Source organism: Desulfovibrio sp., from assembly GCF_019424165.1.
Classification (GTDB): Bacteria; Desulfobacterota; Desulfovibrionia; order Desulfovibrionales; family Desulfovibrionaceae; genus Desulfovibrio.
On sequence record NZ_JAHZAA010000002.1, the window covers coordinates 1 to 50030 of the forward strand.

Annotated in this window: 42 protein-coding genes; 30 read left to right on the plus strand and 12 right to left on the minus strand. The window is 60.4% G+C overall.

From position 1 onward, the window contains the following. Positions 1 to 783 precede the first annotated feature (783 nt). The 8 genes from QZ377_RS01135 to QZ377_RS01170 all read left to right on the plus strand — a co-directional run bounded on the left by QZ377_RS01135 (position 784) and on the right by QZ377_RS01170 (position 9846). Positions 784 to 4521: a proton-conducting transporter membrane subunit gene (locus tag QZ377_RS01135; protein WP_291438770.1), complete on the plus strand. Its 3738-nt coding sequence runs from the start codon at positions 784 to 786 to the stop codon at positions 4519 to 4521. Next, on the plus strand, positions 4518 to 5489 hold the full coding sequence (locus tag QZ377_RS01140) for a complex I subunit 1 family protein (protein ID WP_291438771.1): 972 nt from the start codon (positions 4518 to 4520) through the stop codon (positions 5487 to 5489). Before QZ377_RS01135 ends, QZ377_RS01140 begins: the two co-directional genes overlap by 4 nt. Positions 5490 to 5514: 25 nt before the next feature. After that, positions 5515 to 5949, plus strand: a complete 435-nt coding sequence (nuoB, locus tag QZ377_RS01145; protein ID WP_041724975.1) for an NADH-quinone oxidoreductase subunit NuoB — start codon at positions 5515 to 5517, stop codon at positions 5947 to 5949. A 1-nt stretch (position 5950) separates the two neighbouring features. Then, a complete protein-coding gene (locus QZ377_RS01150; protein WP_291438772.1) occupies positions 5951 to 6529 on the plus strand; it encodes a 4Fe-4S binding protein in 579 nt (192 codons plus the stop codon). A gap of 22 nt (positions 6530 to 6551) precedes the next feature. Next, positions 6552 to 7088, plus strand: a complete 537-nt coding sequence (locus QZ377_RS01155) for an NADH-quinone oxidoreductase subunit C (protein WP_291438773.1) — start codon at positions 6552 to 6554, stop codon at positions 7086 to 7088. Further along, a complete protein-coding gene (locus tag QZ377_RS01160) occupies positions 7085 to 8167 on the plus strand; it encodes a nickel-dependent hydrogenase large subunit (protein WP_291438774.1) in 1083 nt (360 codons plus the stop codon). The genes QZ377_RS01155 and QZ377_RS01160 overlap by 4 nt, the downstream gene beginning before the upstream one ends. Positions 8168 to 8315: 148 nt before the next feature. Beyond that, positions 8316 to 8699 (plus strand): hydrogenase maturation nickel metallochaperone HypA, encoded by a 384-nt coding sequence (locus tag QZ377_RS01165; protein WP_012625506.1) that lies wholly within the window; start codon positions 8316 to 8318, stop codon positions 8697 to 8699. Continuing rightward, positions 8692 to 9846 (plus strand): 4Fe-4S dicluster domain-containing protein, encoded by a 1155-nt coding sequence (locus QZ377_RS01170; protein ID WP_291438775.1) that lies wholly within the window; start codon positions 8692 to 8694, stop codon positions 9844 to 9846. Before QZ377_RS01165 ends, QZ377_RS01170 begins: the two co-directional genes overlap by 8 nt. A 152-nt stretch (positions 9847 to 9998) precedes the next feature. Here QZ377_RS01170 and QZ377_RS01175 read toward each other — a convergent pair whose 3' ends face one another. From QZ377_RS01175 to QZ377_RS01185, 3 genes are read right to left on the minus strand one after another with little or no spacing between them, the layout of a single operon-like run. After that, positions 9999 to 11042 carry an SEL1-like repeat protein gene (locus QZ377_RS01175; RefSeq protein ID WP_291438778.1) on the minus strand — a complete coding sequence of 348 codons (1044 nt, stop codon included), beginning with the start codon at positions 11040 to 11042 and terminating at the stop codon, positions 9999 to 10001. A gap of 3 nt (positions 11043 to 11045) precedes the next feature. Further along, positions 11046 to 12779, minus strand: coding sequence for an LIC12162 family protein (locus tag QZ377_RS01180; RefSeq protein ID WP_291438780.1), 1734 nt, complete (start codon positions 12777 to 12779; stop codon positions 11046 to 11048). 2 nt (positions 12780 to 12781) lie between these two features. Beyond that, on the minus strand, positions 12782 to 13852 hold the full coding sequence (locus tag QZ377_RS01185; RefSeq protein WP_291438782.1) for an N-acetylneuraminate synthase family protein: 1071 nt from the start codon (positions 13850 to 13852) through the stop codon (positions 12782 to 12784). A 273-nt stretch (positions 13853 to 14125) separates the two neighbouring features. On the opposite strand from QZ377_RS01185, the gene QZ377_RS01190 reads away from it, so the two are divergent. The 3 genes from QZ377_RS01190 (at position 14126) to QZ377_RS01200 (ending at position 17039) form a co-directional block, all read left to right on the plus strand. Then, complete coding sequence (locus QZ377_RS01190; protein WP_291438783.1) at positions 14126 to 15031, plus strand: DMT family transporter; 906 nt, start codon at positions 14126 to 14128, stop codon at positions 15029 to 15031. 35 nt (positions 15032 to 15066) lie between these two features. Continuing rightward, positions 15067 to 15696: an XTP/dITP diphosphatase gene (locus tag QZ377_RS01195; protein WP_291438785.1), complete on the plus strand. Its 630-nt coding sequence runs from the start codon at positions 15067 to 15069 to the stop codon at positions 15694 to 15696. Between the two features lie 341 nt (positions 15697 to 16037). Next, positions 16038 to 17039, plus strand: coding sequence for an ABC transporter ATP-binding protein (locus tag QZ377_RS01200; RefSeq protein ID WP_291438787.1), 1002 nt, complete (start codon positions 16038 to 16040; stop codon positions 17037 to 17039). 238 nt (positions 17040 to 17277) lie between these two features. Here the strand turns inward: QZ377_RS01200 and yedF are convergent, their stop codons facing one another. Further along, positions 17278 to 17907 carry a sulfurtransferase-like selenium metabolism protein YedF gene (gene yedF / locus QZ377_RS01205; RefSeq protein WP_291438789.1) on the minus strand — a complete coding sequence of 210 codons (630 nt, stop codon included), beginning with the start codon at positions 17905 to 17907 and terminating at the stop codon, positions 17278 to 17280. Between the two features lie 100 nt (positions 17908 to 18007). Between yedF and QZ377_RS01210 the strand changes: the two genes are divergently transcribed. Then, positions 18008 to 19687 (plus strand): bacteriohemerythrin, encoded by a 1680-nt coding sequence (locus QZ377_RS01210; protein ID WP_291438790.1) that lies wholly within the window; start codon positions 18008 to 18010, stop codon positions 19685 to 19687. A gap of 366 nt (positions 19688 to 20053) precedes the next feature. Here the strand turns inward: QZ377_RS01210 and QZ377_RS01215 are convergent, their stop codons facing one another. From QZ377_RS01215 to pdxS, 4 genes are all read right to left on the minus strand, one after another. Next, positions 20054 to 21886, minus strand: coding sequence for a lysophospholipid acyltransferase family protein (locus tag QZ377_RS01215; RefSeq protein WP_291438792.1), 1833 nt, complete (start codon positions 21884 to 21886; stop codon positions 20054 to 20056). A gap of 24 nt (positions 21887 to 21910) precedes the next feature. Then, the gene (locus tag QZ377_RS01220; RefSeq protein ID WP_291438794.1) at positions 21911 to 22303 is read right to left on the minus strand and encodes a TraR/DksA C4-type zinc finger protein; all 393 of its coding nucleotides are present in this window, start codon (positions 22301 to 22303) and stop codon (positions 21911 to 21913) included. A 284-nt stretch (positions 22304 to 22587) separates the two neighbouring features. Then, on the minus strand, positions 22588 to 23163 hold the full coding sequence (gene pdxT / locus QZ377_RS01225; protein WP_291438796.1) for a pyridoxal 5'-phosphate synthase glutaminase subunit PdxT: 576 nt from the start codon (positions 23161 to 23163) through the stop codon (positions 22588 to 22590). Then, positions 23164 to 24045 carry a pyridoxal 5'-phosphate synthase lyase subunit PdxS gene (gene pdxS / locus QZ377_RS01230; protein WP_012625518.1) on the minus strand — a complete coding sequence of 294 codons (882 nt, stop codon included), beginning with the start codon at positions 24043 to 24045 and terminating at the stop codon, positions 23164 to 23166. Positions 24046 to 24248: 203 nt separating this feature from the next. Here pdxS and QZ377_RS01235 point away from each other — a divergent pair, with 203 nt between their 5' ends. The 10 genes from QZ377_RS01235 to QZ377_RS01280 all read left to right on the plus strand — a co-directional run bounded on the left by QZ377_RS01235 (position 24249) and on the right by QZ377_RS01280 (position 34503). Next, positions 24249 to 25085 carry a hypothetical protein gene (locus QZ377_RS01235; protein WP_291438799.1) on the plus strand — a complete coding sequence of 279 codons (837 nt, stop codon included), beginning with the start codon at positions 24249 to 24251 and terminating at the stop codon, positions 25083 to 25085. Beyond that, on the plus strand, positions 25082 to 25747 hold the full coding sequence (locus QZ377_RS01240; protein WP_291438801.1) for an HAD family hydrolase: 666 nt from the start codon (positions 25082 to 25084) through the stop codon (positions 25745 to 25747). Before QZ377_RS01235 ends, QZ377_RS01240 begins: the two co-directional genes overlap by 4 nt. Before the next feature lie 62 nt (positions 25748 to 25809). Next, on the plus strand, positions 25810 to 26112 hold the full coding sequence (locus QZ377_RS01245; RefSeq protein WP_012625521.1) for a YggT family protein: 303 nt from the start codon (positions 25810 to 25812) through the stop codon (positions 26110 to 26112). Between the two features lie 54 nt (positions 26113 to 26166). Continuing rightward, positions 26167 to 26397: a YdcH family protein gene (locus tag QZ377_RS01250; RefSeq protein ID WP_012625522.1), complete on the plus strand. Its 231-nt coding sequence runs from the start codon at positions 26167 to 26169 to the stop codon at positions 26395 to 26397. Between the two features lie 21 nt (positions 26398 to 26418). Next, positions 26419 to 28110, plus strand: a complete 1692-nt coding sequence (gene ilvB, locus QZ377_RS01255) for a biosynthetic-type acetolactate synthase large subunit (RefSeq protein ID WP_291438804.1) — start codon at positions 26419 to 26421, stop codon at positions 28108 to 28110. Between the two features lie 10 nt (positions 28111 to 28120). Further along, positions 28121 to 28612: an acetolactate synthase small subunit gene (ilvN, locus tag QZ377_RS01260; protein WP_291438806.1), complete on the plus strand. Its 492-nt coding sequence runs from the start codon at positions 28121 to 28123 to the stop codon at positions 28610 to 28612. 396 nt (positions 28613 to 29008) lie between these two features. Next, the gene (gene ilvC / locus QZ377_RS01265) at positions 29009 to 30010 is read left to right on the plus strand and encodes a ketol-acid reductoisomerase (protein WP_291438808.1); all 1002 of its coding nucleotides are present in this window, start codon (positions 29009 to 29011) and stop codon (positions 30008 to 30010) included. Positions 30011 to 30437: 427 nt separating this feature from the next. Continuing rightward, on the plus strand, positions 30438 to 32789 hold the full coding sequence (locus QZ377_RS01270) for a hypothetical protein (RefSeq protein WP_291438810.1): 2352 nt from the start codon (positions 30438 to 30440) through the stop codon (positions 32787 to 32789). A 787-nt stretch (positions 32790 to 33576) separates the two neighbouring features. Continuing rightward, positions 33577 to 33747: a hypothetical protein gene (locus tag QZ377_RS01275; RefSeq protein ID WP_012625527.1), complete on the plus strand. Its 171-nt coding sequence runs from the start codon at positions 33577 to 33579 to the stop codon at positions 33745 to 33747. After that, positions 33748 to 34503: a ubiquinone/menaquinone biosynthesis methyltransferase gene (locus QZ377_RS01280; RefSeq protein WP_291438814.1), complete on the plus strand. Its 756-nt coding sequence runs from the start codon at positions 33748 to 33750 to the stop codon at positions 34501 to 34503. A 334-nt stretch (positions 34504 to 34837) separates the two neighbouring features. On the opposite strand, the gene QZ377_RS01285 is transcribed toward QZ377_RS01280, so the two are convergent. Then, positions 34838 to 35035, minus strand: a complete 198-nt coding sequence (locus QZ377_RS01285) for a DUF2065 domain-containing protein (RefSeq protein WP_012625529.1) — start codon at positions 35033 to 35035, stop codon at positions 34838 to 34840. A gap of 47 nt (positions 35036 to 35082) precedes the next feature. Here QZ377_RS01285 and QZ377_RS01290 point away from each other — a divergent pair, with 47 nt between their 5' ends. From QZ377_RS01290 to QZ377_RS01305, 4 genes are read left to right on the plus strand one after another with little or no spacing between them, the layout of a single operon-like run. Further along, complete coding sequence (locus QZ377_RS01290) at positions 35083 to 36396, plus strand: nucleotide sugar dehydrogenase (RefSeq protein ID WP_291438817.1); 1314 nt, start codon at positions 35083 to 35085, stop codon at positions 36394 to 36396. A gap of 5 nt (positions 36397 to 36401) precedes the next feature. After that, a complete protein-coding gene (gene mqnB / locus QZ377_RS01295; RefSeq protein WP_291438819.1) occupies positions 36402 to 37202 on the plus strand; it encodes a futalosine hydrolase in 801 nt (266 codons plus the stop codon). Positions 37203 to 37210: 8 nt separating this feature from the next. Further along, positions 37211 to 38176 (plus strand): polyprenyl synthetase family protein, encoded by a 966-nt coding sequence (locus QZ377_RS01300; RefSeq protein ID WP_291438821.1) that lies wholly within the window; start codon positions 37211 to 37213, stop codon positions 38174 to 38176. A gap of 25 nt (positions 38177 to 38201) precedes the next feature. Beyond that, on the plus strand, positions 38202 to 41201 hold the full coding sequence (locus tag QZ377_RS01305) for an AIR synthase-related protein (protein ID WP_291438823.1): 3000 nt from the start codon (positions 38202 to 38204) through the stop codon (positions 41199 to 41201). Positions 41202 to 41364: 163 nt separating this feature from the next. Here QZ377_RS01305 and QZ377_RS01310 read toward each other — a convergent pair whose 3' ends face one another. From QZ377_RS01310 to QZ377_RS01320, 3 genes are all read right to left on the minus strand, one after another. Next, on the minus strand, positions 41365 to 42024 hold the full coding sequence (locus QZ377_RS01310; RefSeq protein ID WP_291438824.1) for a CatB-related O-acetyltransferase: 660 nt from the start codon (positions 42022 to 42024) through the stop codon (positions 41365 to 41367). Between the two features lie 556 nt (positions 42025 to 42580). Continuing rightward, a complete protein-coding gene (locus tag QZ377_RS01315) occupies positions 42581 to 43180 on the minus strand; it encodes a hypothetical protein (protein ID WP_291438826.1) in 600 nt (199 codons plus the stop codon). A gap of 123 nt (positions 43181 to 43303) precedes the next feature. Then, a complete protein-coding gene (locus tag QZ377_RS01320) occupies positions 43304 to 44500 on the minus strand; it encodes a LarC family nickel insertion protein (protein WP_291438828.1) in 1197 nt (398 codons plus the stop codon). Between the two features lie 145 nt (positions 44501 to 44645). Between QZ377_RS01320 and QZ377_RS01325 the strand changes: the two genes are divergently transcribed. The 4 genes from QZ377_RS01325 to QZ377_RS01340 all read left to right on the plus strand — a co-directional run bounded on the left by QZ377_RS01325 (position 44646) and on the right by QZ377_RS01340 (position 49864). Then, positions 44646 to 45305, plus strand: coding sequence for a CBS and ACT domain-containing protein (locus QZ377_RS01325; RefSeq protein WP_291438830.1), 660 nt, complete (start codon positions 44646 to 44648; stop codon positions 45303 to 45305). Positions 45306 to 45556: 251 nt separating this feature from the next. Beyond that, complete coding sequence (locus QZ377_RS01330) at positions 45557 to 45874, plus strand: TusE/DsrC/DsvC family sulfur relay protein (protein ID WP_012625537.1); 318 nt, start codon at positions 45557 to 45559, stop codon at positions 45872 to 45874. A 336-nt stretch (positions 45875 to 46210) separates the two neighbouring features. Further along, positions 46211 to 48649: a PBP1A family penicillin-binding protein gene (locus QZ377_RS01335; RefSeq protein WP_291438832.1), complete on the plus strand. Its 2439-nt coding sequence runs from the start codon at positions 46211 to 46213 to the stop codon at positions 48647 to 48649. Between the two features lie 306 nt (positions 48650 to 48955). Next, on the plus strand, positions 48956 to 49864 hold the full coding sequence (locus tag QZ377_RS01340) for a tRNA (adenine-N1)-methyltransferase (protein ID WP_291438834.1): 909 nt from the start codon (positions 48956 to 48958) through the stop codon (positions 49862 to 49864). Positions 49865 to 50030 lie beyond the last annotated feature (166 nt).

Genomic DNA, 50030 nt, shown 5'->3' on the forward strand with positions numbered 1-50030 from the left:
GCGCCAGGGCATACACCAGCGCCGTTGTTGTCCGAAGGATGACGGAAAAACGGCGCCGCCGTACAGTGGCGCGGTTCAGCGGCGCAGCCCGCCGCAAAATTGTTGGGGATACACTTCCCTGAAGCAAAACGCGCTATAAAGCGTCTGTTCCCGCAACACCTCCGGCCCGCCTGCTGCCTCACCTGCACTCTCACATCTGGATTCTTGCCGGAAAACTTCAGTAACACGAAAACATTGCTGAAGAATCAAAAAAAAACGCAGCACCATCGCCCAATAAATCACATATTGAGGCCCGGCACAAAATCATTTGCGTTAATAATTTTTTTTAGTAACACGATATGCATAAAAAAGCCTTCGCACCCAATGCATCCTTGCAACACATCCGGACAAATAAAAAACAAAATGGGAACGCAATCGTTTAAAGACATAAACAATTCAAAAACTGTTTGTGTGTACAACTAGCATAACACAAGTATAGACTGAATGCACAGTCAACACACAAATTTATACAATTTAAACATACGTTATATTGCTGTGAATTATTGCACACACTGCAAGTTTGCGGGAAAAACCTGCGCCACACCTGTGCAATTTGATGTAGTCGCTATTTTTTGGGTGGAATAATCAGCACTTGCGCAGAGTAGCGAAGTGCGATAAGGCTGGTAACACTCTTTTTACTATTTTTTTCACGATATGGTATGGATGTGATACCGTATCAAGAGAGAGCATAGTCGGGGCACGCACGGGGCTGGCCCGGAAGACCCGCAAACTACGGGGCGAATTATGACGGAATCATTGTTCTCGGCTGGCGGCCTGCTGGTGCCGCTTCTGGTGGGCATGGCCCTTATGCTGTACGCCGCGGCCCAGGCCGTGCGCCAGCGCAAGGACCCGCGACGCCTGATCCTCTGGGGCGCCCTGCACGATGCGGGCATTGTTTGCCTGGGGCTTGGGGCGGGAACCGCCGCCGGCGCCACCGGCTTATGGCTCTTCATACTATTCCAGGCAGCCGCGCGCGGACTGGCCTGGACGGCTCTGGCCCGGCTCTCTTCGGCCTGCCATACGGGTACGGCCTGTAGCCACGGGCCAGTCTCACTGGCTGACCTCGGCGGATCGGGGCAACGCCACCCCTGGACGGCGGCACTGTTCGCCCTGGGCCTGCTGGCCTCGGTGGGCGGCTCGCCGTTTCTACTGCCCGAAGCCCGCCTTTTCATCAATGCGGCGGTGCTTGAAGCCATACCCGGCGGCCTTGTGGCCCTGCTGGTCATGGCCCTGGCCACCACCATTTTCATCTGGCTCTACGTTGACGCCGTGCGCCGTGTGGCGCTGGAAGACGCGTCGGAAGACACGCATACGGCCCTTGGCCCCATGCGCGGCAGCAGTCTGCCGGTGCTGGCCCTGGCTGCGGCTGTGGCCCTCATGGGTCTTCTGCGCGGCCCGCTTACCGGGCTGATCGGCGGCCAGTACGGATTTTCCGCACCCCATGCGGCCGTGCACCCGGCCTACTGGTGCTACTACCTCGGGGCCTTCGTCGCCGGAGGGGCCTTTCTGGCCCGCTTGCGGCAGGCGCCTGTGGTCGGCACGGCTTTCGCGGCCCTGGCCTTTGTGCTGGCCCTTGCCTTTGAAACCGGCCCCACGGCAAAACTGTTCTTGATCATGACCAGCCTGGTAGCCCTGGTGGTCTGCGTGTATTCGCAAGGCTACATCCACGGGCGGCATCAGGGGCGCTACTGGTTCTTCCTGCTGCTCACCTTTGCCTCGCTGGCCGGCATAGTCTCAAGCTCTGACGCACCGGGCCTGTACGGCTACTGGGAGCTCATGACCTTCGCCTCCTACTTTCTGGTAGTACACGAAGGACGCCGCAGCGCGTTTGATGCCGGTCTCAAATACTACATCATGTGTGCGGGTGGTGCTCTCTTCATGCTGCCCGGCCTGCTCATGCTCGGTCAGGGCTTTGTGCCCACGCCTGTGGTGCAGGCAGCCCTTGTGCTCTGCCTTGCGGGGTTTGGCGTCAAGGCCGGCCTTGTGCCGCTGCACTCCTGGCTGCCCGACGCCCACCCGGCCGCGCCCTCTTCGGTTTCGGCCCCCCTGTCGGGCATCATAACCAAGATGGGCGTATTCGGCATTGTGGCCGTGCTGCTCATGCGGCCCATGGTCAGCAGCCTGCCGGGCCTGTTCGGACTTTCCTGGCTCGGCACGGGTCTGGTCTTCACGGGCGCCGCCACCCTCATCCTGGGCGAGGTCATGGCCTTGCGGCAGGACGACATCAAGCGCATGCTGGCCTACTCCACACTGGGGCAGCTCGGTGAAATCGCGCTGGTGCTCGGCATCGGCACATGGCTTTCCACAACCGGCGCGCTGTGGCACATGTTCAACCACGCCATCATGAAGGACCTGCTCTTCCTCGGAGCAGGCGCGCTTATCCTGCGTAGCGGCAGCCGCAAACTTGCCGACCTGCGCGGCCTGGGCCGCCAGATGCCCTTCACCGTGACCTGCATGGGCATTGGCCTTGTGAGCATTATGGGACTGCCGCCTTTTGGCGCATTTTACAGCAAGTTCCTGATGATACAGGCCGCCACCGAGGCCGGACAGATCTGGCTTGCCGCCCTTATTCTCGGCGGCTCGCTGGTAGGCCTTGTGTACTACACGCGCATCCTCAAGACTCTGGTTTTTGAGGAACGCCCCGATTACCTGCCCAAGGCGACCGAAGCTCCGCTGACCATGCGTCTCGGCATGGGCGCTCTTGCCGCCCTGTGCCTGCTGCTTGGCCTTGCGCCGCAACTGCCCATGCAGCTTGTGGTTCCCGTAGCCAGCCTTGCCTTTGTACCCAACCCTTCCGACGCGTTGGTGCTGCTGGCCATGAACGTGAGCTGGCCCATCTATGTGGTCGTACCCGTATTCGGCGCGCTTTTGCCCGCCATATTCCACAAGAACCGCGTTCTGGCGGGCAAAACCAGCGTGGGAGTACTGCTTGCCACCGCCCTGCTGGTAATCCTGTTCGGGCGCAGTCTGGACACGCTCTCTTTCTGCTTTGCCCTTATCGTACCCCTGCTTGGCGCGGTCAACATGGCTTATGCGCTGGGCTATATGGAGCACAGCCACAGGCAGTGGCGCTTCTACTGCGCCTTTACCGCCATGTGCGGCGGCCTGGTAGGTATGGCGGCCAGCCAGTACCTGCTGAGCTTCTTCCTGTTCTGGGAAATCATGAGCTCGTGGACGCTGTATCTGGCCATTGCCCACGAAGGCGACAAGGCGTCCCTGCGTGAGGCCTTCAAATACTTCATCTTCAACGTGTTCGGCGCGGGCTTCATCTTTGTGGGCCTGTGCGTTATCGGCCCCTTTACCCCCTTCAGCACCCTGCTGCTGGAAGGTATGGCCCCCAGCCTGTCACCGGGCGCTGCCTGGCTTGGCATGGCCCTGCTGGCCGCCGGATTTGTAATGAAGGCCGCCCAGTTGCCGTTCCGCATTGACTGGCAGATGCACCCGGCCCTTGCCCCGACCCCCGTGTCCGGCTACATCTCTTCGGTTCTGCTGAAGAGCGCCATTCTGGGCCTTATCAAGCTGTTCATGCTGCTCGGCGGCGGTTTCGCCCTCGCCGGGGTTCTGGGCGGATTTGAACAGGGTTCCATCAGCGTGGCCGTCATGTGGATAGGCGGCATCACCATCATCATGGCCGCCCTTCAGGCGTTGCGCAGCAACGGCATCAAACTGATATTCATCTATTCGACGGTCAGCCAGCTCGGCTACATGGTTCTTGCCGTGGCAGCGGGCGGCGCGCTGGGTTATGCGGGCGGCATGCTGCACGTCATCAACCACGTGTTCTTCAAAGACCTGCTCTTCCTTGTCTGCGGCGCAGTCATGTTTGCCAGCCACAAGGAAACGCTGGACGACCTGGGCGGCATCGGACGCAAGATGCCCTTTACCCTGGCCATGTTCGCCATTGCCGGGCTTTCGGTGGTGGGCGTTCCCCCTACCAGCGGCTTCTCGTCCAAATGGCTTATCTACCATGCCCTCATGGAAGCCGGACAGCCCTTCCTGGCGCTGCTTTCCCTCATCGGCAGCGTGCTGACCATGGCCTATATCGCCAAATTCCTGCACGCGGCCTTTTTGGGCCAGCCCGCCCGCGACCTTGACGAAATCAAGGAAGTGCCGCGCATCATGCGTGTACCCATGGGCATTCTGGCCGCGGGTTGTCTGCTTACGGGCATATTCCCCGGCCTTGCGCTCGGCCCCATCAACTCGGTTCTGTTTGAATACGGCTTCATGCCTCTGAACGTGGGCCTTTCCGGCGTGCTGTCAGGCGCGGGAGCCTGGAACGCCACGGGCATGTTCGTAATGATGGCCCTGGCTTTCGCGGGCGGCTGCTGGTTTGTGAAGCGCTTTACCCGCCTGCGCGAAATTGACGTGCACACCTGCGGCCTGCCGCCCGAAACGGCCACCAGCCGCATGACGCCTTCCAGCATTTACGGCGGCCTCACGCGCCTTCTCGGCAGTGAGCGCGCGCCCAAGGAGAACCGCTCATGAGCGATACCCTGCTTGCCATACTGCACATGTGCGTCTTCCCCGGCGGGGCCTTTGCCCTCATGGTAGCCATGTTCTTCAAAGGACTGGACCGCCGGGTAGAAGCCCGCCTGCAACGCCGCGTGGGACCTCCCCTGGTGCAGCCCTGGCTGGACATTGCCAAGCTGCTGACCAAGGAAACCATGATTCCCCGTACCGCCTGCCGCCCGGCATTTTTGCTGGCCCCGGTTTTCGGTTTCACGGGCATGGCCGTTTGTGCCGCCTTTATCCCCATTTCGGGCGTGTATAACGGGCTGTTCAACATGGGCGACCTGCTGGTGATCTTTTACCTGCTGCCCATTCCGGCCATGGCCATCATGCTTGGCGGCTCGGCCTCCAGTTCGCCCTTCGGCGCAGTGGGCTTTTCACGCGAAATGACCCTTATGTTCGCCTACGAAACGCCCCTGCTCATGATTTTGCTGGCTGTGGCCATGCTTACAGGCAAGACCCTCGCGGGCGGAGCCTGGGGTGCGGAATTCTCGCTTTACAAAATCGTGGCCCTGCAACAGCAGACCGGATCTTTCGGCTTTAACCCGTCCATGATACCGGCGTTTCTGGCCTATCTGATCTTTCTGCCCGGCACTATGGGGGTTGTACCCTTTGACATCCCCGAGGCCGAAACAGAAATCATCGAAGGCCCGCTGCTGGAATACGGCGGCCCGCTGCTGGCGCTTTTTCAGATCACGTCGGCGCTCAAGACCTTCGTTGTTCTGGGGCTGGGGGTTGCGCTTTTCTTTCCCGGCACCATATCTGAATGGTGGCCAATCAATCTCTTGTGGTTCCTGTTCAAGTGTTTCGCGCTCATGCTGGTTTCGCTCACCCTGGTCAAGTCGGCCACCGGGCGTTTCCGCATTGACCAGGCGTTTCGCTTTTATGTGACTGTGCCCACAGCCCTCGCGCTGTGCAGCCTGATACTGGTCTGGGTGATGTAAGGAGGCCGCCGTGTCGCTTGACAATATGCTTAAAAAACTTTCCGTGCGTTCGCCGTGGCTGTTCCGCATCAATGCCGGTTCCTGCAACGGTTGTGACGTGGAGCTGGCCACCACGGCCTGTATTCCGCGCTATGACGTGGAGCGCCTCGGTTGCCGCTACTGCGGCAGCCCGCGCCATGCCGATATTGTGCTTATTACCGGCCCCCTTACCACAAGGGTGCGTGACCGCGTGTTGCGCGTGTGGGATGAAATCCCCGAACCCAAGGTCACGGTGGCCGTGGGCATCTGCCCCATATCCGGCGGGGTCTTCCGCGAAGGGTACTCCATTGAAGGCCCCATTGACCGCTACCTGCCCGTGGATGTGAACGTACCCGGCTGCCCCCCGCGCCCCCAGGCCATACTTGAAGGCGTGGTGCTGGCCCGGTCCATCTGGCTGAAAAAACTGGGCGTGGAGGAATAATATGGCGGGCTTTCTTAAAGTTTTATTCCGCAACCTGCTTGAAGGCCCCAGCACCGATCCCTTCCCCCTGGGCGAAACCTTCACTCCCGAGCGCCTGCGCGGCAGGGCTGTGGTTGACCCGGAACTGTGCATGGGCTGCGGCATCTGCCGTCACTCCTGCGCGGCAGGGGCCATCCATATCGGCCAGTTGCCCGACAGTTCGGGCTTTACCATAACCATCTGGCAAAATTCGTGCTGCCTGTGCGCCTCGTGCCGTCATTACTGCCCCACCGGGGCCATGAGCATCAGCACAGACTGGCATTCGGCGCACGTCCAGACCGAAAAGTATAAAAGGCTTGAGCAGCATACCATCAAGTATGAGCCGTGCGCCCAGTGTGGCGAACTTATGCGGCCCATACCCAAGGCGCTGGCTGAAAAGCTCTATGCCTGGAACGAAGAGATCGACCCCGAGCTGACACGCAGGCTCTGCCCCAAATGCCGTCAGATTGAAGACGCCAAGCGCAATGCCTGCCTGCTGCCGGAACCGGGCGAAGCCCCGATGGAAAAAGCCGTAACCTCGGCTGCTCCCACAAAAGATTAGCGGTCTGCACCGCGGAGAACATATGCAAGAGACCATTAACGGCAACGCCAAAGTCATTGAGGACCTTTCCGTCCTCTGCACCGAGGCCGACGCCATTCACCACAGTACCGACAGTTTCGGCAACGCCTACCACTGGTTCCGGCTGGGTACGCCGCGCATGCTCACCCGCGGCGCGGAAATACTGCGGCAGGCCGATGCCCGCCTGGCCATGGTGACGGCCTATAACCGCCGCCAGCTCAGCGAACCCATGCAGGAAGTGTGTTACCACTTCGAACTGGATGGCGTTATTTACGACATGACCGTGACCCTTAACGGCGAGTGGCCCACCGTCCCCTCCATCACTCCGCTCTTTGCCAACGCTGACTGGCACGAACGGGAAATGATGGAGCTTTACGGCATTCAGGTCACGGGGCAGCCCAATCCCCGCCGCCTCTTCCTTGATGAGGAGCTGGACGCGGGCATTCTCAACGAAGCCGTGCCTCTTTCCATCATGATGAACGGCGCCTGCACCACCGACCTGTGGGAACGCATCCTCAAGGATAAGGAGAATCAGTCATGACCAGCACCTTCACCATGCCTCTCGGGCCGGTACACGTGGCCCTTGAGGAACCGGTATACTTCCACCTGACGGTGGACGGTGAAACCGTGCGTCACGTGGAACTGACCTCCGGCCATGTGCACCGCGGCATGGAGGCCATGGCCACCCAGCGCAATCTGGTCAAAAACGTCACGCTTACCGAACGCGTGTGCTCCCTGTGTTCCAACAGCCACTCCTTCACCTACAGCATGGTGGTGGAAAACGTGCTGGGCATCACCATTCCCGACCGCGCGCGCTATCTGCGTGTGGTGGCGGAAGAAATCAAGCGTATAGCCTCGCACCTGTTCAACACGGCCATCCAGGCGCACATCATCGGTTTCAAGTCGCTGTTCATGCACGTCATGGAAGTGCGTGAAATGATGCAGGACCTGAAAGAAACCGTTTACGGCAACCGCATGAATCTGGCTGCAAACTGCATTGGCGGCGTAAAATACAATGTCAATGCGGAACTGTTGGACTACATGCGTAAAATGCTGGACAAGGTAGAACCGCAGGTGGATGAAATCCGCGAGATTTACGACACTAACAGCATGGTTCTGGCCCGTACCAAAGGCCTTGGCTTGCTGCCCAAGGAAGATGCCATCCGCCTTGGCGTGGTCGGCCCTGTGGCGCGCGGCTCCGGTCTGCACCTGGACGTGCGCAAGGATTCGCCTTACGCCGCCTATCCTGATGTGGAGTTCAAAACCATTGTGGAACAGAGCGGCTGCATTCACGCCCGTACCATGGTGCGAATGCACGAAGTGCTCGAATCCTTCAGCATCATCCGCCAGTGCATCGCGCGTATGCCCGAAGGCGAGGTAACGGCCCCCATGCGCCAGATACGCACGGCCGAAGCCTGCGCCCGCTCCGAAGCGCCGCGCGGCGAGGTTTTCTACTATATCCGCACCAATGATACGGATATACCCTCGCGCCTCAAGTGGCGTGTGCCTTCCTACATGAACTGGGAGGCTCTGGGCGTGATGATGCGTGACTGCAATGTGGCCGATGTGGCCCTGATCACCAACAGTATCGACCCCTGCGTATCCTGCACGGAACGCTAGGCAGCACGGCGGCGCATGCCGGATGCTGCCGGAAGGACGGATTTTCCGCGCGGAACGCCCCTGCGGCGTTCCGCCGGAGAAAAACCGGCCCGGCGCGCGGCAATACAGCCGCCCCATGCCACAAACGTTGAAGCGGCGGACAAAGCCCATGCATGAAGCGAGTCTGGTTCAGGGCCTTCTGGACATCTGCCTGAAGTCCCTGAAAGATCACAACGAGGCGCACCCTGAAAACCAGGTAGAGCGCATACACAAGGTGGAATGCCAGCTTGGCCTTATCGCCTGTGTGGAGGCGCAAACCCTTACCGCCTGCTTTGAGCTTTTTGCGGAAGGAACCCCGGCCGAAGGAGCGCAACTGCTTTTGCACACAGCGCCCCTGCCCTGCCGCTGTACTGATTGCAGCCATGAATTCAGCCTGACGCAACGGCATTTCGTCTGTCCCAGTTGCGGCGGCGAGAACATCCACTTCAACGGGGGCCACGGACTTACCCTGATGGCCCTGCACGTTGCATCCGAGGAAACGGACCATGACTGAACATATCCAGGTCGTACCCGACAAATGCCGCGCCTGTCGCCGCTGTGAAGTGGCCTGTATTGCCGCCCACCACGGCATGAGTTTTAAAGAGGCCATGAAACACCGTGATGAGCTGGTATCACGCGTGCAGGTGGTCAAGGCCGACGGCTTCAAAACCACCGTGCGCTGTCACCAGTGCCCCCATGCTCCCTGCGTCAATGTGTGTCCCACCGGGGCGTTGCAGCAGGATGAGCAGGGGCGCATCATCATGCGCGTGCAGTATTGCGTGGCCTGCAAAATGTGTATGGCGGCCTGCCCCTACGGGACCATCACGATGGAAACCATCGGCATGCCCGCAGTGGACGGCGAGGACGGCGAAACCATCGCCCAGCGCGCCCGTCGCGAGGTAGCCGTGCGCTGCGACATGTGCCGCGCCTGGCGGATGCAAAACGGCAAGCGCATTACCGCCTGCATGGAGGCCTGCCCCGCCCACGCCCTCTCGCTGGTACTGGCCGACGGCACGATAGTGGAAGCGCCCAAGCCGGAAAAAAAGGCCGTGGCAGCCAAGCCAGAGGCCCCCAAGGCTGAAGCAGCCCCGGAAAGCGGCGCGCAGGCTGCTACAGGCACTGAAGCCGCAGCCGCAGAAAAAAACAGGCCCGCCAGCAATGAGCAGGAAGCTGCCGTAACGCCGGCCACGCCCGCGCCCCAAACGGCCCCCGCAGATACGGTCGCACCAGTGGCAGAAAAAAAGGACCCTGCGCCCGAAGCCGAAAAGGCGGACGCCGGCGAAACTGAAAAAAAATCTGTTGCCGAAACCGCCCCCGCTGCACAAGCAAAAGCGGATGAGCCTCCCGCCGAACAGACACAGGCTGATGCAGCTCCCGCTGCGAAAAATGCAGACGATGCCGCGCCCGCTCCCGCCGCAGCGGCCGAAGATGCACCTGTAAGCACTCCGGAAGCCGCTCCCCAGGCCCCCGCTGAACCTGTAGAGCCCCAGACTGCCGCCAAGGCTGAAGAAGCCCCGAAAGCTGTGCACGCCCCGGAACCCACGACAGCGGAAAAAAAGCCCGCAGCCGTAACAAAGGCTGAAAAAAAGCCAGCAACCGCAGCAAAAAAACCTGCAACAAAAAGCAGTAAAAAGGCGGGAAAAAAGAGCGGCAAAAAATAGAACAGACCGTACGGGGCTGGAGATGCCCTGAAAAAATGGCTCTGCCCTGAAGAAATACAGAAAGGCGGATCAGCCCGCCCTCCCCAAAAAGACACGAGGCCCGTTCGCACTTGTATGCGAACGGGCCTCGGCTTTTTGCTCTATGGCAGACGCTACTGCTTTTTATCGCGCTTCTGCTGCTGCCGGTTTGCCGGGGCAGCCTTGCGCGCCTGCTGCGGCTTGTTGTTCTGGGCGCGTACCACGGCTCTGGCGTCCGGGTCGCCATTCTTGGCGGCCAGGTTGTACCAGCGGTTGGCTTCGCTCAAATTGCGCGGCACGCCGGTTCCCTGGTCGTACATGAGTCCCAGGCTGTACTGCGCGGCGGCCTCGTTCTGCTCTGCCGCCTTGCGGTACCAGTCCACGGCCTGATTATAGTCCTGCGGCACGCCACGGCCCTGCTCATACATAAAACCAAGATTGTACTGGGCTTCAGCGTAGCCCTGCTCGGCAGCGCGTGTGTACCACTGCACGGCCTTGGCCGGATCCTGAGCATAGCCCCGCCCCTCGGCATACATGAATGCCAGATTGTTCTGCGCCTTGGGGTGGTCCTGTTCCGCCGCTTTTTCAAACCAGTGGGCGGCTTTGGTGTCGCTCTGGTTTTCACCCTTGCTGTTCAGATAGGTCCAGCCCAGAGAATACTGGGCCGATGCAAGGCCCTGATTGGCGGCACGGCTGTACCAGTCGATAGCGGCGGCCTCATCCTTGCTGACGCCGCGGCCGTGGGCGTAAAGGTAGCCAAGATTGTACTGGGCCATGGCCAATCCCTGTTCGGCCGCCTTGCGAAACCAGCGCGCGGCCTCACGGTAATTGCGCGGCACGCCGTCGCCCGAAGCCAGGGCTGTAGCCCAGGAATTCATGGCACTCACGTCGCCCTTCTCCGCAGCCAGACGAAAAAACTCCGCCGCGCGGGTGCGGTTTTTCTTCACGCCCTTGCCGTCCAGAATAAGACGGCCCATAACGTACAGGGCTTCAGCGTTGCCGCCGTCCACAAGCGGCTTGAGCAGGCGCACGGCCTCATCGTAATCGTTTTTGCCCAGTGCCGTCTGCACCTGGCGCAGGCTTTCTCCGTCATCAGCGTGGGCATCACCCTGTGACAGCCACAGGGGCGAAAGGCACAAAGATGCCAGAAAAACTATAATAACTAACCGGATTTTCATGTGTTATAAACTCTTCAACGTTGAGATCCAATAATGGTTTTCATCGCCCTTGAGCGTAAGAGCCTGCAGGGCGCAAAAGGCGCGTCGGGCGTCCTGCACCGAAGTGCGGCTCCACCATGCGCGGGGGTCTTCCCACACCTCGGCGACCTTGGCGGCGGCCTCTTCAGGTGTGACATACAGTATGCCCGCCCTGACAAGCACGTCCAGCAGGGCGTCGCTTTGCGGGGTAACGGGCCACACATCCCGCCGCCAGAACAGAATGGTAGGCACGTTGGCGACCAGGGCCTCAAGGGTTGTAGTGCAGTTGTGGTCCACCACCAGCAGGCGGCAGGCAAGCATCTGCGGTTGCAGAGGCCCCGTGGCCAGGCGCACCAGGGGCATGCGCTCCAGCAGCCAGTCCGCATCACGCAGCGAACCGGGCAGCGGAAAATAGGGCCGATACAGGGAATTGCCCCGTATGCTTTTTTCCAGAGATTCAAAAAAGCGCAGTTTGTCGCGCCGGTAATCCACCAGTTGCAGGGGGGTAGGATGCGCGTCCAGCCGATAGCCATAGGCGGGCATTTCCGTCCCCACGAAGAGCAGGTTATGCCCGTCCTGGCCGTGCCAGCGCTTTTTTATGCGGGCCAGTTGCGGATATGGCAGGGGGATAAAATTTCCCCGGCTGCTGCCGTGCTCGCTCCAGCCCCAGGTGGCAAAGGCATGCTGGCTGTACTCCACCACGGCCGTATCACAGGCGCAACGCACCTGGCCGTAGTTGCCGCCGTGCTGCACATACATGAGCCTGTGGCCGCGACCGCGCCAAAGAGCGAGCTTTTGCCGGTATTCCGCATCTTCATAGGCCAGAACACTGGCCACGCGCAGGCGTGGCGCCAGCGTGCCGGGCAAAAGGCGTTCCGGATGGTCCAGTTTTTTCAGGGATCGCGGTATCCCCGCGCGGAACAGAGCCATGACGTCGAGCTGCTCCGGCAGTGCCGCATCATACCCCGTGGCAGCCCTGCCATAGGAGGAAAGCGGCTGCGAGCAGTCATGCCCCCGGCTTTTGTGCAGCAGGGCCAGCGAAAAACGCAGGCACTGCCTGAGGCTGACGCCCTTGAGACGGGGAAAAGGCAGCCGCAGCATGGCACTGCGCAGAATGCCGCGCAAGCGCTCCTTGCCGGAAAGACATTTTGCCGCCCCATATTCGCGGTTTACAGGCTCAAGGTATTCCCATGTCCAGTTTTGCGGCCACCCTTCATGAAAAAGCGCCTCGAACAGCCGCGAAAACAGCCAATGATTGAAGGTATGCCCAAGCGCGCCGTGCAGGGCAAAATCCGGCTCCGTGTGAAAGGTAAAGCGGCAGTCCGGCGGCAGCAGGGGGACGTGCAGGGCATCGTCGCCCCACACTTCGGCCATGCTTTTGACGCGGTCCCAGCGCTCCACGATCTGCGAAGCCATATTCACAGCCCACGGGGCCAGAAGAGTTTCCCAGTAGGCGGCGGGCAGCGAAGCGCTGTGCTGGCACAGCTCGGCCGCCAGCGGGGCGATGCTGTCTGCGCAGAGTGCCTTGGCGCGCCGGCAGGCACGCTCCATGGCGGCAGCCTCCGCCAGCGGTTCGGGCGGAAAGGTAAAACGCCTGTCCCAGGCAGGAAAAAATTCCTCCTGCTCTGCAAAGCACCAAGGCCCGGCGGGCCGGTGAGTTTCCGGTTCTGCCCCCCGGGGCATACGCCCAAGAACAAGTATGCTGCGGCCGTGATCCATGATTAATCCTTGTGTCCGTTTTCCAGATCAGACCAGTGCAGCACCGTGTCTTCCGCCAGATCGTGGCGGGCACGCATGCCCAGAACCTCGTCATAATTGCGCGGCGAGATGCCGTGGGCCGGGCGCTTCCATGTCAGGTCGGCGGCGGTGACAGGCGTACCGGCAGGTATGGCCCGCGCCGTAACCAGAGAACGGCGGGCATGCTGCCTGGCGGGCTCTTCTTCCGGCAGGGCGCGCAGGCTCAGGTCGCCCACACTGGCAAGAGTGGCATTGAGCCTTGCAAAGAAATGGCGCAGGTCATTCTTGTCCATAGCATGGTAATGGTCATTGCCGGGCAGGGACTTGTCGTGTGTAAAATGCTTTTCAAGCACCCGCGCACCCAGCAGGGTGGCGGTTTCAAGAATATGCATGTCTTTGGGCAAAGTGTGGTCGGAGTAGCCGATGGCATGCTGCGGAAAGTGACGGGCGAGAGCCGGAATCATGCCCAGAGCCGCGTTTTCGTCCGCCGTGGGATAGTTGAGCACGCAGTGCAGCAGGGCAAGCTTGTTGCCCTTTGCCTCGATCCATTCCACAGCCTCGGCAATTTCATGCAAGTGGGCCGCACCTGTGGAAAGCAGGATGGGCTTGCCGAAATCGCAAAGAATGCGGATAAAAGGCTTGTTGGTGATATCCGATGAGGAAATCTTGAATACGTCCATGAGGTCATTGAGAAAATGGGCGGACTCCACATCAAACGGCGTGGACATGAAAGCAATGCCCGCCGCATCACAATATTTTTTAAGAGCTTCAAATTCATTCTTCCAGAACGAATCGTGCTTTTTAAACAGCTCGTACTGGCTCCGGGTGGGTTCCTTGCTGGTGTCCCAATAGGCCGGAGAATCCTTGGAGGCCAGGGTTCCCGCCTTGTAGGTCTGAAACTTGATGGCGTGCGCGCCGCCTTCGGCGGCTTCGTCAATGAGCCTGCGGGCAATGTCCATGCTGCCCTCATGGTTCACCCCGGCTTCGGCAATGACATAGGGGACGGGAATACACGTTTCGGGGGCAGGAACAGCAAATATATCCATGAGTTTCATGCTCATTTCCTCACTGGTGAATTTTAAGGTTCCAGTATACCCCCTTGCCGGGCAAAAGAAAAGCGGCGCAGCGAGGTGCAGTACATAATTACCTTGAATAATTACAAATTTTTATATCCCCCCTGTCAACTACACATGTAATTCTTCGTTTTTACAATATATGCACAGCTTTGCCTTTGCGTCGCACATGCATTATATTGGTCAGTCGCCGCATGGGCGACTCGCGGTGTTTCATTTCGCTTACAGTGCAGTACGCCGTTTTTGGATACAACTATGCAAAAAAATGTAACGGGCTATGCCACCGCCCTTCTGGCCGTCATCATCTGGTCTGGAAACTTTGTGGTTGCCAGAGCGGTGGCGGGGCTTATCCCCCCCTGGCAGTGCAATTTCTGGCGCTGGCTCATCGCCCTGATCATTCTGCTGCCCTTTGCCGGAAAACACTGGCACACTGACTGGCCCGCCATCAAAAAAAACTGGCGCGGGCTTTCTCTCCTGGGCATCCTTGGCGTCACCCTGCTCAATACCTTTCTGTATAAAGCCGGGCAGACCACGGAAAGCATCAATATGGCGCTGCTGGTTCCCACGGCGCCGGTGGTTATCCTGATACTTTCCCGCGTGCTCTACAACGAACCGATTTCCCCGCGCCGCATGGCGGGCGTGCTGGTGGTTCTTGCGGGGGTAGCCATACTGGTCAGCCGCGGCCAATGGGACAGGTTGGCCAGCCTGCGTTTCAATGAAGGGGATCTGTGGGCCTTGGGCGGCGTGCTGTGCTTCGGCCTTTACTCCCTGTTCATACGCCAGCGCAGTCCCGACATTTCGCCTGTGGGCTTCAGTATAGCCACCTTTGCTCTGGGCCTGCTGTATTCCCTGCCCTTTACCGCCATTGAGGCCTTTATGCTGCCCACGCCGCAGATATCCGCCACACTGGTCATAAGTGTGCTATACGCGGGTATCGGCTGTTCGGCCCTGTCGTTCTGGCTGTGGACCGTTGCCGTTGACCGCATCGGCCCGGTACGGGCGGGCATGGTCTATTACAGCCTGCCTGTTTTCGCGGGCATTGCCGCAAGCATTGTGCTGCACGAGCGTGTGGCCCCGGCCCAATTGGCGGGCGGCGCGCTGGTTATCAGCGGCATTATCATCGCCACGCTGGTTCTGCCCCAGCACAAGAAAAAAGCCTGAAACCACCTGTGCGGCACAGCCGCCAAGGAGCATACATGAGCACACAGCCCATACGTATCGTGCTGGCGACCCACAATGCGGGAAAAGTCCGCGAGTTGGCCGATCCTCTGGCGCGATTCGGCGTGGAGGTACTGAGCCTTGAGGCCTTTCCCCACATTGGCGAGATTGAAGAAACGGGCGTGACCTTTGAAGAAAACGCCTGCATCAAGGCGCGCGAGGTAGCCCGCCTGACCGGGCTTGTAAGCATCGCCGACGATTCCGGCCTGGAAGTGGACGCTCTGGACGGCAAGCCCGGTGTCTATTCAGCCCGCTATTCCGACGACTGGCAGAGCCTGCCCGGCGAAAGCCGCGATGACCGCAATATCCGCAAACTGCTGCACGAACTGGCGGATGTTCCGGAAAATAAAAGAGGCTGCCGCTTTGTGAGCTGCATGGCCTGCGTGCGGCCCGACGGCGCGGAAATGGTCGTTCGCGGTAACTGGGAAGGCACGCTGCTTCATGCCCCGCGCGGCCAGAACGGCTTTGGTTATGACCCTGTTTTTTTTGATAACAGCGTACAAAAAACCGCAGCCGAACTGACCAGAGACGAAAAAAACGCCCGCAGCCACAGGGGCAATGCCCTGCGCGCGCTACTGGCAAAATGGCAGAGCTTTATGGGCGCGTAAACCGGCCATGCCCACATGCGGCATACGGCAATGATTTTTGTTTTCCGCTTTTTTCTGTTAGAGCATGTGCACCTTGAAATGTCTGACTGACGGCGAAGCACCTTCACCGTGCAAGCATTTCGCAGCGCGAGTTTTAACAGGCTCCGGGCAGAGCAGTGAAACCACCCCAATGGCAAACTGCTCTGCCTGAGGGCTGCTTGCTGACGAAAATTTGTGGCAAAAGCAGCGTTGCAGCCGCCGCAAGCTTTTCCGGCTTTCGTCGGCGGCAAGGGCCACGCAGCACACGCACCGGACAAAAGGATTATTTCAGAAATGCAGCCCCTGAAGCCGTGAGTACCCGTATGCCCCTGTCATCAGCCACCCCCGCCCCGCCGCATCAGCCCCTGTTGCGCCTGGACAACCTGTCCATCACATTCCAGACAGATGATGGCCCCCTGCCTGCCGTGCGGCATGTGAATCTCAGCCTGGAGCAAGGACGCATCACCTGCCTTGTGGGCGAATCCGGCTGCGGCAAAAGCCTGACCGCCAGAGCCATACTGCGCCTCACGCCGGACAATGCCAGGCTGGATGGCGGCATCATGCTGCACGGGCAGAACCTGCTGCAACTGCCCCTGCGCGAAATGCGGGCCATACGGGGGCGGCGTGTGGGCATGGTTTTTCAGGAGCCCATGACATCCCTCAATCCCGTACTCAGGGTGGGGGAACAGGTGGCCGAACCCCTGCGCCTGCACCTCGACATGAACCGGGCAAAAGCCCACGAAGAGGCTGTGGCCCTGCTGGCAGAAGTGGGCATTCCTTCGCCCGAAAGCCGTTATGCCGATTATCCGCATCAGCTTTCCGGCGGCATGCGGCAGAGGGTGATGATCGCCATGGCCCTTGCCTGCCGCCCGGACCTGCTGCTGGCAGACGAACCGACCACCGCGCTGGATGCCACCATCCAGGGACAGATATTGCGCCTCATGCGTTCCCGCAGCCAGCAGCGCGGCATGGCGGTGCTGCTCATTACGCATGACCTGGGCGTGGCCGCCCAGATGGCCCACAGCGTGGGCGTCATGTATGCCGGGCGGCTTGTGGAACACGCCCCGGCGGAAGAGCTTTTTTCCCGCCCCCTGCACCCCTATACCCGGGGCCTTCTTCAGGCCGCCCCCAGCGCGCGTTCCCGCGGGCTCAGCCGCCTGCCCACCATTCCGGGCAGCGTGCCATCCCTGCGCGCCATGCCGCAAGGCTGCCCTTTTCATCCCCGTTGCAACAAGGCCATGCCCATATGCGGCGAAAAAGTACCCCCGAACTTCGCGCAGGGCGAGCATCAGGTGGCCTGCTGGCTGCACGAAAATCAGGCATAAACTCCGGCGCAGGCCCACGGTTGCCCAGATCCGGCCATGTTTTCCGTGTCATGCCCCTGTCGCCTGCCCGTAAAACAGATGGGACGGGACAGGGTACAAGGTCGCCCGGACAGAATCATCATATCTGCACCGCCTTCGGCAATGCGAGAGCGTGATTTACATGAAAAAGGCGGCATGGATAGCCATGCCGCCTTTTTCTGTTCTGTGACCGCGATCCACGCCGGCCGGGCAATGCCGCTCAGGGTCTGATGACCTTATCCGCAAGATCAAGACTGGTTACAATATCAAGCATGTTTGACGTTTCCCCCACGGCCTTGGCTTCCAGCAGGCCGTAATGCCCAAGGCAGGCGCCGCACACCAGAATGGAAACCCCCGACGCCGCCAGCCGCTGCAACGATTCAAGCGCCGGACCAGGCCGGGCCGCCAGCTTCACGCCGCCGTTGACAAGCACCAGCCGCCACAGGCGTGGTCCCAGTTCCGGCAGAGTAGCCAGAAAGTTTTCCATCAGTTTCGTCCCCAGGGTGTCATCACCGCGCCCCAGGGTTTCTGTGGTCAACAAAACAAGGGTCTGCGCGCCCGGCCCTTCCTCTCCGTCATTTCCTGCGGCACGCGGCAAAACCGCAGGGGCAGCCTCGGCGGGCAACCCGCTTTCGGCCGTATTCCGTGCGGCAGTGATGCGCCAGCACTGGGGGCTTTCTTCTACAGCTTCAACGATATAACCTCGGCCTTGAAGAAAGCGCTGCACATTTTCCAGCGCAGGAGCATTGTCGACCACTATTTCCAGCGCCACGGCTCCTCCGTCAACGGCTGTGCGGCAACGAATGACCGGCTGGGGGCAGGCAAGTCCTCTGCAATCAAGAATATCCATGATATCAACCTCTTTGCTGTTTTGCAGTTTTATTTACATTTCCTGCTGTTAAGAGTAATTATACTATTGCCGATAAGCAAGCAAACCAAGGCGGAAATATATGGGCATTATACTGCAACTCTTCATATTGTGTTCTCTCTGCGGCATGGCCTTTATGGGAAAGCCGCAAGGCCTGCAATGGTTGCTGCCTGCCTTTGCCGCAGCCTGCGCCGTGGCGGATGCGGCCCTTTGGCTGAAACGCAGGGGCGAGGACAGAAAACTGCGGGAGCAAAGCGACGCCCTTTTTGCCGATGGCGCCCCCGCCCGTGAAGGCGATGTGGCGGAACGGGCCGAATACTGCTTCAGCCACCTGCACGATGCCGAGCAGGTCGTGGCGGAAGACGCCGAGGCCATCAAAGACATGCGCGCCATGGCCGAAGAACTCAAAACACGTCTGGCTACCGTTGAAGAAGAAAAAAAGAAACTGCACAACAAGTCCGAACGCGGGGCCATGGTCCTGCACAAGGCGCACACCGTGTGCAGCAACCTGTCCACCGAGGTGCGCGACCTGACCAGCCTGGTAGTTGAGGTGAGCAAGGGCGTTGAATCGCAGCGCGACAGTCTCACTGCAACCAGCCGGGCGATGGAAGAAGTTTCGCAGGCAGCTTTCGAGTCTTCAACCAGGGTACAGGAACTTTCAGAAAGCGCCCAGCGCTCCAGCGCCAGTGCCGCCACAGGCGAGCGCGAAGTGGAAGGCGCGCTGTCTTCCATCGAAAAACTCAAAGACGTCATCGTACATCTCAAAACCGCCATGGCCGGGCTGGGCGAAAAAGCCAGCAATATCGGTAATGTCATGGCCGTCATCAATGAAGTTGCCGACCAGACCAACCTGCTGGCCCTCAATGCCGCCATTGAAGCCGCCCGCGCCGGAGATGCCGGACGGGGCTTTGCCGTTGTGGCCGACGAGGTGCGCAAACTGGCCGAAAAAACCATGGGAGCCACCAAGGAAGTGGAAGAAGCCGTACGCGCCATACAGGATGAAACACAAATCAATGTGCAGACTGTAGACAAGGCCGCCCGCCTGAGCATGGACGGGGCCGAACAGGCCGCGCGGGCCGGAGCTTTCATGCGCGACATTCTCCATGCCATGAACGAAACCGCCGGCTATCTCCAGACCGTAGCCCAGGGCGTCAAGGAACAGTCCGAGCAGACCGTCGGCACCAGCGGCACCATGGGCGAAATCCGCCAGATATCGGAGCAGACGGCCTCCAGCATGGAAACATTCATCACTGCCCTGCTGAGCTTCCAGAGCGGCATGGAAGAGCTGGACATGACCATTAATGCGCTGGTTACCGGCGATTACGAGCAGGCCACCTCGGACAAGTTCGTACAGTGGACGGCCAAGCTCGACCTGCATGTAGCCATGGTGGACAGGCAGCACCGGCTGCTGGTTGACTATATCAACGAACTGTACACAGCCATGGCCCACAACCGTACCTCGGAAGACCTGCAAGCCATCCTGCGCAAGCTGCGCGACTATACGGCCACGCACTTCGCAGACGAAGAAAAGCTGTTCACCGCCACCGCCTATCTGGGCGCGGCGGAGCATATGAAAATACACAGAAAATTTGTGGCAAAACTGGACGAAGTGGAAGAACAGCTCAAATCCGGCACTGCCACCGTGAGCATGGACCTGCTGACCTTCCTCAAGGACTGGCTTGTGCAGCACATTATGGGTACAGACCCCACATACCTGCCCTACCTCAAAAAAGAAGACTTTGAGCAGGATCATGGCCGCTAGGCCGGTTACAGAGCACCCGGGGCAATGACGCGGTCTGTTCCCCACAACAGCAGGTAGCTGCTGAATGTGCACAGTGCCGGGATTCGCGCCCAAGGCGACCCTGAGGCAGGCACGAACAAAAAATCCCTTCCCTGAAAAACACGCCCAAACGGCCTTGCCACACCCCTGCGGCAAGACCGTTTTTCTGCGGCGCTGCGGCATCGCGGGCCGTGAGGGCTGAGACAGCAGCCATCTCGCCTGCGGCAAGAGCACACAGTGTTGCTTCCAGAAAGCACATAACGCCCTGCCCCAACAAAAAAACCGGACCGCGAAACACGCGGGCCGGGCGACACACAAAAACGGCGGAGAGCACAGCGGAGGTTTCGGCTATGTATACCACATGCCGTCATGCAGGGCGGCCATGCCCTCTTCTCCCATAAAGCGGCGCAACTGCTTTTCCGGCGCATTGAGCAGGTCCACCACCAGCAGGGCGTCCAGCGTCCCGAATGCCCTGTCTTCGTGAAATGCCGCTATCCGCCCGCCCAATTGCAAATAGTGCTTGAAAAGAATGGGCAGGTTCCGGCCGCCCTCCATCTGCCGCACCAGCGCATTGACACCGCTGTAGTCCATGTGCCGGGCAAAGGGCAGTTCCCGGCGCAAAACCCTTGGCCTGCGGCCTCGCACAAAAGCCGCCAGCGGCGCATGCCAGTGACGCATACGCAGGTGACGCCACAGCATGTCCACAGAGCAGGGACCATAATCAAGGCCCATACTGGCCGGGCCGAAAAGCGTGCCGGTTCCGCGCAGCAGCGCAAGCCGGGCAATACCCTTCCACAAAAGCATGAGAGGGGCGTATTCCCTCTGGTATTCCGGGCAGACAAAGGCCCGGCCCAGTTCCAGCGCATTTCCGCACTGGCGGAAAAACTCCGGATCATAGTGAAAAAGCGAAGCCGTATAAAGGCTGCCCCGCCCGCTTCCTGTCCCGTCGGCCCTGACCAGACGAGCCCTGTAAGCTCCGGCCAGGCGCTGCCCTTCTTCATCAATCAGCAGAAGGTGCTCATACTGACGGTCATAACGGTCAGTATCACGGGGCTTGCCTGTCCCCTCTCCCAGAGCGCGAAAGCTTTCTTCCCGGCGGCGCGTTACTTCGTCCAGTAAAACCGGGCAATCGTCCCCCTGCATCAGGTAGACGCTGTACCTGCCTTCTCTGACAAGTGTGTTCCCCGGCGAAAACTCCGCCAGAGCCGTCGTAATCTCATTCCTGTCGGCGGCCGGGGCCAGCGGCGCATGCCGCCTTGTTCCAGCAGCCCGTAAACGTGGAGCCTGTCTGCGCTTTTCCGCCAGGTGCCGACGGTACAGGCTCAGACACTGGATACGCTGCTCAGGATCAAGCCCTGTCAGAACCTGCTCCCGCAAAGGTTCGCCCACGTGCAGTGCCACACCTGTTCCGCGCTGCCGCCAAAGCACCCGCGGCAGCAGCGCTGCGGCAAGCTCTTCGCGCAGGCAGGCTGCGGCAAGAAAAAGCGGATCAGGGGCGGCTTCCACATGCAGGGGAATATAAAGCGGGGCGTTCTCCGCTGTCTGCCCAGGCCGGCTGTCTTTGCTCCAAAGGCCGAGACGGGCCAAAAGCGTGTCCCACGGCTGTTCCTCAAAACCCCTGCCCGGCTTCCAGCGGGTCACATGCCCCGAAGGGAAGATGCCCAGCGCGCCGCCCTGGCGCAGATGCCTGACCGCACGGCGCAGACTTGCCCCGTTGCCCACGCGGTCTTCACCTGTAAGGTCCAGCGGCAACAGCATGGGGGCCAATGGCGCCAATTGCGGCAAACGCAGCAGACCGGCATTAACAATGATTTTCAGATCCGGGCGGGCGCGGCCGCACAGGGCCGCCATAAGCAGGCCATCCAGCGCGCCGCCAGGATGGTTGGCATAAAAGATCACCGGCCCCTTGACCGGAATACGGCCAAGGTCCTCTCCGGTGCAGGAAACCCTGATATCCAGCAGCGCCAGGCTGGCTGCGGCCCAGGTTTGCGGCGAATCGCAATATGGCAGACGCCCTGCCGCTCTTTCCAGAGCGGTAAACCCGCTCAGGTGCCGTGCCACGGCCCGCGCCTGGCGTCCGAGGCCGTCTGCCAGACGACGCAGGGGGGAGCGGCCGGCCCCGCCCCGGCCTGAAGGCTCTCGTCCCGGAGCCAAAGGAAGCAGATCGGTATTGCCTTGCATATGCATCTCCTGATTTTTACGGTGTCAGCAGAACAGAGCGTGCGATTCGGTGCAGGTTCCGCGTTGCAAGGTGGCCGCCAGTGAAGCGGCCACGCTCTCTTCCTGCTGCTGGCAAGAAAAGCAGCGCACAGTTCCCGGAGCGGCCACAAGGCGCTCCAGCGGGATATCCTCACCGCAATCGGCACACTGGCGCGGGCCGTTGTGCCGCAAAAGATGCAGCAAACGCTCAAGATCGCGGATGCGCTGAACACTGCGGCGGGCGCGGCAATAGGCAATATGCGCCGCCTCCATATGGCTGGCGGCATCTGCCTCGTCAGAAAAATGCTGCGCCTGAAAGCCTGCGCGCAACAGGGTCATGCGCCGCAACTCGTCGGCCAGTTCATCCTGTACCTGTTTAAGCATGATGGTGTCGTGCATAACTGCCTCCCCGGATTTACCGGCGGTTGAACTGTTGTTCTTGAGGCAGTGTGCGCCCGTATTTTGGCAACAAGGTGCCAGGCATGTTAAATCATGCGGCACATTGACGGCAAAATGGAGAAAAAACGGCAAAGGGGAGAAACGCTTTTGACGTTTCTCCCCTTTATATTGGAAGCATGGGTGCGGGCTTATACGGCCGCCATATTCAAAGCATCCGCATAGCGGGACTGTGCGACGGCCTGCGTGCCGCCGGAAGCTGTCCTTTCCGCGGGATGGCTTTTGCCTCAGCTACCGCACATACCCAGAAAGTAACCATGCAGGCGCGTATCCGGAGTCAGCTCCGGATGAAAGGACGTAGCCAGAATATTGTTCTGGCGCACCGCCACCGCCTGCCCCTTGACCTCGGCCAGCACCTTTACGCCCGGCCCCATGCCAGTGATGACAGGAGCGCGGATGAAGACCGCCGGGACAGGTTCCGGCCCGATTTCCGGCATGGCAAGATCAGTTTCAAAGCTGTCCACCTGACGGCCGAAAGCATTGCGCCGCACGGTGGCATCCAGCACGCCCAGCCGGGGCTGGTCAGAATTTTCAATAACGCGACACAGCAGGATAAGTCCGGCACAGCTACCGTATACCGGCATGCCCTGCTCAATGCGCTCCCGCAACGGTTGCAGCATATGCCACTCGTTGAGCAGTTTGCCCATGGTGGTGCTTTCACCGCCCGGAATGATCATGGCGTCAATGCCGTCCATATCCTTGAGCTGGCGCACTTCGCGGGCCGCCACGCCCAGACGGGACACGGCGGCCACATGCTCACGAAACGCCCCCTGAAGGGCCAGCACACCCACACAGCGGGCCATCTACCAGCCCCGCTCCTGCATGCGTTCACCCGAGGGAATGGTGGAAATTTCAATGCCCACCATAGGTTCGCCAAGATCGCGGGAGATTTCGGCCAGCAGGGCGAAATCCTTGTAATTTGTCACGGCCTGCACAATGGCTCTGGCACGCTTTGCCGGGTCGCCGGACTTGAAGATGCCGGACCCCACAAACACGCCGTCGCAGCCAAGATGCATCATCATGGCGGCGTCAGCCGGGGTGGCGATGCCGCCGGCGGCAAAGTTGACCACGGGCAGGCGGCCTTCTTTGCGCACGAGCAGGCACAGCTCAAGAGGAGCGCCCATTTCTTTGGCAAAATTGGGTACTTCGGCTTCGGGCAGGGCGCAGAGCATGCGTACTTCGTCCATCACCTGACGGCAATGGCGCACGGCTTCAACCACGTTGCCGGTGCCGGGCTCGCCCTTGGTACGAATCATGGCCGCGCCTTCGGCAATGCGGCGCAGGGCTTCGCCCAGGTTACGGCAGCCGCAGACAAACGGCACGGTGAAGTCGCGCTTGTCGATATGATACTTGTCGTCAGCCGGGGTGAGCACTTCGCTCTCGTCAATATAGTCCACGCCCATAGATTCAAGAATACGCGCTTCCACAAAGTGGCCGATGCGCGCCTTGGCCATAACGGGAATGGTGGCTACTTCCATGATTTTTTTAACAATGGTGGGATCAGCCATGCGGGCAACGCCGCCGGCAGCGCGAATGTCCGCAGGCACACGCTCCAGAGCCATTACGGCGCAAGCGCCGGCTTCTTCAGCGATTTTAGCCTGTTCGGGAGTGGTGACGTCCATAATCACGCCGCCTTTCAGCATTTCTGCAAGGCCTGTCTTCAGGCGAATGGTGCCCTGTTCCATTTCTTCTACTCCTTCTGAGCCGGGTCTGCCGGCGAGATGTTTGGCAGTCTACCGCTCACGCTGCGGCGTTGCTGGGATGCTATATATGTCATAAGCGTTCGCCTGACAATACATTGCGCAAAGGCGGGACAGGTCCGTCCCGCCCCCGGCTTGCGCTCGCCCCCGGCTCTGAGTATGCTGTATTTTTCCAGAGGATGCCTATGATGACCACACCCAGTTTCTGTATAAGGCTGCCTTTTCTGCGCGGCTCCCTGACGGACCTGCACGCGGACCTGCCCGCGACCCAGCTTTTGTGGCCCGGCCTGCCGCAACCGCCGCAGGCAGGCGCATACTGCCCGCCCGACTATCCCTTTGCCCCGCGCGAGGCCGCGGCCTGCCTTGAAGACCTGCGCCGCATGGGCGACGAGGCGCTTTCGGGCCTGCCCGTAGGGGCAGCCTCAGCAGGCAATGCCCGCGCGGCTCGCCACGCTTCGGAAATGGCGCTGCTGCGTGAATTTGGCAACGCAGACAACGAGGCCGCCCTCAAGGCCGAAGCCGTCCGCAAGCAGCGCATTGAGCACGAACAGGCGCACAAGGCCCTTCTTTGGGCATGGCTTCAGGAAGAACGCATGGCCGAACTGGCAGACATGGCCCGCGCCCTGACCCTCAAGTCCGAGTCCTTCACCCGTTCGCTCGGTGTGGAAGACGGCGAAATTCCGGGCCTCGGCGCTTCTGAAGGGCATGCCGGAGCAGGCATTTTGGGTACGCCCGTCAGCCTCGACCTTGGCCTTATGCCCCCCTGGCGGCTGGTAGCGGCCAATGCCATGTACTTTCTGCCGCCTGATCTGCCCATTCTGGCTGAAGGCCCCATGGCCGAAGATATACAGGAAGAAGCGGACTTCAGCCCGGTCGAAGAAGACACCACTGCCCTGGCCGCGAACATGCCGGGGCTGTTGCAGGCCCGTGCCCCGGCATGGCGGATTCTCGGCCGCAAACAACCCACCGGTTCTCCGCCTCTGGATGTTGAGCGCCTGTGGCTCGTATGGAGGCCAGCATCATGAGCGCACTTTTCCCCCACGGCCTTGCGGGAGTAATCTTTGACTGCGATGGTGTGATGATAGATTCGCGCGAATCAAACAACATCTTCTACAATCGCGTTCTTGAACACTTTGATTTGCCGCCCATGACGCTGGAGCAGGAAGAATACTGCTTCATGGCGACCGCCTTACAATCGCTGCTGCATATTGTGCCGCCGCATCTTCACGATCAGATAGAGTATGTAACACGCGAAGTTGTCAACTACCGGCGCGACATACTGCCCATGCTGCGCCTGCAACCGGGGTTTACCGATTTTATTGATGACCTTCGTGACCGCCGGGTGCGCATGGCTGTGCATACCAACCGCAGGTTTGAGGGAATACAAACGGTTCTGGACATTTTCGGCCTGCCCACCTATTTTGATCCTGTGGTTGCGGCCGATACGGCAGCGCCCAAACCGTCTCCCGAAGGCACGCGGTACATCTGTTCCGCCTGGGGCGTTCCGCCCGAAACCGTGCTTTTTGTGGGCGACAGCGAACATGACAAGGAAGCGGCCCGGGGGGCGGGCGTAGTATTCGCGGCATTTGGCAGCGGGTCTCTCCGGGGGCAGATAACAGTCACGGATTATGCAGGCCTGCACGCCGCACTGAACCGGACATTGCCGCCCCAAAAGGCCGAGGCGTAAGATCACGCCGGGCCTCCCCGAACGTATTTTTTTGACACAAAGACCGCCATTCTGGAGGGCGCATGATTGTTCTGGCCAATACCATGAGCGCCGTTGCCATGATTCTCGGCTCACTGCTGAACCTGTATTTCTGGATTGTCATCATCGCGGCCGTGCTTACCTGGGTGCGGCCCGACCCCTATAATCCCATAGTGCGCACCCTGCGCGCCCTCACGGAACCCGTGTTTTACCGTGTGCGCAAGTGGCTGCCCTTTACCTACACCACTGGCATGGACTTTTCCCCGGTGGTGGTGCTGCTGAGCATTGAGCTTTTCAACCGCATTGTGGTTGCCTCTCTTGCCCAGTACGCGCTTGCCATTCAATAACCCTGGCTTCCTCGCGGGCTTCCGCGTTCGAACATCTAACAATGGAGATTTCTTATGGATCAGCATGAACTAGAACTACTAAACAAGTATGCGGCTACTGATCCGGAGCTGAAATCCCTTTGGGAAGATCACGTGCTCTACGAAAAGCAGGTAGAAAAGCTTGAAGGCAAGGCCTTCCGCACCCCTACCGAAGAACAAACCTTGAAGCAATTGAAAAAACAGAAGCTTGAAGGCAAAACCCAGCTCATGGCAATCCTCGACAGGATAAAAAAACAGGATTGCTAGCAGGCTGTTAAGGAGCCGGCTATGGAATGTACAGGTGCGCAGATTCTCCTTGAGTCCCTGAAGAGAGAAGGCGTTGACGTGCTGTTCGGGTATCCCGGCGGCGCTGTGATTGACATCTATGACGAACTGCCGCGACATCAAGAAATACGTCACGTGCTGGTACGACACGAACAAGGGGCTGTGCACGCGGCTGACGGCTATGCCCGCGCCTCCGGCAAGGTAGGCGCCTGCCTGGTAACCTCCGGTCCCGGAGCCACCAATACGGTGACGGGCATAGCCACAGCCTATTCCGATTCCATTCCTCTGGTAGTGATTACGGGGCAGGTTCCCACACAACTGATCGGCAATGACGCCTTTCAGGAAGTAGACATCGTGGGCATCACCCGGCCCTGCACCAAACACAATTTTCTGGTAAAGGACATCAGCAAGCTGGCCCTTACCATCCGTCAGGCTTTTTATCTGGCGCGCACAGGCCGCCCCGGCCCCGTACTCATTGACCTGCCCAAAGACGTCATGCAGGGCAAAGCCGAGTTCGTGTGGCCCGAAGAAGTCTACATGCGCAGCTATAACCCCACCTACAAGCCCAACCTCAATCAGTTGCGGCGCTCGGTAGAAGAGCTGGCCCGTGCGGAACGCCCTGTCATTCTGGCCGGGGGCGGGGTTATCATGTCCAATGCGGCCGAGGCCCTCACGAGCCTTGCGCGCAAGCTGCAAATTCCTGTCACCTGTTCACTCATGGGCCTTGGGGCCTTTCCCGCCACCGACCCGCTGTGGCTCGGCATGGTCGGCATGCACGGAACCTATGCCGCCAACCTGGCCATCAACAACGCCGATGTGCTGGTATGCGTGGGCGCGCGCTTTGATGACCGCGTCACCGGAAGGCTGGCGGGCTTCGCGCCCAAGGCGCGCATTGTGCATATTGATATCGACCCCACATCCATACGCAAGAATGTGGAAGTGCACGTTCCTGTGGTGGGCGACTGCCGCCTGGCGCTTGAAGGCATGGGCGAAATCTGCAACGCCAAGCTTGAAGGCAAAGACTGGAGCAGCGAACACGCCGCATGGCTTGAGGCCGTGGGCGAATGGAAGAAAAGCAAACCCCTCTGCTACCAGAAAAACCACAATATCAAGCCGCAGGAAGTCATCCAGACCCTGTACGAGCTTTCCAACGATGACGCCATCATCGCCACCGAGGTGGGCCAGCACCAGATGTGGGTAGCCCAGTTCTATACATTCACCAGGCCACGCACCCTGCTCACCAGCGGGGGCCTCGGCACCATGGGGTACGGTTTTCCCGCGTCCATAGGCGCGCAGTTTGCCTTTCCCCACAAAAAAGTCATCACCGTCGCGGGCGACGCCTCATTGCAGATGAACATCCAGGAACTGGCTACCGTGGTTGCCAACAGGCTGCCCATCAAGGTGGTCATCCTGAACAACCGCCACCTCGGCATGGTGCGCCAGTGGCAGGAACTCTTTTACAACCAGAACTACAGCTCCACCAACATGGAGGCCCAGCCGGACTTTGTGAAGCTGGCCGAAGCCTACGGGGCCGAAGGCTACCGCATTGAAAAGCCCGAAGACCTGCGCGCCACGCTTGAAAAGGCCCTTGCCACACCAAACCCGGCCTTTATCGACGTAGTGGTTGAGCGCGAGGAAAATGTGTACCCCATCGTGCCCGCCGGCGCGGCGCTTGATGAAATGTTGCTGGTGTAAAGGAGGGGCTATGACCAAGACACATGTGCTTTCCGTGCTGGTGGAAAACGAACCCGGCGTACTTTCCCGCGTGGCGGGGCTGTTCAGCGGGCGCGGCTTCAACATCCATTCGCTCAATGTGGCCCCGGCCCTGGAAGAGGGCGTTTCGCACATGACCATCACAACTGAAGGCGACAGCCTGATTTTAGAGCAGATAATGAAACAGCTGCACAAAATCGTGTCTGTCATCAAGGTGGTGGACTTTGCAGACATTGCCGCTGTCGAGCGCGAAATGATGCTTGTCAAGGTGCAGGCTGACGGCCCCATGCGGGGTGAGATTCTGCGCACCGTTGAGATATTCCGCTGCAAGGTGGTGGATGTAAGCCCCAATGAAATGACCATTGAGGCTACAGGCAATCAGGACAAGCTGGATGCCATCATCAATCTTTTACAGCGCTTCGGCATCAAGGAACTGGCACGCACAGGCTCTGTAGCCATGCGTCGTTCCAAAAAGGCGGATTAGGGCTTTTTGCCCATGAGCGGATTTTCATTAACATATTTATCCGCTCTGCCGCCGCACACGGTGCGATACGCCGCAACGCGGCGTGAGTGCAGGAAACACGCGTTCCACTGCACATGCCTTTGAGCCTTCACGGCGTTTCAAAGGCACTCTGGTTCAGGACTGCCCGTTCCCGCGCCTGACGGCCCACAAGGCCCTCTCCGGCATGGGGCGGCGCAGGCGGCCTGTGCCCCTTATCCCCAGGGGCCGCCCCTGCGCGCAGGCAGTTCCGCGCCCGCACCTACCGCCGCCTGAGGGCGCAACAGCGCCCGGCGCTTCTGTCCAGGCCCCACGTTCTTTCCCAACGGTGGAAAGAAATACAATTTTGTTTAACCGTGAGTGATCTCAGAGGAATTTCAGATGAAAGTGTATTACGATCAGGATGCCGACCTTAATCTCCTGAAGGATAAAACCGTCGCCATCATCGGCTACGGCAGCCAGGGCCACGCCCACGCCCAGAACCTCCGCGATTCCGGCGTCAAGGTTGTGGTGGGTCAGCGCCCCGGCGGCGCCAACTACGACCTGGCCAAGGAACACGGCTTCAATCCGGTTTCCGCCGCTGAAGCCGCCGCCCAGGCCGACCTGATTATGCTTCTGCTGCCCGACGAAGTGCAGGCCGCCGTTTACGAAAACGACATCAAGCCCAACCTTTCCAAAGGCAAGGCCCTGCTGTTCGCCCACGGTTTCAACATCCACTTCGGTCAGATCCAGCCGCCCAAGGATGTGGACGTCTTCCTCATCGCGCCCAAGGGTCCCGGCCATCTGGTGCGCCGCACCTACACCGAGGGCGGCGGCGTACCCTGCCTCGTGGCTATTGAGCAGGACGCCACCGGAAAAGCCCTTCAGATGGCTCTGGCGTACGCCAAGGGTGTTGGCGGCGCACGCTCCGGCGTGATTGAAACCACCTTCCGTGAAGAGACCGAAACCGACCTCTTCGGTGAACAGGCCGTGCTGTGCGGCGGTATTTCCGCCCTGATCAAGGCCGGCTTTGAAACTCTGGTAGAAGCCGGTTACCAGCCCGAAATGGCCTATTTTGAGTGCCTGCACGAAATGAAGCTCATTGTGGACCTCATGTACGAAGGCGGCCTTTCGCGCATGCGCTACTCCATCAGCAATACCGCTGAGTACGGCGACTATGTCACCGGCTCCCGCCTTGTCACCGATGAGGTGAAAAAAGAAATGAAGGCCGTGCTCAAGGACATCCAGAGCGGCGTATTCGCGCGCAACTTCATCCTTGAAGCCCGCGCCAAGTACCCCATGTTCCTTACCACCCGCCGCAACGAATCTGAACACCAGATCGAAAAGGTGGGCAAAGAGCTGCGCAGCATGATGCCCTGGCTCAAGAAAGACAAAAAAGACTAATGTCTGCCCAGGTGTGCGCCTTCACGCGCACCACCAGCAAATACAATCGGCCGCCCCTCCGGGCGGCCGGTTCTTTTGTACCCACCCTGCCGTAAAATATCGCTACGGGATGGTTGCAAACCCTTTCACTCGCAAGGCTGCCCGCCGTTGCGCGCACAGGGCCTCGCAAACACAACGCATCGTGCAAAAGAACAGATATCCTGCCATGCCGCTTCGCGGCAGGTTGCCCAGCTTCCCGCGGCCGGCAATGTCGCCATGTCCCAACGCGGCGTGTTTGCGTCTTTTCTCATAACCTGATACGAAAAACCGTGGCTTTGCACGTGTTTCGCTCCGGCGGCACGACCAGCGGCCACCATACCGCATACAGGCGACAAATCCCGCCCTTCCGGCCCCGAAGCCGATTGTTCCTAACCCCATGAGGTCGCGCATGGCTGCCCAAAACGCCCATGAAAATACTGAAGAAATCATCGACCTGACAGAACTTATCGAAAAAGGCGAGGTTCCGGCAACTGACGAGGCCGCTCCCGCTTCCAACGATGACGATCAGAGCGGTCTGCATTCGCACATGCGCAGCCTGAATGAAGAAGGCCGCCAGGCCGATGCGGAAATTGACGATCTGCTGGCGCAGATGGAAGCCAGGGACGACGACGAAGATATCCCCGCCGAAGGCGAGGTGCCGCCCGCAGGCGCAGGCAATGCTGCATTCCCGCAAGCCGACGAGCCTGCTTTTTCAGGCACTGCCTTTGCGCCTGATGGACATATTGTGGACCCCAACGAAAAACTGCATATGCCCGGCATGGGAGAGGTCGACAATCTTTTGAATTCTCTTGATATTCCACCACAGCCGCCGCAGCGTTCCCCGGCGGCTCCGTCGCCCCGCAACACGGATGCAGCCGTGGACCAGATGCTGGCCGGTCTGGCAGGGGGCGCATGCCCCACCTCTGCCCGGCCTGTGGCTGCTGCCGACGGCGCCCCCGCCGACACGCCGGACGTGGATGAATTGCTGGCCGCCGGGATCGTGCCGGAGCCTGTTATTTCTGACGAACTGGAAGCCCTGCTCGGCTCAAGCGATCCCGCAGCGTGGCGCGCCGCTCCCGCTCATGCGGACAAGGCTGCTGCCGCGCCAAGTGCCGCAACCGAAGAGCGTTCGACGGCACAGCCCGTGCAGGAATCCTCCGAACCTCCGGCCGCCGCCCCGCAGGCCGCTACCCCACAAGAAAACGCCGCCTCCGGCAATGGCGCTGCGCCCCTGCCTGAATCCAGCCCGGCAACAGGTGCGTCCTTCAACCCCGAAGCCCTTGCGGCAGACCTTGACATACTGCTGGCCGCCGTCAATCCCGCCGCGAGCACTCCGGATGCGGGCCAGCCCGCTGCGGCGAAGACCGGTACCGATGAACTGGACTTTGACCTGGATGCCCTGCTGGCCGCTGCGGATGCCGAAGAGCGCGAAAGCGCGCACACCGTAGCAGAAAAGACGGACAGCCCCGCAGACAACACCGCGCAAACCGCGGAGCAACCCGCAACACAGCCGAAACAGGCGGCCCCGGCCACCCCTGCGGCTACGGAAGACGCTGCGCCGCAAACAGCAGAACAGCCTGTTGCAGAAAGCCCCGCACAGCCGGAACCCGAAGTCCCAGCCCAGCCTGTGCCGAAGAGCGCGGCCCCGGGGGCGACCCAGGACCCGCTTTCAGATCTGGATATTGACGCCCTTCTGGCCGAAGTCACCGGAGGCGCAACAGCCGCGGCTGATCCGCTCCCGGACGTGACGGACGTAACGGACGTAATGGGCGTGACGAATACACCGGACGCGGCGGGCGCCGAAGCCCTGCCCGTCCAGCAGGCGGAAAAAGCGCCTGCCGCTGAGCAGCCCCGCATGGATCCGGACGGAGAAGCCGCTGACTCTTCTGACATGGCTGACAGTGCCAGCCATACAGACATTGCAGACGCCGTGGACACAGTGCCTGCCGCAGCCACTGCAAATGCCGCAGAGGCCCCGGCCGACATGGTCGACACGGCCGACACGGAACATACTGAAAAACCGGAAAAAACGGGAATCTCTCCCATTGCCGATGTTGCGGCCACGGCGAGTTCCGCCGTTGTTCCTTCCCCTGCCCCGGCTTCCGGCGCGCTTGCCGAACGCCTGGACCAGTGCGCGGAGCTGCTGCGTCAGGCCGAAGAGCGCGTAAGCGCTCTGGAGTCAGCCGTGGCTGAAGCCCGTGAAGCGGCAGAACAGGCCCGCGCCCTTGCGGATGAAGCGCGTGAGGCAGCCGGCCTGGCCCAGGCAAGCGCCGAAGAAGCGCAAAATACGGCCCGCGCTGTCGGCAGGGATTCTGCTCACGCTGTGGACGAGGTCCTGCAAGTGGCCCGCAATGCCGAAGAAGCCGCCGGAGCCGCCATGCAGCAAAGCAACGCGGCCCCGGATACTGCCGATGCACTGGCCGAGGCCCTTTTTGAGCCGGGGCATCCCCTGCACCAGCGCCTGATGGACGCCATACAGGCTGCCGCCGCAGAAGCCGCACAACAGGCCGCACAAGCGGCGCTTCAGGAGACAGCCGGCCAGGCTCCTGGTTCCGCTCCCAGCGACGGTCCAGCCGTGGCAGAGCGTCTGGACAATACCGATCTGATGCTGCGCGGCACTTCAGCCCGTCTGGACTCCATAGAAGAGCGGCTGGACGGTCTTGAACCACGCTTCAACGAGCAGGTGGAAAAGTCCGCGGCAGCCGCAGCAGCCCGTATACTGCGCGAAGAGATCGCCCGTCTGCTGGAAAGCGAAGCATAGCAAAGGGGCTGCGCTCGGGCAAAAGAGCGGACAGGCATTGACAATGGCAATCTGCCCTGCGCAATTTTTTGCAAAAGCCCGTGCCGAAAAACACGCCCGGCTTGCCGGACACTTCCCCTGGCTGCACAGCGGTCTGAGGAAGCAGGCCGCAAAGCCATGCGCGCAAGGCGAATGCGCCTCAACGGTTACAGCGAAGAACATTACAGGCAAAAGCAGCAGGGCCGCCTCACCCCGTTACCCCGGCGCTTCAACGTGCCACGGCGGTACGTGCGGCTGTGTCGCGGAAATGTTTTTTGGCCCTGTGCGGAAATACAAACGCGGTCGGCCCCTATTGGCAAACCATGCCGTCCTGGCGGTGTCAGGCTTGCCAAGCAGAGGCGGAACGCATATGCTCTTGCGCGATTTCTCCTGCATGGGACAGTGCCCCGCCAAGTTCGCCGCATGCGGTTTTGCTCAAGACCAAAACCTGGCGGGGCGGCGCATTTTCAACGGTCATATTGGCCGTATTGACCGTAACGAGGCGTGGCCCAGGCCATGCGACAGGCACAGTCATACGGGTGCTTGCCCACGGGCAACGCCATGCAGCAAGCCGGGAGCATGCCCGGCGCGTATATAAAAAAGGGGGCGGGGGCTTTCGTTTCCGTTCTTTTTCCCGTCCAGGCAATGCCCGCTGTGGGTCATGGCCATTCCCCAAAGGGCGGGTTTTGTTTTCCGGCCGCGCGGCCGGAGGCGCAGGCCCCGCAACCGCGCAACCTGCCGGACGGCAGTAACGAGGCACGAGGACCGTATGGATAAAGATCGCAAAGAAGCCCTGCAGGTGGCCAAGGAACTGACCGCCAAGTTTATTGAAACACGCACGGTTTCGCCCGGCAATTTTGCGGAGGTTTTTCCCTCTGTCTACCGGGTGGTCTGCACGGCCATCGGTGTTGACGCGGATCAGGACAACAAGGGTAAATAAGTGGACTCTTCTCGGCTTTCCGGGCAGCAGGACAGGGCCTCGGCCCCGGCTCCCGCGCCTTCACATGATGCTGCCGTGGCCGGCATGTTCGGCCGCATTGTACGCTTTTATGATCTGCTCAACCGTGTTCTCAGCCTGGGGCTTGACCAGCACTGGCGCAAGGTGCTGGCGCGCAACGTGCGGCTGGGCGAAGGCGGCGTGGTGCTCGACCTGGCCGCCGGAACCCTGGACGTGTCACTGGCTATCCGCCGCCAGTACCCCACGGCCCTTGTACCCGCGCTGGACTTCTGCCCTCCCATGCTGGTGCAGGGCAGCCGCAAGCTCAAGGGCGACAATGCCCGGCGCATCCTGCCCGTGGCTGCCGACGCCAAGCGCCTGCCCCTGCCCGATGCTTCGGTAGACTGCCTGACCATCGCTTTCGGCATACGCAACATCATCCCGCGTGAAACGGCCTTTGCCGAAATGCTGCGTGTGCTGCGCCCCGGTGGCCGGGCTTGTATTCTGGAATTCGGCTCGGGCCGCGAGCGCATCTGGGGCGGCCTGTACAATGTGTACCTGAACCACCTGCTGCCCCGCGTGGGCCGTATGTTTTCCAAAGATCCCGCAGCCTATGCCTATCTGGCGGACACTATCCGCGTGTTTCCCTCAGCCGTTGAGCTGGAAAAAGAAATGCGCAAGGCCGGATTCCGCAGGGCGTGGTATCAGAAGCTCACGTCAGGCATTGTCTGCCTGCATGTGGGTGAAAAGGCCCGCTAGGCATCCGGCACAGACGATCCCGAACGGTGGCGGCCGCCTGAACCGGTAAAAAGCGCACATGGCTTCCATGCGGCGGCAAGCCATTACCGTGCCACGTGCGCGGCTGGCGCAACCTTTGATCATGCACGTGATCACAGGGGCAGAAAGGGCAAAAAATGTTCAGGCCACTGCCGTTTTGCAAAGCCGCACAGCAGTACCGCCTTCTGTATGGCACGGCAGGCGGCAACGCTTGCGCAGCGCTGCCCGGCAGCCACAGGAGCACGACAGCTTTGGGAATAGCTTCTCAAAGTTTTGAAGGCGCTCACTACGGCGCAGAACCGCGCAAGTAGACGGCCTAGCGTGAAGCCAGCCAGACGACCAGCAGCCCCAGGGCCAGGGCCGTCAGCCCGACCACACGCAAGCGGCTTTCGGGCAAGGGAAGAATGCTCAGCAAGGCCCGGCGCATGCCGCCGGGAAAAAGCGTCCAGCACAGTCCCTCAAGCACGATGGCAAGGCCCAGGGCGCGGAAAAAAAGTTCGATATCAAAGTCCATGCTTTTCTTGGTGACGAAAAAAGCCTGTTTTGTAAAGGAATGAAATTATGGTGACATTCGAGGCCCTGCAACAAGGCAAAGAAACGCTGGCCGTCGTCGGCCTCGGCTATGTGGGCCTGCCCCTGGCCGTTGCCCTTTCGCGCCGGATGAACGTGCTGGGGTTTGATATCAGCGCCCCGCGCATCAAGGAACTTCAGGACGGGCACGACCGCACGCGCGAAGTGGACGATCACAGGCTGCAGGCCGCCAATGTGCGTTATTCCTGCGACCCGGCCGATCTCAAGGAAGCCGCCGTTATTATTGTGGCAGTTCCCACCCCCATAGACGACCACCGTTCGCCGGACCTGACCCCCGTGGTGGGGGCCAGCACCACCGTGGGCCGCCACATGAGCAAGGGCTGCGTGGTGGTGTACGAATCCACCGTGTACCCCGGGCTTACCGAAGAAATCTGCGTGCCGATCCTTGAGCGCGAGTCCGGCCTCACATTCGGCCGCGACTTCACCGTGGGCTACTCGCCCGAGCGCATCAATCCCGGCGACAAGGTGCATACCCTTGAAACCATCACCAAGGTTGTTTCCGGCTCCGACGACGCCACCACAGACCTGCTGGTGCAGGTTTACGGCTCTGTGGTCACGGCGGGCATACACCGGGCTTCCAGCATCAAGGTGGCCGAGGCCGCCAAGGTTATCGAAAACACCCAGCGCGACCTCAATATTGCGCTCATGAACGAGCTTGCCATCATTTTCGGCCGCCTCGGCATTGATACCCTTGAAGTGCTACAGGCCGCGGGCAGCAAGTGGAACTTCCTGCCCTTCCGTCCCGGCCTTGTGGGCGGCCACTGCATTGGCGTGGACCCCTATTACCTCACTTACAAGGCCGAAGAACTGGGCTTTCACCCCGAGGTCATCCTGGCGGGCCGCCGTATCAATGACAACATGGGCAAATACCTGGCCGAATGCACGGTCAAACGCCTGATCAAGAGCGGTCGCGTCATCAGCGGAGCGCGCGTGGGCATTCTCGGCTTTACCTTCAAGGAAAACGTGCCGGACCTGCGCAATACCCGTGTGGTGGACGTCATCCGCGAGCTCGAAGACTACGGCGTACAGGTGCTCGTGAGCGATGCCGAGGCCGACCCCGCCGAAGCCCTGCATGAGTACGGCCAGACCCTGTTGCCGCAGAGCGACCTGCGCGACCTGGACGCCCTTATTCTGGCAGTGGGACATGATGCGTATAAAGCTTTGTCTCCCGATGCCATAAAGAGTCTCTTTGCCCAGCCGGACAAGGCCGTGGTGCTGGACGTAAAAAGCTTTCTCGACCCGGCCGCCATGCGCGACGCGGGCATAGATTACTGGAGGCTGTAAACCGCGTGAGCCTGCTCATCTGCGCTGCCACTGGCCCGGAGCTGGCGGGACTTCTGCCGGACTTTGCCCCGCCTGTCGCGCCTGTCGCGTATGGGGGAAATGGCGGAGCAGGCTCTGTTCAGGCGCGCGTGTCCGAAGGCCATACTGCGGATGCCACGTCATGGCCCGAAATGCAGATATGGCCCGTACAGCTTAAGAAAGGCGTGGCATTATGCTGCCTTACAGGTATCGGCCCGGTTAACGCGGCCCTTGCCATGGGGCATGCCCTGAGCCGCGCCGAGGCCGAAGGCACTCCCGTAAGCGCAGTGCTTAATGCAGGTCTTGCCGGAGCTTTTGACCTTGAAAGCCATCCTCTTCTTTCCCATTGCCTGGTGCAGGAAGAGATATGGCCGGAGTATGGCCTGCATGACGGCCAGACCGTTATTGCCGGGGCTTTTGGTTTTCCGCAATGGCAGCCCCCGCAGGGCGAGGCCGTGCGTGACCGCCTGACACTTTGCGGCGTTGAGGCCCTGTCGTCTTTTGGCGGCAGATGCGATGACGGCACGCTGGCCCCCTGCCGCTCACTGACCGTGGCGGGCGTCAGCGCAAGCTTTGCGCGCGCGGCGGATTTACGAAGCCGCTATCAGGCTGATCTGGAAAATATGGAAGGCTTTGCCGTGGCTTATGCCTGCGCACGCCAGGGCATCGCCTGCGTGGAAGTACGCAGCGTGTCCAACAAGGTGGGCCCGCGCGCCAAAGAGGAAAAAGATTTCCCCGGCGCATTGCGCGCCCTTGCCCAGGTGCTGCCCGCCCTTAACCTCATCTGAGTAGTGAAATGATTCAACTCAAAGCACGCATTGCCCTGGAACTTCCGGCCATCAACCGCGCCCTTGACCGGGCTGTGGAAACATTGCCCGAACCGGTGCGCCCGGTAACGCGGCACATTTTTGAAGCCGGGGGCAAGCGTTTGCGCCCGCTTCTCACCGTGCTGACTGCCCGCCTGCTCGGGCATGACAGTGAAGACATCCACGACCTTGCCGTCACCCTTGAAATGCTGCACGCAGCCACCCTGCTGCACGACGACGTGCTGGACAATGCCGTGAGCCGCCGGGGCAAACCCGCCGCCCACACGCTGTACAACGTGTCCAGCGTGATTCTCGCGGGCGACGCCCTGCTGGCCGAAGCCAACGCGCAGGTGGCGCGGCGCGGCGACCCGCGCCTTACACGCTGCTTTTCCGAGGCCACCAGCCGCACGGCCGCCGGTGAGATACTTGAAATAGCCGCTCAGGGCTGCGTGAATACAAGCGCCGGGCATTACGAAGAGATCGTGCGCGGCAAGACGGCGTGGCTCATCCGCGCCGCCTGTGAAATGGGCGCACTTGCGGCCAAAGCTGACGAGGCGAGCGTGGCAGCGGCAGCAGCCTATGGCGAAAACCTGGGCATGGCCTTTCAGATGGTGGACGACGCGCTGGACTTCGCGCCCGAAAGCGCCACAGGCAAGCCCACAGGCGGCGATGTGCGCGAGGGCAAGCTGACGCCGCCCCTGCGTCTTTACCGCGACAGCCTGAACACTGCCGAACGCGAAGCCTTTGACGCGGCATTTACGGGCTTTGCCATGAGCGCGGCCGATGCCGAATCCATTGCCCTGCGCATACGCGATGCCGGTTTTGACACGGCAGTGCGCCGCCAGGCCGACACTTTTCTTGATGCGGCCAGGCTTGCCCTGCATAGCCTGCCCGACAGACCAGAGCGCAAGGTCATGCTCAAGATGACCGATTATGTGCGCGACAGAAAAAAATAAGCTGTAACCGTACGAGGAAGCACCAATGCTCTACCGGGTGGAAACCGGCCTGCACGCCGGACTGGACGATACACAAGGCCGCAAAACGGCCCAGCACCTGCGCAAGGCTCTTGACCTTTCCACAGGCTCAGTGCGCCAGATCAAGGTATTCACGGCTGAGGGATTCAGCGAGTCCCAGGTAAAACGTCTGCTCGATGAAGGTATCTGGCACGATCCCATCCTGCAGGCGGCTTCCCTTGAACCGCTGCCTTCGGGAGATCCCGCGCCCGACTGGTATGTGGAAGTGGGCTTTCGCCCCGGCGTGACGGACAACGAAGCCCGTACCGCCCGCGACACCGCCGCCATGGTGCTGGACGTGCCGCGCGACTCCGTGCACGTCTATACGGCTGTGCAGTACCGCATTGTCAACGATCCCGCCGCCCCGCTCAACCGCGATCAGGTGGACACGCTGACCCGTGACCTGCTGTGCAATACCCTTATCCAGCGCTACCGCATCAAAAGCCGTGACGAATGGCAGGCCAATCCCGGTTTTGAGGCGCAGGCTGCCCAGGTTACCGGCGAATCCAACGATACGGTGGAAACCATCGCCCTTTCCGGCATGGATGACGAAGCCCTCATGCAGGCCAGCCGCGCCAACACCTGGGCGCTGAACCTCAAGGAAATGCACTGCATCCGTGACCAGTTTTCCGCGCCGCAAGAAGCCCTGCGCCGCAAGGCCCTCGACCTGCCCGGCGATCCCACTGACGTGGAAATGGAAGTGCTGGCCCAGACGTGGTCCGAGCACTGCAAGCACAAGATTTTTGCCTCGCGCATTGAGTATACCGATGAGGATACCGGACGCCGCGAAGTGGTGGACAACCTCTACAAGACCTGCATCCGCGACGCCACGGCCATCCTGCGTGAGCGCATGGGCGAAAACGATTACTGCAAATCCGTGTTCAAGGACAATGCGGGCGTTATCGCCTTTATCAACGGCTATGATGCCTGCATCAAGGTAGAAACCCACAACAGCCCCTCCGCGCTTGACCCCTACGGCGGCGCGCTGACAGGCATTGTGGGCGTCAACCGTGACCCCATGGGTACGGGCATGGGCGCGGAACTGGTGTGCAATACAGACGTGTTCTGCTTTGCCTCGCCTTTTCACGACAAGCCCCTGCCCCCGCGCCTGCTGCATCCCCGCCGCGTGCTTGAAGGCGTGCGCGAAGGTGTGGAACACGGTGGCAACAAGTCCGGCGTCCCCACGGTCAACGGCTCCCTTGTCTTCGACGAGCGCTTCCTGGGCAAGCCGCTGGTCTATTGCGGCACAGTCGGCATTATCCCGGCGGAGCTGCACGGCCGCCCCGGCTGGTACAAAAAAGCCGAAACTGGTGACTTTATTGTCATGACCGGCGGGCGCATCGGCAAGGACGGCATCCACGGAGCCACGTTCTCTTCCGAAGAGTTGCACGAAGGCTCCCCGGCCACCGCCGTGCAGATCGGCGACCCCATCACCCAGCGCAAAATGTATGACTTCATCATACGCGCCCGCGACCTCGGCCTGTACAATGCCATTACCGACAACGGCGCCGGGGGCCTGTCCTCATCCGTGGGCGAAATGGCTGAAGATACGGGCGGTTGTGTGCTTGACATTGCCAAGGCTCCCCTTAAATACGACGGCCTGCGCCCGTGGGAAATCCTGCTTTCCGAAGCGCAGGAACGCATGACCCTGGCCGTGCCGCCCGCCAGGCTGGACGAGTTCATGGCCCTGGCCGCGCGTATGGACGTGGAAGCCACCGCCCTGGGAACCTTCACCGAGTCCGGCTACTTTGAAGTGCGCTACAATGACCGCATTGTGGCCTCCATGCCCATGAGCTTCATGCACGAAGGCGTACCCCAGCTTGAACTGGAAGCCGTGTGGAAAACGCCGGAAGTTAAAGAAGTCAACGTGGATGTGGCCGATGCGGATCAGGGCGCGTTTTTGAAACGCATGCTCAGCCGTCTCAATATCTGCTCCAAGGAATATATCATCCGCCAGTACGACCACGAAGTGCGTGGCGGCAGCGTCATCAAGCCGCTGGTGGGCGTCAAGCGCGACGGCCCGGCCGATGCGGGCGTGCTGCGCCCCCTGCTGGAATCCGATGCCGGTCTTGTCATTTCCCACGGCATCTGCCCCAAGTTCAGCGAATATGACACCTACTGGATGATGGCCAACGCCATGGACGAGGCCATACGCAATGCCGTGGCCGTAGGCGCGGATCCCGACGCCCTGGCCGGAGTGGATAACTTCTGCTGGTGCGACCCGGTGGTCAGCCCCACCAATCCGGACGGCCGCTACAAACTGGCCCAGCTTGTGCGCGCCTGCCGCGCCCTGCGGCAGTTCAGCCTGGCCTTCGGCGTTCCCTGCATCTCGGGCAAAGACTCGATGAAGAACGACTACACCGGCGGCGGCGAACGCATCTCCATCCCGCCCACGGTGCTCTTCTCCATACTGGGCGTCATCCGCAATGTTACCGCCACCCAGACCTCGGACTTCAAAAAAGAGGGCGACCACATCTATCTGCTCGGCGGCACATGGCGTGAAATGGCAGGCAGTGAAGCCGCCGATGAACTGGGCCTCAAGGGCGGCCTCGTGCCGCACGTGGATGCCGGAACCGCCATGGCGCGTTACCGCGCGGTTTCCGCCCTTATGGGGCAGCGTGCCATTTCCGCCTGCCATGACTGCTCGGATGGTGGCCTGGCCGTAGCCCTGGCAGAAATGTGCATTGGCGGCCGCCTGGGCGCGGAACTCAATCTGGACGCGGTGCCTGCCTTCCAGGACATGAACAAGACAGAGCTGCTGTACAGCGAAAGTGCCAGCCGCCTGCTTGTGAGCGTCAAACCCGACCTGGCCATGATCTTTGACGCTCTGGGCCAGTGGCAGATATGCACCCGCATCGGCACGGTGACCGGCGACAGCCATCTGACGATGAAATCCGGCGACAGCGTCATTGCCCACGAGCATGTGGACGATCTGGCCCGTGCCTTCAAGGTGACCCTGGACTGGTAAACACCACCGCCGGGCCGCTGTGCGGATGCAGCACGCTGCAATCCGCCCCAAGAACGCACTGAAACCACAGCCATACACAGGGCCGCCGCAAGAAAAAATCTTGCGGCGGCCCTGTCGTTCATAACGCGTTGCTGCTGTGCGACTATACCGGGGCTGTATGCGGCTACCGGCCCACATTGTTGTCATATTCCGCCGCGGCCGCAGCCAGGGCGGCAAGGTCTTTCCCGCAGATCAGATGCCGCAAGGCAGCAAATTTCTCCACGTTCCACTGATAGATGCCCAGGGCAAGCAGCGCGTCTGTGGTGCTCGCCGGAAAGCGCCTTTTAATCTCAACCGCCGGATTACCCGCCACAATGGCGTAGGGGGCCACATCCCTGGTCACAATGGCCCCCGAAGCCACAATAGCGCCTTCACCAATGGCGATTCCGGGCATCAGCATGGCCCGCATGCCGATCCAGGCTCCGTCGCCGATAACGGTATCTCCTTTGCCCACATACGCATCCGTAATGGTTTCGGGAAAAGGATACAGGCTGAACCAGTCCGTCCGGTGAGTATGATTGCCGCCCATAAGAATGACGGCCTCAGCCCCTATGCACACATAGTCGCCAATATAAAGCTGGTCCACGGGCCATTGGGATTCCCAGGCTTTCAGGCTGTATTCATCACCATAAAGGTATCTGACCACGCTCTCTTCAAAGGAGCCTGTCCAGGCATCGCTGTAGTAACTGTTTTTCCCACGCACATGAATATTGGGATTTTTTACAGATTCGTGCAGGTATTCAACCATGGACCAATGCTTTTTCCGGGGAGTCTGTTCAGGCAAGGCTCTGTTCCTTTTTTACTAGCCGCAGGCCACGCACGGCCCGTGGAGAAGCGTATACGGATTGGTGCACAGGTCAAGGCGCCAACACAAGCCACCCACAAGAAGCGTACTGTTGCACCGCCAACAGCCGCACCGCAGGCACATTACCGCCGCCCAAGCGCATTAAAACACACAGCCCTCCGCAGGCGGACTGCGAAGGGCTGTTATTATTGACGGCCATGCGTTTCAGAAATCAGGATTCCCGGCAGCCGGGGCCACCCGAGGTTCTTGCGATACAACGAATTGACAAGGCATTTTTACGGTTTGCTATCCAAACATGCCAGATCAATTTCGTTGACAGCGGAGTGCGGTGCGAAGGGAGTTCGCCGGATACCACGGGAAGCTCCCGCGGCAAAAGCCGCACAGCCCTCGCATCTGTTATATCGTGAAACCTCTGGCGTGCTCCGGGAAGAATGCGCAGAGCCCCCCGAGGGACAGCCCCTGACAGGCCCTTCTGCCGACCGCCGCGCAGGCGGCTCAACTGGTGACAATGAAGGCATTGCAAATGCTCGCTGTCTTAGTTGGTCACGTCGCCATCATAATGTTGCGGGCCGCGGCGCTGGCCGTCAAGGCCGTTATGCGGGCGGTCCTGGCGAGGCTCCGGACGTTCCATACGGGGTTCAGGGCGCTTGCCCGGCCGCTCGGCGGAACGGGCCGCCTTGTTGCCGTTACCGGGCTTGCCGGCGGGATGAACGGCCTTGTTACCACGCTGGCTCTTGCTGTCTGCGGGGCGGGCGGCCTGATGCGGTCTGCCTTCTTTTTTGACGTCTTTTTTGGCATAGGCCGCGCCTTTTCCGGCCTTGGGCGCGCTTTTTTCCGCCTTGCCCTTGGCGCTGCCGCTCTTTATCCCGGCCTTGGCGTCTTTTTTGACCTTGTTTTTGCCATTGGCTTTCGCACTGCTTTTTGCAGTGTTTTTAGTCGCCTTGGCATCTTTTTTGTAGCTGCCCCGCGCGTCAGCGCTCCTGCCCTTGTCCGTCTGCTGGTCATTACGGGCCACAAGCTGTGTACCCGGCTCCATGCGGAAGTTGTCCGCATTGGCCTGCGTCGGAATCCCGATGCACAGTGCCGCGGCCAGGGCGCACAGACCCAAAGGCCGCCAGAGATTTTGCATGGTCATGATGGTAATCCTCCTTGAAGGGCGCAATGCCCTGAGCTTCCATATGCCTATGCAGTTCCGGACGCAAGAGGTCTTTGCGTATTGCAGGGTTTCTTATTGTAACTATTGCTTTTTTTTAAATCTCTATTCAACAGGCCCGTTTTTTTCGGCTTCGTACTTCAGGCGCAGGGCGGGCGCTCCCAGGCCCTCTGCACGCGCCGCCCTGTCCACGGCCCCAGCCTCGGGGCGCACATAGCTGCGCCCCTCGATCTCATACGCCTTGGCGGGCATATCCTGTTCGCCAAGGCGTGTGCTTACACTCCGCCGGGGCAGGACCAAGCGCTCCACACGCTGGTGGCGCAGGCCAAGAGTATGGGTGTGGCGCAAAACAGCGCGGCTTGCCGTATCCTCATGCCCGGGCAGACAGAGCACGCGCAAAAGGCCGGAGGGCCGGTTTTTCTTGCCCACGCCCGGCAACCACAGCACATCGAGCACTTCAGGCATTTCGGCCAGCGCGCTGAGGGCCAGGCCCAGTTCTTCGCCGGTCAGATGATCCAGGTGGGTTTCAAGCTGGCTTACCATTTCCTGCCCGCCCATACTGTGGTCTGCCCCGGCCAGGCCAGCTTGCGGCCGTATAAGCCATGCGCGCAAGCCGTGCGCCGCCGGACGCGAGCCATAGCCCGTACCCAGGGCCGTCAGCAGGCCCCGGGGGCCATTGACAAACCCGTCTGCCAACGCATGCAGCAAGGCCGCGCCTGTCGGCGTGACAAGCTCCTGCCTGGAAGGTTCTTCCCCTTCGGGCGAAAAAACAGGCTTGCCGCGCAAAAGCCAGGCCGTGGCCGGAGCAGGCAGGGGAATGCGCCCGTGCTCGCAAACCGTACTACCGGAAAACCAGGGCAGGGGTGAAGCGGTAACCCGGCGCGCGCCCAGACATTCAAGGCCGTAGCATACGCCCAGAATATCCACCAGGGTATCCACGGCTCCCACTTCATGAAAATGCACTTCTTCCGGCCGGATCCGATGGGCCTGGGCCTCTGCCTCAGTCAGAGCGTCAAGTACGGCCAGCGCACGGGCGCGCACCCCGGCGGAGACGTCCACAGCAGTAAAGATGGCTGCAATATCCGCTGGATGGCGCAAAGGCTGCTCTTCCTGCCGCCAACGCACATCGGCGCGCATGCCCGGCCCCCCGGCCCTGAGCTCTTCACGGATCTCCAGCTCACAGGCTATGCCCGCCTTTTCCAGCGCTGCCGTCAGCGGCGCAAAGTCCACACCCAGGTGGGCCAGAGCGGCCAGTGTCATGTCACCACTGATGCCGCCGCTGCAATCCAGATACACTTCCATTACGCCTCCATCTCCATCGCGCCCCGCGCCGGACGCTCTCCCGGCCGCACTTGTGCAGCATCCGCCTGTTGTTGTATAAAGAGAAAAAGGCCGCTGTGTTCCGCAGCCGCCCAACTCTGAAACGTATCGAAAACCGGAGGGAAGCATGCCCGTACAAAACTGGATGACCACCGATGTTGTGAGCGTCACCCCGGAGACGTCTCTGCTAAAGGTGGGCAAGCTCATGAAGGACCACCATGTCCGCCGCCTGCCCGTGCTTGACGACAAGGGCCGTGTGGTCGGCATCATTTCTGACCGTGACGTGCGTGACGCCTCCCCCTCCAAGGCCACCACGCTCGACATGTACGAAATGCACTACCTGCTCGCCGAGCTCAAGGCCAAAAACATTATGACGGCCAACCCCATGACCGTCAAACCTTCCGACACGGTGGAACAGGCGGCCCTGATCATGCTCGACAACAAGATCGGCGGGCTGCCCGTGGTGGAAGACAACGGCAAGCTGGTGGGTATTATTTCAGATCACGATGTTTTCAAGGCCCTGGTGGACATCACCGGCGCGCGCCTTGGCGGCCTCCAGTTTGCCGTAGAGCTGCCCGACCTGCCCGGCACGGCCCGCCCCCTCTTTGACCTGCTGCGCGTCCACAACGCGCGCCTGCTGTCTGTTCTGACCGTAAGCAATGAGGATGGCAATCGTCACATATTTATCCGGGTGCGTGATCTTAAAAACGCCGCGGCCGAAAATACCCTGATGGAAGAGGTTGCAAAGCTCGGCCGGGTGCTGTATTGCATTCGGCAAAATGCCTGATCAACTCAATCAAGATTGGCGCATCCTTTCAGGATCGCTGAAAAAAAATCTTGACTGAATCAGTGGGGCAGACCAAAAAAAGCTGCCGGGGCTTGCCATCAAAATTTTTTTATGGCATAAAGGCATTCGTTGTGATTGCATTATGCTTTCGCGCCCATTGGAGGAATTCGGCCGGGTAACCCCGGTTGGCTGCGCCAGGAGCATATCGTTCCGGCGAGGTTGAGTACTATCTGTCCAAGGAGGACACACGCATGGCTGAGATCACCTATAAAGGCAAAAGCTTTGAAGTTGACGAAGACGGTTTCCTTCTGCGTTTTGACGACTGGTGCCCCGAATGGATGGATTATGTGAAGGAATCCGAAGGCATCTCCGAAATCACCGCTGACCACCAGAAGATCCTTGACTTCCTGCAGGACTACTACAAGAAAAACGGCATCGCTCCCATGGTCCGCATTCTGTCCAAGAACACCGGGTACAAGCTGAAGGAAGTGTACGAACTCTTCCCCTCCGGTCCCGGCAAGGGCGCCTGCAAAATGGCCGGCCTGCCCAAGCCCACCGGCTGCGTGTAGTCCGACCACTACATTCGGAAAAAAAGCGGAAGGGAAACCTTCCGCTTTTTATTTTTACAAAAAATTAGACTGACTGTAATTTACATTTTTTTGCAAACGCCCGGTCGGGGCTTGCAAACGCCAGAAACTGAACTATCCTCACATACAGAGCGTAACGCTCCGCCGCGCCGGAGATTTCTGCATCCGGCTCTGCTTCACTCCTTCGCCAAGGCTTTTCGCCGCTGCCGTATACGGCCCCGGTAAAAAACATTTCTGGCGCGCCATCCGCAACAACCTGCCCGGCGCGGGATTGCGCGCATACTTTACGCCGGGGCAAAAAAACGGTATCGCCCTGCCATGAAAATTCGTCTGTCATGGAAAAAGCTCACCCTCTGGCTGGTGAGTATACTGCTGGTCTGCGGCCTTCTTGGCGGCAGCGCTGTGGTCATGCTGTTTTACTGGGCTTCACGCGATCTGCCCGACATCAACCGCATTGCAGAATACAAGCAGCCCCAGGCTTCTGTCATTCTGGCACGAGACGGCTCCACCCTGGGCACGCTGTATCATGAAAAACGCTTTGTTATCGGCCTCAAGGAAATGTCGCGCTTTCTGCCCATGGCCTTTCTGGCTGCGGAAGACGATGCTTTCTACCGGCACATGGGCGTGGACCCCACAGCCATTCTGCGCGCGGCCATCAACAATTTTCGCAAGGGGCGGCAGGGCGAGGGCGGCAGCACCATCACCCAGCAGCTTATCAAACAGCTTTTGCTGACCTCCGAGCGCAGCTACGCCCGCAAGATGAAAGAGGCCATTCTGGCCTATGATCTTGAAAAAACCTACACCAAGGACCAGATCCTTACCATTTATCTGAACCAGATATATCTGGGTGAGCACGCCTATGGCGTGGAGGCGGCCGCACGCCCCTATTTTGGCAAGCACGCCTCGGATATAACCCTGGCCGCAAGCGCCGTTATTGCCGGTCTGCCCAAGGCCCCCAGCACCTACAATCCCTTCCGCCGCCCGGAAGAGGCCAAGAACCGTCAGATGTACGTTCTGGGCCGCCTGCGCGACCTCAAGTGGATCAGCCCCGAAGAATACGAAAAAGCCGTCGCCGAACCTCTGGTATACTGGAGCATGCCCGAAGGCATGGGGGGCGCGGCCCTGTGGTATCTTGAAGAAACCCGCCGCCTGCTCATAGAATTTTTTACGGAACAGAACCTCAAGGCCCTGGGTGTTGAGACGGACAAGTTCGGCATGGACTACGTGTACGAAGCGGGCCTTACCGTGCGTACCGCAATGGATCCGCCCCATCAGTACGCCGCCGGGGCAGCCCTGCGGCAGGGCCTGGAAGAGCTGGACAAGCGCCAGGGCTGGCGCGGTTCACTGGAAAAACTGGATGCCGAACAGCAAAAAGCCTTTCCGGTGCAAAAGGCCTTCAGCCCTCTTGACCTTGCAGGCAACAACTGGGTCAAGGCCCTTGTTGTTGCGGTAGACGCCAAAGAAGCCCGCGTAAATCTGGGCCAGGGGTATACCGGCCTCATCCCTGTGGGCAACATGTCGTGGGCGCGCAAGCCCAACCCCAGGGTGGCGGGCATTTACGCTCCGGCTGTCAAGGACGCCCGGCTTGTAGTCAGCCCCGGCGACCTGATCTGGGTTTCCGCGGCGGAAACCACGGTGACTGAAACCAGTGCCAAGGGCCGCAAGGAAAAGAAAACCATCTCCTTTGACCCGGCGGCTGCCAAGAAAGGCACTCCCATCGCTCTGCTGCTGCAACAGGAACCGGCAGTGCAGGGAGCCATTGCTTCCGTGGAAGCTGAAAACGGCGATGTGGTGGCCCTTATCGGCGGTTACCAGTTTGGCGACAGCCATTTCAACCGCGCCACCCAGGCCCGCCGCCAGCCCGGCTCCAGCTTCAAGCCCGTGGTCTACTCCACGGCTCTGGATATGGGCTTTACCGCTGCCTCCACCGTGCTTGATGCGCCGTTCGTCTATGTGAACCCCTATACCAACGAGGTATGGCGGCCTTCAAACTATGAAAAGAACTACAAGGGCGAACTGCCCCTGCACCAGGCCCTGACGCTCTCGCGCAATACCTGCACCGTGCGCATCGCCCAGCAGGTAGGCATTGCCAATGTTATCCAGCGGGCCAAGGCACTGGGGCTTGAACCCCACTTTCCGCAGGAGCTTTCAGTGAGTCTCGGCGCTGTGGCCGTTTCGCCCCTCAACCTGACCCAGGCTTACGCCGCCTTTGCCAACAAGGGGCTTGGTGTGCGCCCGCGCATCATCACATCCATAAGCGATCCGCAGGGGCGTGAACTTTACCGCCAGAATGTGGAACAATGGCAGGCCGTCACCCCGCAAAACGCCTATATCATGGCAACCCTGCTCAAACAGGTGGTCAATGCGGGTACGGGCAGCCGCGCCAGGGTGCAGGGCTTCAACATCGGCGGCAAAACCGGCACCACCAACGAAGAGCACGATGCCTGGTTTGTGGGTTTTTCACCCCACCTTGTCACGGGCGTCTATGTGGGCTACGACCAGTTGCAGTCCCTGGGTCGCCTGGAACAGGGCGGGCGTACCGCCGCCCCCATTTTCCGCTATTACCGGGTGGAAGTGGAAGATCGCTACCCTGCTGACGACTTTGCCATGCCCGAGGGCATCACCATGATGGACGGGCTTGCTTTCCGCACCGACATGCCCATACAGGGCGTTTCGGCCACAGCCGCCACTACTGAGGATGACAGCGTGGTGGACACCTCGCAGGGCGGCGAAGACCTCATGCGCCAGATGTTTTAGAGCATTTTCACGTTAAAGACGCCCTGGCGGCTGCGCGAGCAGGCGCTCTCCGTAGAGGCGCGAGCGCAACGTATTTGCGCTGTCAAACGTCGAATCGGGACGGGTGCGCCCGGACTTTGAGCATGTACATCCTCAAAGGCATAATGCTCCAGAACAGTTTTACTTTCAGGGTAGGCTGCTGAAAATCAGCATGTCAGGAATAGCCTGGCCCGACATAAACCGGAGCCGTGTTTTTACAGAGGGGGCCGCACGGCCCCTTCATGATGCCCGATACCGCGCACCAGCGCCGCAACACAAAGGAAATTCATGATTCCCTACGGTTCTCTTGTTGTCTATGTGACCCCCAAGGGCCGCCGCTATACCAAAAAACTGACCGAAGGTCAGGACTGGCACAGCAATGACGGCGCTTTGCCGGCCGCTGATGTGGCCCGCTGCGACTTTGGCAGCGTGATCTACACCAACCAGCAAGTGCCCATACAGGTCATGGAAGCCACCCTTTATGACCGCCTCAAGACGCTTAAACGCCAGACACAGATCATCTACCCCAAAGACATCGCCTATATCTGCCTGCGCCTCGGGGCCGGGCCGGGCCGCACGATCATTGAAGCGGGCTGTGGCTCCGGCGGTCTGACAACGGGCCTTTCATGGTTCTGCGGCCCCACGGGGCGCGTGGTCAGCCACGAGGCCCGCGAAGAGTTTATGGCGCTGGCCCGTCGCAACCTTGAGTGGGCGGGCGTGGGCCAGAACGTGGAGCTGCACCACCGTGACGTGGCCGAAGGCTTTGCCGTTACCGGCGCGGACGCGCTCTTTCTGGACGTGCGCACGCCCTGGGAATACCTGGACCATGCCCTTGCGGCCGTGCGCCCCGGCGCAAGCTTCGGCTTTCTGCTGCCCACGGTGGACCAGGTGAGCAAGCTTTTGCTGGGCCTTGAGCGCGGCCCCTTTGCCGATGTGGAAGTCTGCGAGATCCTCATCCGCCGCTGGAAGCCGGTGGCCGACCGCCTGCGCCCCGAAGACCGCATGAATGCCCACACGGGTTTTCTGGTTTTTGCCCGCCAGCAGGAACGCAGTCAGGACTTTGAATCACGCAAGCCCCTCGGTACGCGCGAACGCAAGCAGGAAGCTGCGCGCCTGGCCCGTCTGGGACTGGACAATGCCGCCGCGCAGGATGACGCAGCCGCGCAGGACACGACAGAAGACCAGGATTTGGCATAGCGCCCTGCCCCGTTGCGGGGTAAGCTTGTCTGCGATGACATGCCTCGCAGCCACAGGATATTATGTAACAACAAATCCCGCTCCGGGCAGGGCTGTGCAAAACGTACAGAGCCTGTCCGGAGCGGGATTTTGATGTTGCGGCAACAATATGTTCCGGCCCCCTGCA

What these genes read in the sequence shown, in the direction of transcription:
- QZ377_RS01135 (WP_291438770.1), top strand. Translation starts at nt 784, where the DNA reads ATGACGGAATCATTGTTCTCGGCTGGCGGCCTGCTGGTGCCGCTTCTG.
- QZ377_RS01140 (WP_291438771.1), top strand. Translation starts at nt 4,518, where the DNA reads ATGAGCGATACCCTGCTTGCCATACTGCACATGTGCGTCTTCCCCGGC.
- nuoB (WP_041724975.1), top strand. Translation starts at nt 5,515, where the DNA reads ATGCTTAAAAAACTTTCCGTGCGTTCGCCGTGGCTGTTCCGCATCAAT.
- QZ377_RS01150 (WP_291438772.1), top strand. Translation starts at nt 5,951, where the DNA reads ATGGCGGGCTTTCTTAAAGTTTTATTCCGCAACCTGCTTGAAGGCCCC.
- QZ377_RS01155 (WP_291438773.1), top strand. Translation starts at nt 6,552, where the DNA reads ATGCAAGAGACCATTAACGGCAACGCCAAAGTCATTGAGGACCTTTCC.
- QZ377_RS01160 (WP_291438774.1), top strand. Translation starts at nt 7,085, where the DNA reads ATGACCAGCACCTTCACCATGCCTCTCGGGCCGGTACACGTGGCCCTT.
- QZ377_RS01165 (WP_012625506.1), top strand. Translation starts at nt 8,316, where the DNA reads ATGCATGAAGCGAGTCTGGTTCAGGGCCTTCTGGACATCTGCCTGAAG.
- QZ377_RS01170 (WP_291438775.1), top strand. Translation starts at nt 8,692, where the DNA reads ATGACTGAACATATCCAGGTCGTACCCGACAAATGCCGCGCCTGTCGC.
- QZ377_RS01175 (WP_291438778.1), bottom strand. Translation starts at nt 11,042, where the DNA reads ATGAAAATCCGGTTAGTTATTATAGTTTTTCTGGCATCTTTGTGCCTT.
- QZ377_RS01180 (WP_291438780.1), bottom strand. Translation starts at nt 12,779, where the DNA reads ATGGATCACGGCCGCAGCATACTTGTTCTTGGGCGTATGCCCCGGGGG.
- QZ377_RS01185 (WP_291438782.1), bottom strand. Translation starts at nt 13,852, where the DNA reads ATGAAACTCATGGATATATTTGCTGTTCCTGCCCCCGAAACGTGTATT.
- QZ377_RS01190 (WP_291438783.1), top strand. Translation starts at nt 14,126, where the DNA reads ATGCAAAAAAATGTAACGGGCTATGCCACCGCCCTTCTGGCCGTCATC.
- QZ377_RS01195 (WP_291438785.1), top strand. Translation starts at nt 15,067, where the DNA reads ATGAGCACACAGCCCATACGTATCGTGCTGGCGACCCACAATGCGGGA.
- QZ377_RS01200 (WP_291438787.1), top strand. Translation starts at nt 16,038, where the DNA reads ATGCCCCTGTCATCAGCCACCCCCGCCCCGCCGCATCAGCCCCTGTTG.
- yedF (WP_291438789.1), bottom strand. Translation starts at nt 17,907, where the DNA reads ATGGATATTCTTGATTGCAGAGGACTTGCCTGCCCCCAGCCGGTCATT.
- QZ377_RS01210 (WP_291438790.1), top strand. Translation starts at nt 18,008, where the DNA reads ATGGGCATTATACTGCAACTCTTCATATTGTGTTCTCTCTGCGGCATG.
- QZ377_RS01215 (WP_291438792.1), bottom strand. Translation starts at nt 21,886, where the DNA reads ATGCAAGGCAATACCGATCTGCTTCCTTTGGCTCCGGGACGAGAGCCT.
- QZ377_RS01220 (WP_291438794.1), bottom strand. Translation starts at nt 22,303, where the DNA reads ATGCACGACACCATCATGCTTAAACAGGTACAGGATGAACTGGCCGAC.
- pdxT (WP_291438796.1), bottom strand. Translation starts at nt 23,163, where the DNA reads ATGGCCCGCTGTGTGGGTGTGCTGGCCCTTCAGGGGGCGTTTCGTGAG.
- pdxS (WP_012625518.1), bottom strand. Translation starts at nt 24,045, where the DNA reads ATGGAACAGGGCACCATTCGCCTGAAGACAGGCCTTGCAGAAATGCTG.
- QZ377_RS01235 (WP_291438799.1), top strand. Translation starts at nt 24,249, where the DNA reads ATGACCACACCCAGTTTCTGTATAAGGCTGCCTTTTCTGCGCGGCTCC.
- QZ377_RS01240 (WP_291438801.1), top strand. Translation starts at nt 25,082, where the DNA reads ATGAGCGCACTTTTCCCCCACGGCCTTGCGGGAGTAATCTTTGACTGC.
- QZ377_RS01245 (WP_012625521.1), top strand. Translation starts at nt 25,810, where the DNA reads ATGATTGTTCTGGCCAATACCATGAGCGCCGTTGCCATGATTCTCGGC.
- QZ377_RS01250 (WP_012625522.1), top strand. Translation starts at nt 26,167, where the DNA reads ATGGATCAGCATGAACTAGAACTACTAAACAAGTATGCGGCTACTGAT.
- ilvB (WP_291438804.1), top strand. Translation starts at nt 26,419, where the DNA reads ATGGAATGTACAGGTGCGCAGATTCTCCTTGAGTCCCTGAAGAGAGAA.
- ilvN (WP_291438806.1), top strand. Translation starts at nt 28,121, where the DNA reads ATGACCAAGACACATGTGCTTTCCGTGCTGGTGGAAAACGAACCCGGC.
- ilvC (WP_291438808.1), top strand. Translation starts at nt 29,009, where the DNA reads ATGAAAGTGTATTACGATCAGGATGCCGACCTTAATCTCCTGAAGGAT.
- QZ377_RS01270 (WP_291438810.1), top strand. Translation starts at nt 30,438, where the DNA reads ATGGCTGCCCAAAACGCCCATGAAAATACTGAAGAAATCATCGACCTG.
- QZ377_RS01275 (WP_012625527.1), top strand. Translation starts at nt 33,577, where the DNA reads ATGGATAAAGATCGCAAAGAAGCCCTGCAGGTGGCCAAGGAACTGACC.
- QZ377_RS01285 (WP_012625529.1), bottom strand. Translation starts at nt 35,035, where the DNA reads ATGGACTTTGATATCGAACTTTTTTTCCGCGCCCTGGGCCTTGCCATC.
- QZ377_RS01290 (WP_291438817.1), top strand. Translation starts at nt 35,083, where the DNA reads ATGGTGACATTCGAGGCCCTGCAACAAGGCAAAGAAACGCTGGCCGTC.
- QZ377_RS01300 (WP_291438821.1), top strand. Translation starts at nt 37,211, where the DNA reads ATGATTCAACTCAAAGCACGCATTGCCCTGGAACTTCCGGCCATCAAC.
- QZ377_RS01305 (WP_291438823.1), top strand. Translation starts at nt 38,202, where the DNA reads ATGCTCTACCGGGTGGAAACCGGCCTGCACGCCGGACTGGACGATACA.
- QZ377_RS01315 (WP_291438826.1), bottom strand. Translation starts at nt 43,180, where the DNA reads ATGACCATGCAAAATCTCTGGCGGCCTTTGGGTCTGTGCGCCCTGGCC.
- QZ377_RS01320 (WP_291438828.1), bottom strand. Translation starts at nt 44,500, where the DNA reads ATGGAAGTGTATCTGGATTGCAGCGGCGGCATCAGTGGTGACATGACA.
- QZ377_RS01325 (WP_291438830.1), top strand. Translation starts at nt 44,646, where the DNA reads ATGCCCGTACAAAACTGGATGACCACCGATGTTGTGAGCGTCACCCCG.
- QZ377_RS01330 (WP_012625537.1), top strand. Translation starts at nt 45,557, where the DNA reads ATGGCTGAGATCACCTATAAAGGCAAAAGCTTTGAAGTTGACGAAGAC.
- QZ377_RS01335 (WP_291438832.1), top strand. Translation starts at nt 46,211, where the DNA reads ATGAAAATTCGTCTGTCATGGAAAAAGCTCACCCTCTGGCTGGTGAGT.
- QZ377_RS01340 (WP_291438834.1), top strand. Translation starts at nt 48,956, where the DNA reads ATGATTCCCTACGGTTCTCTTGTTGTCTATGTGACCCCCAAGGGCCGC.